This is a genomic window from Hyphomonas sp. UBA4494, assembly GCF_002388935.1.
In the GTDB taxonomy this organism is placed as follows: Bacteria; Pseudomonadota; Alphaproteobacteria; order Caulobacterales; family Hyphomonadaceae; genus Hyphomonas.
Window position 1 is genome coordinate 1 of the sequence record NZ_DGNK01000040.1, and the last position, 57671, is coordinate 57671.

Consider the following 57671-nt stretch of genomic DNA (forward strand, 5'->3'; position numbering starts at 1 on the left):
GGCGCGAGTGACGGGGCTCGAACCCGCGACCTCCGGCGTGACAGGCCGGCACTCTAACCAGCTGAGCTACACCCGCGCATTTCCTTGCCGAAACTCGGCGAAGCGCTTCTCTATTAAACCCGGCATGGCGGGTCAAGCGGGGAACTTCACGCGAATTTGCACTTTTCTGTATAAAGCTGTCATTCCCAAGCCATATTCCCATATCAGGTTAGACTCCCAGTCCTGAGGTTATTCCATGAAGCGCGTTATCCTAATTGTTTCCGGCATCGCGGCACTGCTGATTATCGCAGCCTTTTCAGTGCCCTTCTTCATTCCGAAATCGGTTTACAAGAACCAGATTGAGAATGCGGCGACCAACGCGTTGCAACGTGACGTGACGCTCGCAGGCGATGTGAAAATATCCGTGTTTCCGCGCATTTCGGCCTCGGTAGAACAGGTGAGCGTTGCCAATCCCGACGGATTTGCCACACCGAACATGATTGAGGCAGGTGCGTTGCGCGGCTCGGTCAAATGGGTGCCGCTGCTGTCGCGGCGCGTGGATGTGCAGGAAATCGCCTTCGTGGATGCAGATGTGGTCCTTCAGCGCAAAGCCGATGGGAATACGAACTGGGAATTCGCCTCTTCAAAAGAAGCATCGCCACCACCTGAAAGGACAAATGGTTCATTCGATGCGGGAGTCGAATCGGCAATCCTCAAGAACGCTTCGCTCACTTTTCAGGACGACCAATCTGGCGAAACATACAAATTGTCCGAACTTGACCTGGAAGCATCTCTGCTAGGCATGGACCAGCCTCTCAGTGCGACAGCCAGCGGCCGGTTTCAGGAGCAAGCCTTCACCATTGACGTCTGGCTGGATGCGCCCGAAGCGCTCACTCGTAGTTTGCCCGCTCAGGCCCGGCTGGATCTGGCATCCGACCTGGCAAATATCAAATACGATGGCAGCATCCAACTTGGTGACGCGCCGAGTTTGAACGGCACGTTCGAAGCCGTGGTGGCGGATCTGGCTGCGCTCACACAGCAATTCAAGTTGGATGTGCCGGCACGGTCAGCCTTGGGTCGTTTACAAGTCGCGGGCAAGGCATCCGGCGCACTCGACTCGCCGTCTCTTACAGAACTCAAATTGACCCATGACAGCAACTCGTTGAGCGCGTCATATGAGGGATCCGTTTCACTCAATGGTGATGGGACTGTTGCCGGCACCCTCTCCATCGCCAGCGACAGAATGCGTGACTTGCTGAGCGCTGCGGCAATTGAACTAGCCCCGGGTGATACACTCCAGACCTTTGCCGTATCTGGCACGGCAAACGGCACATTCAAATCCGTCATGGTCAACAATTTGAACCTGTCGCTAGATGAATTGAGGGGCACCGGACAGGCGGGGATTGATGTGTCGGCGACAACACCGCGCATTATTGGCGATCTCAGCATACCCGCTCTCGACCTGACACCCTTTATGGGAGAGCCGGATCCGGAAAAGACCACACAGGGAATTCAGCCCTGGAGTGATGAAACACTCGAATTGTCCGGGCTGAAATCCGTGAACGCAAACCTCAGTCTTGAGGTCGGAGCGCTCACCATTGGTGATGTCGAACTGAGCGATGCTGTCATGGACGTCGATCTGACCGATGGATTGTTGACAGCAGACTTGTCGCAATTCAAAGCCTTCAGCGGACTTTGGTTGGGCAAGCTGACCGTGGATGCCCGACCTGCCACACCGAAAGTGGGCTTCGACATGCAGGGCCAGAATGTTGCCGTCGCAAATCTGCTCGGAACGTTGGCCGGATTCGACAGCCTCACAGGAACAGGACAATTCAAGGTTTCGGCGCAGTCGTCTGGTACATCCATTGACGCAATCATGCAGGCAATTGACGGAGAGGTCTCGACGAGCCTTTCGGATGGTGTGGTCAAAGGCTTGAATGTTGCAGCCTTGGTACGAAGCGCCTCCTCTCTGAAGCAGGCCATAGCGACAGGCTCAATTCAGGAACTCAATTTTGGCGAAGCTTTATCGCAGAACGCCGAGACCGATTTTTCAAGCTTCAACACTGTGTTGAAAGTCAATAACGGCGTTGCGAATGTGGATGTGATGAAACTGCTGAGTCCCATTCTGGGCGTAGATGGGACTGGACAGATCAATCTGGCGGGACAGTCCATGGACCTGCGCCTTGCGACCAGTGTGGACAAATCGGCCCAAGGTCAGGGCAGCGTGGTGCAATTGAACGGCATTCCAGTCCCGATCCGTATATCGGGCGCGTGGACGAATCCGAAAGTCACACCAGATCTGAGCGGCGTAAGTTCTGCGTTCAAGGCAGAGTTGGGCTCCCGCGTGTTGGAAGAGCTTGGTGTCTCCAACTCAGCAGGCTCCGGCAGCACCGAAGATGTTATCGGCGGACTCCTTGGCATCAAGAAGCCTGACCCAGAAGCCCCGACGGACGACGCGCCTGCCGAGACATCTGCTGAAGATGTAGCGATCAAAGCGCTCGGCGGCTTGTTGAACAATCGCAAGAAAAAAGAGGCCGACACTTCAAACGAAAACTGAAATCCAGGGATCAGGCTTGGGCGGACTTCGCCGCTGGAAACTGTATAGTATTATCGGCTGCGGTCCCGACATCCGACTCCCGCTTGGGTGATGCAAAATCGGCAGGTAGAAGGTCGATAATATGGTGAAGTTTGTCGAGCGGCTTGGCCCGACTGATGAAGAAACCCTGCAATTCCTGGCATCCAATGTCACGCAGGAACTCTGCTTGAAAATGCGTCTCGACACCCTCCGCTGTGCACCGCATGCCCAGTGAGTGCGCCAGTGCGATGGTGGCTTGCGTGATAGAACGGCTGTCTGATCGGCTTTCAATGTCTCGCACGAAGCTCTTGTCGATCTTGATCTTGTCGAACGGAAAGCTCCGCAAATAAGACAGAGAAGAATAGCCTGTGCCGAAATCATCAAGCGCAATGCCGACGCCGATCTCCTTCAGTTTGTGAAGGCGCTTGAGCGTGAAATTTGTGTCCGACATCAGGACCGTTTCCGTGATCTCAAGCTCGAGCCGTCGCGGATCGATCTTGTTGGCGGCAATCGCATTCACGATGGTCGTCATCAAATTGGATGAGTGTATTTGCAACGGCGAGATATTCACCGAAACTTTGACATGATTGGGCAGACGACGCGCCTCTGCCAAAGCCGCCCGAATGACCCAGTCTCCGATCCGGGTAATCAGACCATTGTCTTCTGCGTGCTCAATGAAGTCGCCGGGATAAACCAGGCCCCGCTCAGGGTGGTTCCATCGCAGCAAGGCTTCGCATCCCACCACATCATGTGTGTGAGCATCAACTTGAGGCTGGAAATGAAGTTCGAACTCGCTGTGCTCCAGCGCGGAATGCAAATCGGCCTCGACTTGCAAATGGGCTCGCGCGCGTTCGTCGAGCGCGGGTGTGAACATGCACCAAGTGGACTTTCCGAGCTTCTTGGCCTGATAGAGCGCCAAGTCAGCATGCTTTAGCATGGTGCGGGCATCTTTCGTGTACGGATCGAACATCCTGACACCTACCGACGCGGAGCAATTGGCGGTCGACCCCCACAGGTCATAGGGCTCGCTCAGGCGTTCGGTTATCTCGTCGAAAAAGAGTTCGAGGTCGCCCATCGTCGGACGCTGAACGATCATGGCGAACTCGTCACCACTGATCCGCGCCACCATGTCGTGATCGCCGCTCAATTCGTTCAGGCGACCGGAGACATGCTGCAAGAGCTCATCACCCGCCGGATGGCCCAGCGTATCGTTCACCCATTTGAAATTATCCAGATCGAGCCAAACCAACGCTCTTTGGACTGTTTCAACATCCGGTTTGCGGAGCGCCTTTTCCAGTCGCTCCTGCATGTTCATCCGGTTTGGCAGACCCGTCAGCCCGTCATAATGCGCCATAAAGGCAATACGATCTTCTATTTCCTTGGACTGGGTGATGTCCGATGCTACCCCGCGGAAGCCTCGGAACTTGCCATCATTGAAGATTGGCTTCCCGGTAAGGGACAACCAGCGTTCGGTCTCTGAACCTTTGAGCCTCATGGCGATATCGCGAAAGCCCTGGCGGCGCATGAGGCTGGTATTGAGCACTCTGGTAGAATCGTCCGCCTCGAACTGATCGACCAACAGATTGCCAAGCGTTAGGTAACCATTGTCATGCTCAGCGCCCTCAAACACGAGAGGAATGTCTACGAGCACGCCTCTGGCGTCAGTTTGCCAGAGCCAATCGGACGTACTTTCCTCAAAATCCCTCAACAGCAACCCAATCAGATGCGACTGCTCTCTAACCGCCGTTTCGTTGATGCTTTTGAGCACGAACTGGCGATGCGACCAGCGAATGGCTAGGATGAGTATCGCGACATAAGCCAACGTCAAAATAGATGTATACTGATATTTTGGATTTTGCTGAAACTGCATTTCCGCAACCAGTCCCAGTCCGATCGGAACTATAAAGGCAAAGGCTGCCTTGGGCAGACGCGACATCAGGAGCGCACCGGTGAACATGACTCCAGCCAGAACGACGCCCACAATCATCTGGCCATAGCTATCCGTGACATTCATCACAATGATAGGTACCGACGCCCAAAGAAGTCCGGCAATCGCCGCAACAAACGTATATTCCCTCATCACCTTGCGCGCGATCGCAAGATCGCTGGGCCGGTAGGTTCGAACCTTGTTCGTAACAAAAGCCGCTGCGCATATGGCGGCGATACAGACGAGCCATACAGACAAGGCAAAGTCCGCTGGCGTCTCCTTGAAGGACAGCCAGACAACCGACGCATTGATCAGGTTGGCCAGAACCAGAGGAATCGTGATCGTGCCCACGATTTCCAGCTGGCTTTCTCGCCAGGCCGCCTCATGCTTTCGTTCGTCGTCCGAGTCCCTAACGATCTCGGACAGCGGCCCATCGCCGCTATCCTTCATAGCCAACAGTTTCATGCGTCCACCCCGGAATTCATCCGACTTCTCGGAATCACCATTGTCAGCATGTCTAAACGACGGAGGTGAAAATCAGTGTAGTGTGACGTCGAAAATTCTCTGAAACCGGTAACGATGCGTAAGTCATCAATCTTTGGTTGGATAAATATTCAAGGATTTCAACACGGTTCTGGCTCGCCGCTGTATCAGATCACGTTCACGATCCGGCATTTTTATCGCATTTTTCATGAGCAATGACATGCGGGGATTACCCTGCAATCGTTGGAAATGGCGGATCAGGAAGTCCCAATAAAGCGTATTGAAGGGACACGAGTCCTCATCGGTCCGGGTTTTGGAATTGTAACGACACCCGGCGCAATAATCTGACATCTTGTTTATATAGTTTGCACTGGCAGCGTAAGGCTTTGACGCAATGACACCCCCGTCTGCAAAGAGCGCCATTCCATGCGTATTCGGCAGCTCCACCCATTCGTACGCGTCGGCATAAACACTCATGTACCAATCATTGACGTGGTCCGGATGGATGCCCGCGAGCAGCGCAAAATTTCCCGTGATCATGAGGCGTTGAATATGATGGGCATAAGCATGCCGAATGGTCTGCCCCAGCGCATCGGCCAGACAGGCCATATCGATTTCGCCGGTCCAGTAGAAATCGGGAAGCGCGTTCTGCGCATTCAGAAAATTGCTCTTTCCGTACTTAGGGCCGTTCCACCAGTAGAGCCCCCGCACGTATTCGCGCCAGCCAAGGATTTGCCGAATGAAGCCTTCCACAGCATTGAGCGGCGCACGGCCGCATTTCCATTCCGCCTCAGCGCGTTCACACAAATCCAACGGATCCAACAAACCGACATTCAGATAAATCGAGAGGATTGAATGCCACATCCATGGCTCATCCTTTGCCATGGCATCCTGGTAGTCTCCAAAGCCAGGCAGGATCTCCGCCATGAAAGCATCGCGAGCGGCCTCGGCATCGTGACGTGTGACTCCGAACACGAAGGGTTCCAAATCTCCGAAATTGTCTGGAAACCTGTGCGTGATCATATCGAGCACGTCTTGCGTAACCTGATCTGGCTGGCAGAACCATCGTTGAGGAGTAACCGCGGATTTCGGCAACCGCTTGCGGTTGTCCTGATCATAATTCCACTTGCCGCCAGCAGGGCTATCTCCCTCCATGAGCAGACCTGTCTTCTGTCTCATCTCGCGATAGAAATACTCCATCCGCAACTGCTTGCGATGGGCAGCCCAGGTCGAGAATTCACTCAGTGTCGCGATGAACCGCGTGTCGTCGCGAAGTTCCACCTCTACATCGAAGATGTTGGCCCACACCTCCATATCGCTCAACAGGCGCCATTCGCCGGGTTTCGTGATGATCAAGGTGTCGATGCCGGGATCGGCATCCAACGCACGCGCCACTTCACCGCGCAATGAGCCTTCATTTTCAGGATCCGTTAATTTGACATAGCGAACCGCAACACCCGTTGCTTCCAACTCCTCAGCGAAGTGGCGCATGGCAGAGAATACAAATGCGAGCTTCTTCTTGTGGTGGCCCACATAGGTCGCCTCTTCCATGACTTCGGCCATCAAGACAGTATCTGTGGACGGATTGAAATCAGAAAGAGATGACAGGTCGGGCGTTAGCTGATCGCCAAGAATGAGTGTCAGAGCCGACATTCGGTAGCGAAATCAGTATGGCTTCGCCAAAACGTATTCGATATCCTGACCTCGTGCTTCGAAAGCCAACTTCATCCAACGTCCGGCTTGGTCATACCAAAGCATAACATCAATATCAGAATCCATCAGATACCGCGTGGTCTCGATCTCTTCACCCGCCACACGTATGGTCTCATTCCCTTGTTCAGATACGGTGACCTCCAATATTTCTCCATTGCCGGTCGACAGCAGCTTTGAGGAATTCGTGGCGGCAAAGTTCCAATGACTTGAAGGCACGATTGAGCCTGCAACAACACCGTCATACTCTGTGCCTTCGACCTCCAACCCATCACCGCTGCGCGCTGCCTTCACCGACCCTTCATCGCCATCATCGTCAACCTGACCGGTGAGAGACACAAGTTGTCCATCCTCCCACACTTCAGTGGCGTCGAGCTCATACTTGAAAACGGTGATAGGCCCCAGGCCGGCTTTGAGGTTCACGTCAGTCGTTGCAGTCAGACGTCCCTGGCTATCCTGCCCAAACGTGACGGAGTGGGAGCCGAATGGCTTGCCCTTGCGCAGCACATCAAACTCGATCACGTCTCCCGGGCTTGGTGCCCAACTCGCATCCGACGTCTTTCCGCTTGCGGGTGCGCTAAACAGCGCGGCCGATACCAGAATGGCTCCCAGAAAACGCTTCATTGGAAAATACTCCAGAACCTGTTGGGCCGATGGGCGACAAAGCAAATACAACTTTCGTCTCCCACAGCAGCGGGCTTGTGACGCATGCCGGGTTCACCGAGCACAAGGTCACCGCGAGAATATGTGCCATATCCATCTGTAAAACGCCCGGACAGGACAACGGTTGCCTCAAGGCCACCATGACCATGCATCGGCGCGCTTTGACCGGGCTCCAGTTTCATGAACTTTGTCCCCGGCGTGCCTGCAGATGCATATTGAACGCCGGAGAAACCACGCCGCCAGCTCAAATCGCCAGAGGATTGGGACAGGACCTCATCAGCTGAGAGACCTGACCATCGGGCGCGACCAGTTCTCGAACCCTGCTGGGCCGGGTCGGCAAGTATCGGGTCAGATCGTTCCAGCATCACACCGCCGATCATTGACCAGAGATGCGCGGTCTCAGCCCCCCTCTCACTCAGTGAAACGTGCAGGTCCCCCGCCACAGCAAAGGACTCCGGATGGTTCCCGGCGGCATGGTCCATCATGAAAGCAATATAGGTGTCGGTGTGGGTCAAGCAGGCGGTCCTGTCTCGGTTGGTCTATTCATGCTTCTTACGCAGACCGGCACGAAATGGATCACACGGGCCCTGTGGGACTCACAACGGTTGTGAAAACCTCTGCGCCGCACTAGCTTCGTCCCAAAGAAAATTGACCAGAATCGGACCTAATCTGATGAAGTTTCATCGCTCGGTGATCGACCTTATCGGCAACACCCCCCTGCTTCGCCTGAACCAGGCATCTGACGAAACCGGCTGCGAAATTCTCGGCAAATGCGAATTCCTCAATCCGGGGCAGTCTGTGAAAGACCGACCGGCACTGGGCATTGTTCGCGACGCTGAAGCGGCTGGAGAGCTGAAACCCGGCGGCACCATTGTCGAAGGAACGGCTGGAAACACCGGCATCGGGCTCGCATTGGTCGGCGCAGCACTCGGCTACCGCGTGGTCATCGTGATGCCACGCACGCAAAGCCAGGAGAAAAAGGATGCAATCCGCCTACTCGGCGCAGAACTGATCGAGGTCGATGCGGTCCCCTACAAGAACCCAAACAACTACCAGCACTTCTCGAAGCGCCTGGCCGAAGACCTTGCCAAGTCGGAACCAAACGGCGCGATCTGGGCAAACCAGTTCGACAATATCTCGAACCGCAAGGCCCACTACGACACCACTGGTCAGGAAATCTGGACCCAAACCGATGGCAAGCTTGACGCTTTCATCTGCGCGGTCGGATCTGGCGGCACGCTCGGCGGTGTATCGCTCGCACTAAAGGAAAAGAACAAGGACATTCAGATCGGTGTCGCAGATCCCGGCGGGGCTGCGATGTATGAATACTACAAGAACGGTGAGTTGAAATCCGAAGGCACCTCAATCACTGAAGGCATCGGACAAGGTCGTATCACAGCCAATCTTGAAGGTATTGAAGTGGATCGCGCTTATCGCTGTACGGATGAGGAAGCGCTCAACATCCTTTTCGGCCTCGTTCAGAATGAAGGTCTGTGTCTTGGCGGCTCTGCGGGAATCAATGTCGCCGGGGCCGTTCAGATGGCGAAGGATCTGGGGCCCGGGCACACAATCGTCACGGTGCTCTGCGACTATGGCAACCGATACCAGTCGAAACTCTACAATCCCGATTTCCTGAGATCGAAGGATCTGCCGGTTCCCGCATGGATGGAGGCTTGAATTATGGAATCCGGAGACCCGCTCGTTACGGCCGAATGGCTGAAAGAACATATCTCTGCGCCCGACGTCCGGGTCGTGGACGCAACCTGGTTCCCTCCCTTCCTCAATCCCGAGAAGACGGGGCGCCAGGCATGGGCTGAAGGGCACATCCCGGGGGCCGTCTATTTCGACATCGACGCCATCAAGGCAGGCGGAACCGATCTGCCGCACATGCTGCCCGATCCCGTCATGTTCTCGTCGCGTGCGCGCAAGCTCGGCCTGGGAGACGGCAACCGGATCATCGTCTATGACCAGTTCAACTTCTTCGCCTCGGCTCGCGTATGGTGGATGTTGCGCGTAATGGGCCAACGCGACGTAAAAGTACTTGATGGTGGGCTCAAGGCCTGGACGGATGCTGGTGGCGAGACCGAGGACCTGCCACCGGTGGCCGTCGAACGCCATTTCACAGCGCGCGTCCGGTCCGATCTGCTGAAGGATTCAGACCAAATGCTTGCAGCATCTGCGAACAGCTCCCACAACATCATAGACTCCCGCTCGGCCGAGCGTTTCTCCGGCGAGGCTCCCGAACCGAGAGAGGGGCTTCCCTCCGGTCACATCCCTGGCAGCATTTGCCTGCCCTCCGGCGAACTCCGCACGGAAGACGGCAGGATGAAATCCGCCGAGGAACTTGGCAAACTGTTTCCAAATCCCCTCGCGCCCACAATCGCGACCTGCGGGTCTGGCGTGTCTGCCGCTGTCACGGCGCTGGCGCTGGCCCGACTCGGTAATTGGGACGTCGCGGTCTATGATGGATCGTGGGCGGAATGGGCGTCTGACGCATCCCGTCCCGTCGCCACTGGCACAGCATGACAAAGGACACTGCGACACGTCTCATCCATACGCGTGGCCGCCGGTTGGCCCAGAAGACAGTCAATCCGCCAATCGAGCGGGCGTCCACACTCCTGTTTGATACATCCTCAGACCTCTATGGCGCCAAGCCCGGCTACGGCCGTATGGGCCTGGCGGTTCATCGTGAACTTGAAGACGCACTTTGCGTACTTGAGAATGCGACCTTCGCAAAACTGACCTCGAACGGATTACAGGCCTGCGCGCTTGCCATCGGCAGCCAGGTAAAAGCCGGGGATCACATCCTTTTCACCGACTCCGCCTATGGCCCCACCGCGCGCTATCTTGATCGTCGATTGGAAAAAATGGGGGTAGAGGCGACGCGCTTCGATCCGCGATGTGGCGCAACCATTTCTAACCTGATCAAACCCAACACGCGCGTAATTTACCTGGAATCTCCGGGCTCACTCACTTTCGAGATCAGCGATACGCCTGCCATCGTGGACGTGGCGCAGCAGCGAGGTATTCGCACCATTCTCGATAATACATGGGGCGCTGGAATTCTGCACAAGCCACTGGACCTCGGCGTGGACATCTCTGTCCAGGCGTTGACAAAATATGCGGTTGGCCATGCGGACGTGTTTGGCGGCGCTGTCATGAGCCGCGACAAGCGCGTGGCGCAAGACATTATCGACTGCGGAGATGATTGGGGCATCAGCCTGGGCCCGGACGATGCTTACACGGCCTTGCGCGGCTTGCGCAGCCTGAAGACGCGCATGGATGCGCACGAGGCCGCTGGTCTCAGGATCGCGAATTGGTTGTCTGAACGCCCGGAAGTCTCTCAAGTCCTGCACCCGGCACTCGAACAGCATCCGGACCATGTCATCTGGAAGCGCGACTTCACTGGCTCAAACGGCCTGTTTTCCGTCATTCTCAACACGGTCAGCCCAGAAGGCCTGAAACGCTTCTTTGACGCATTGGAATTGTTTTCGATGGGCTTTTCCTGGGGTGGCTTTGAAAGCCTGATCATCCCGTGCGACCCGCAACTGAAACGATCAAAAGGCCACTGGATTGACCAAAAGGTCGGCCCTCTGCTCCGCATACATGTCGGTTTGGAGACCGTAGATGACCTGATTGCCGATCTCCGGGCAGGGTTTGAGGCTATGGGGGAATAAGAGCGTGGAATTGGGGGCTCGCAAAATCGGATTGATGCTGGGCCCTGCCCTGGCCGCGCTCATGTTGCTGTTCGGCCCACCGGAAGGCCTCAGCCATGCGGCCTGGGGCACGGGAGCCCTGATGGTGCTTATGGCGGTCTGGTGGGCCACCGAGGCCATTCCCATACCTGCCACCTCTCTGTTGCCGCTCTTTGTTCTGCCGCTCGTTGGAGCGGGCTCACCAGCCCAGACGGGCAGTGATTATGCCAACCATATTGTCATCCTGTTGCTCGGCGGCTTCATCGTTGCCCTCGGCATTGAACGCTGGAACCTGCACCAGCGGATTGCACTCAACGTCATCAGCCGGGTGGGCACGTCGCCCGGCGCTATTGTCTTCGGCTTCATGCTCGCAACGGCCGTCCTGTCGATGTGGATATCCAATACGGCCTCGACATTGATGATGGTCCCCATCGCCATCTCAGCCAGCGCTGTGCTTGGGAATGTTTCGAAACACTTCACCACGGCACTCCTGCTCGGTGTTTGCTACGCAGCTTCCATCGGTGGGGTCGCCACCCCGATCGGCACGCCGACCAATCTGATTGCAATCAGCTGGTTGCAGACCGAAGCGGGTGCTCATATCGGGTTCGCACAATGGATGGCCTTTGGCCTGCCGGCCATGGCGCTATTATTGCCGGTCGCATGGTGGAATGTCACACGCGGTATGCCGGTCCGCTCCGAAAATGCAGAAGCTGTGTCAGCTCACGTCAAATCCCAGCTTATCGGCATTGGCAAAATGACCGTCCAAGAAACCCGCGTCGCAATCGTTTTCGGGATCACAGCCACCCTATGGCTGCTCAGACTGCCACTTCAGCTATTCCTCGAAGCGTCTGGAATAGAGTTGCTCGCGAATTATGGTGGCGCGGAAGTCGACATGATGATCGCGATCTTCGGCGGGGTACTCATGTTTCTGGTCCCGGCGGGCGGCGGTGAAGATCGTGGCCTGCTCAACTGGCAGGAAGCTGAACAAATCCCGTGGGGCGTGTTGCTCCTGTTTGGTGGCGGCATCGCAATGGGCAAGGCCATTTCGCGCACCGGACTGTCGGAATGGATCGGCGAGAATCTGCGTGTTCTGGACGTGCTCCCGCCGCTAATCTTCATCGTTATTGTGGTTGCTCTGGTCATCTTCCTGACGGAAGTCACCTCAAACGTGGCCACAATGACCACGCTTGCACCCGTACTGGGTTCGCTCGCTGTTGCGCTCGGCACAGCTCCGGAAAGCCTGCTCGGCCCGGCCGCCGTGGCAGCGTCCTGTGCCTTCATGCTGCCGGTTGCCACCGCACCAAACGCCATCGTCTATGGCACGGGCCACATCACCATCCAGCAGATGATCCGCAAGGGCTTCTACATCAATCTGGCAGGTATCGTGATCATCGCTGCGGTAGGCTACTGGATCGCTCCGCTGGTCCTGTAGAGGAATCCAGCGACACGCGCCGAATTCCTCCTACACCCGACAAGCCTGCGTCCCTCAATCCCAGCCCCGTCTGCAGCAAGGCATACAGGGGCAAGCTGAACGCCACCTGAACTTAGGTTAACTCAGGCAGCTGGTGGCTCGCTGACCTGGACCATCAGTTTGCCTAGATTCTTGCCTTCGAAGAGACGCGACAAGCTGGCTGGTGCATTTTCCAGACCATCGACAATGTCCGCCTCGAACTTGATCTTGCCGGCCATCAACCATTGCGCCATCTGCTGAATGCCTTCCGGAAACCGCGGGAAGTAATCGATCACGATGAACCCTTTCAGCAAAGTCCGGCGCATCAACAGGTTCGAGAAATTGTACGGCCCCGGCACGGGGTCAGTTGCATTATAGGTGCTGATCAGTCCGCATAGCGGCATGCGCGAGAAATCATTCAGACGCGCAATCACTTCATCCATGATTTTGCCGCCCACATTCTCGAAATTGATGTCGATTCCCTTCGGACAGTGCTTGTCGAGCGCTGCCCCAACGTCTTCCGTCTTGTAGTTTATCGCAGCATCGAAGCCGGCCACCTCGGTCAGCCATTTGCATTTCTCGTCACTGCCCGCGATGCCAACAACCCGGCAGCCCTGGATCTTTGCAATCTGTCCCACCATGGAGCCGACTGCGCCGGCCGCCGCAGAGACGACCACCGTCTCGCCAGCCTTTGGCTTCGCAATATCCATCAGTCCGAAATAGGCCGTCATGCCAGTTGCGCCGAGCGGCCCCATATAGGCGGTCAGCGGCACACCTGGCAGGCGCGGCAGTGCGTTCAGCGAACTTCCGGGCAGATTCGAATAGAGCGACCAAGTACCGAGACCCGTGTTTACGATGTCTCCTTCCTTCAGCCCGTCAAAACGGCTTTCGGTGACCACGGCCAGACCGCCGCCACGCATGGCATCCCCGATGCCGACGGGCGGCAGATAACCATCCACATCGCTCATCCAGATGCGATTGGTCGGGTCGAGGGACAGGTAAATCAGGCGGGTTCGCACTTCACCATCTTCCAACGGCACAAGCGGAGACTCGACCAGTTCGAGGTCTCCCTCCTTCAGGTCACCTACAGGCCGCTGACGCAAAACCCAGCTCTTGTTCATCTCAGTCATTTTTATCCTCCCATGTCTTGACCGGGAGGCTAGGTCGAATTCCGGCTAGCGCAAGACTCCGCGTCGCGTCATCCGCCACGCATATGCAAGCAACAAGGCACCAATCAGGATGATGACTGCCGCAAACGCGGGATTTGAAGCTCCTTCCGGAACATCTTTCAGCGACATCCCATGAACCATGGATGCGAGCGCGGCCAACAGCGATATCAAGAACGCCCAAACGGCAAACCGGCTGCGCAACAGGAGCTGAATGGATCCGATCAACGCGCCCCAGACGCCGAATGCCCAGATGACATACTGCCAGACTGGAAACGAATAGAAAAAGGCTCGCTGCTCTTCCGTGAAGTTCGACATATACGGCGCCCAATGGGTCACTGTGGCGGTGTAATCAAACGCGCCAAATCCGTTCCACAGTACCGCAAGAATACCCACGACCCAGAGATGCCAAGGCGTACCGGCGGCTTGTGGTTCCAGTGTTTCACTCATGCTTCCCTCCCAGAATTGTACGCGCAAGTTTACGCTGCGACGGCGCATTCGGCAAATCCCTATAGGTGAGGGTGCAATACCCCCTTCCGGATGGGTGACGTCGCGCATGACACGGGCTACACATTCGGCCAGCAAAGGATTCCCGAACCATGGCCACTGCCCCCGTCAACAAGGACAGCCACCTCTACCTGGTAGATGCCAGCGCATACATTTTTCGCGCTTTCCACGCCCTGCCCCCTCTGACCCGGGCCAGCGATGATTTGCCAATCGGCGCCGTGAGCGGGTTCTGCAACATGTTGTTCAAGCTGCTGGAAGATCTGAAGGGCGACGAGCGGCCCACCCATTTCGCCTGCATCTTCGACAAATCCTCCATCACGTTTCGCAATGAACTGTACGACCAGTACAAAGCGAACCGCTCGGAACCCCCGGAAGAACTGCGCCCCCAATTCCCGCTCGTGCGCCGCGCCGCCGAAGCCTTCGCGGCCCATGCCATCGAGAAGGAAGGATTCGAAGCCGACGATCTGATCGCCACCTATGCGCGTCAGGCCGAGGCGAAAGGCGCGCGCGTCACCATCGTCTCATCTGACAAGGACTTGATGCAACTTGTTTCCGATACCGTCCTCATGCTCGACACGATGAAGAACAAGACAATGGGTCGTGAACAGGTCTTTGAGAAGTTCGGCGTCGGCCCGGAAAAGGTCGTCGACATCCAGTCACTTGCCGGAGACAGCGTCGACAATGTCCCCGGGGCCCCCGGAATCGGCGTGAAAACTGCGGCTCAGCTGCTGGATGAATATGGCGACCTCGACACGTTGCTCGCTCGCGCTGAAGAAATCAAACAGCCAAAACGCCGCCAGACCCTGATCGACAATGCCGATCTCATCCGCATATCCAAGCAATTGGTGACGCTAAAAGACGACGTGCCGCTCGACGTACCGCTCGAAGACCTCGCCGTGCAGGATCCGGACCCGGACACGCTGATCAATTTCTTGGAAGAAATGGAATTCCGCACCATCACGCGGCGCGTGCGGGAAATGATGGAACTCGAAGGTACCTTGGAGTCCGCCCAGCCCGCAGAAGATCCGATCGACCGCAGCAAATACATCTGCATCCGCGATTTCGAAGAGCTGGAAGAGTGGATCACACGCGCCACCAAACAGGGCTATGTTGCGGTTGACACCGAGACCGACAGTCTCGATTCCATCGCGGCCAACCTAGTCGGCGTATCCTTGGCGCTCGCACCGAATGAAGCCTGCTACATCCCGCTCGCGCATGTCGATCCAGACAATGCGGGCGACGGAGACATGTTTGGCGCAGATCCGCCACGGCAGATCCGCATGCAGGATGCACTGCGCGCTCTGAAACCGATGCTCGAAGATCCGGCGGTCCTGAAGATCGGGCAGAATATCAAGTACGACCTCTCGGTCTTCGCCACGCACAACATCAATGTCGCGCCGATTGATGACACGATGTTGCTGTCTTACGTATTGAATGCAGGCAAGCACAATCACGGCATGGACCCGCTGTCGGAGCGATACCTCCAGCACAACACTATTCCGTTCAAGGAGATTGCCGGAACGGGCAAGTCGCAGGTGACGTTCGATCGGATCGCGCTGGACAAGGCGACAGAATACGCCGCCGAGGATGCCGACATCACCCTGCGCCTGTGGCAGGTTTTCAAGCCCCAGCTGCGCACGGAAAAGGTCACGACGGTTTACGAAACGCTGGAACGCCCGCTCGTCCCCGTCCTCGCCCGTATGGAGCAGGAGGGGATCAAGGTCGACCGCGATCACCTCTCGCGCCTGTCATCCGATTTTTCCCAACGCATGGCTGCGCTTGAGGCCGAAGCGTATGAACAGGCTGGCCGCGAATTCAATATCGGCAGCCCGAAACAGCTCGGGGAAATCCTGTTCGACGAAATGGGTCTTGAGGGCGGCAAGAAGACCAAGACTGGCGCATGGCAGACGGACGCCGACGTGCTCGAAGGGCTCGCTGCAGAAGGCCATGGCCTGCCCCGCACGATCGTCGACTGGCGAACCCTCTCCAAGCTCCGGTCGACCTATACCGAAGCACTGCAAGCGGCGATCAATCCCGACACAGGGCGCGTGCATACCAGTTACTCGATGGCGGTTGCCCAAACTGGCCGCCTGTCCTCCACAGATCCGAACCTACAGAACATTCCCGTTCGCACCGAGGAGGGCCGCAAGATCCGCGAAGCCTTTGTCGCCGAAAAGGGCAATGTTCTGGTCAGCGCGGACTACAGCCAGATCGAGTTACGTATCCTGGCGCATATAGCCGATATTGATGCGCTGAAGGACGCCTTCAAGGAAGGCCTCGACATCCATGCCATGACGGCCAGCGAAATGTTTGGTGTGCCTATCGAAGGCATGGACCCCATGGTCCGCCGTCAGGCAAAGGCGATCAATTTTGGTATCATATACGGCATTTCCGGCTTCGGCCTCGCACGCCAGCTGGGCATTCCCCAGAGCGAAGCCAGCGAGTACATAAAAACCTATTTCAAACGCTTCCCCGGAATCCGCGCATACATGGACGAGACCAAAGCTTTCGCCAAGGAGCATGGATACGTTACCACCGCCTACGGACGGAAGATCAATCTCTCTGGCATCAAGTCCAAAGGACCACAGCGCTCCTTTGCTGAGCGCCAGGCCATCAACGCGCCCATTCAAGGATCCGCTGCCGACATCATCAAACGCGCCATGATCCGCATGCCAGATGTACTGGCCAAAGCAGGCCTGTCTGCGCGTATGCTGCTTCAGGTACATGATGAACTCGTCTTTGAATGCCCGGAGGCCGAGGCCGACAAATTGATCGAAACCGTGAAGACCACCATGCAGGGAGCCGCCGGACCGTCACTTCAGCTATCTGTGCCCTTGGTTGTCGACGCGCGCGCCGCCAGCAACTGGGCCGAGGCGCACTAAAGAACATAAACAAGTTTTCACACTTAGGGCCTCTCCTCTATGTTAGCGTTCCCGTCAGACGGGAAGCAAAACATGGTTCGCAGCATCGTAGTCGGAATGATCGCAGCATGCATGGGGGGCGCAGCGACAGCGGAGGAGGATTTATCCAAACTCCGGGCTCAGATTGAGCGCGCAGTGGAAAGTGAGGACTTGTCCGCAATAACCACAGTGTTCGGACCTGAAGTCCGGATCATGCCGGAATACCAGAAGACAATGACCGGACCGGACCATGCGGCCCTGTACTACGAGACGCTGTTTGACGGCATCGACATCAATTTGTTTGACAAAACCCTCACCGAGACAATTCCGATCGATATGCTAAAAGTGGACATCGGCGCGTTCACTCTGAGCTATACTGCAGCTCAGTCCGCTGAGGCGAAGGAAGTATCCGGGCACTACTTCGACGTCTGGGAAGAAAGTGCGGCTGGCGATTATGTGCTGATCGCACAAGCTTGGAATTTCGACAGCGTGTACACGGAAATCCGGGAAACCACGATGTTCGACACTCTGCCTGGCATACATCTGGCCTTCACGCCATCAGTCCCAGTCGATTCCGGCGCGGCGTTCGATCACCTCACCGTCAACCTGTACAATGATGCTGCGATGATAAGACAGCAATCCGACATTCTTTACCATGTCTACTCAGAAGATGCCGTTATGTACCCTCATGACAGTGGACCGAGAGTTGGGCAGGAGGCCATCAAGGAATTCCTTGAAGACTATACGTCTGGCTGGCCCAGTTTTGACTATATAAAAACGGCGTCACACAGAATAGAAGGCACCGCACCTTACGCAATGTCACTGATATCCTACAATCTGCGCTGGGACTCATTGGATAATTCCGGCGTCTCCATCGGCAAGGGCATCCGCATCATGAAACGAAACGAGGATGGATCATTGCGAACCTACAGGGTTATATCAATGCACGACCAATAAAGTTACGTCGCCGCCCCGGCGCGGATGAGCAACCGGGACGGCGAACAGGTCAGACCTCTGTCAGAATATCCGGATATGGAAGGCGGGACTTCGGGAGCGAGGCGTTATAGTCCTGCTCAGGATCGTGATATCCGAGCGGCACAACAACGAGCGAGGAGAAGCCCCTCTCGCGCAGGCCGAACTCGGCGTCGAGCACTGCCGTTTCAATGCCTTCCATCGGCGTGGAGTCTATGCCCAAGGTGGCTGCGCCCAACATGAACTGGCCAATATTCAGATAGACCTGCTTATCCATCCAGTGCTGGACATCCTTCAAGTCCTGCTTATGGAGGTTCACGAACATCGACCGGCCACCGTGCATGGCGGGCTTGTGCGTGTCTTTGTCAACATCGAAGCGACCGTCTTTGTCTTCCTGTTCCAGCACATGCTGGAGATAGTCTTCATCCACGGCAAGGCGGCTGGCAAACACCACGACATGCGAAGCGTTGAGGATCGAGGGGCCGTTGAAGGGGTACTTCTCTGTTGCCTTGGCAACGCGCGCCTTGCCTTCCGGTGTTGAGGCGAGAATGAAATGCCAAGGCTGGATATTCGTGCTTGATGGACTGAACCGCAACAGCTCTTTCAGCTTTTCCACATTCTCGTCAGAGATACGACGTTTGGGGTCGTAGGCCTTCGTCGTGTAACGGGCCTTGGCGTAGTGAGTGATATCATGTTTCATGGGAGGGTCCTTTGATACTTGGAAATATGGAAAGTTTCGGGAGGGGGATTGATCAGCTCTTTGCAGAGACGATTTCGAATTCGCCTTCGAACCGGACATAGAAAAGGCAATCCGCGTCCGCGCCGCAGGCGAGATTATCGCTTGTGTTGGCCTCAAGGCCGACATAGCTACCCGGCGCAAGGGGCGCCGATTCCGCCTTGCCCTTCAGGTGCACTTCTGGCGCGCCAGAAATCGCCACAACCCGCAGGTCACTTTGATTGCTGCGCAGGCGGGCGGCCTGCCCAGCCGGCAGTTTGACCAGTGCGCCTTGTGCGCCATTGTTTTCCGGGGAGTTCCAAAGAAACGAAATTTTCGCGCCGCCGTCCCGGTCGATCCAGGTAATGTCTGAGGCATCAAGCCAAACGAGATTGGTGTGATCAAGGTTCACCGGGCGTTCGCCCGAATCGAAGGACTCATCCGTAGGTTTTACGAGATATGGACCGTCATCAATCTCGACATAGGCCATGTTGAACGCATCACCGGCCGACGTGACATGGGCCTCACCCGCCGGCTGGGTCCAGAATGAGCCGGCCGGCAGCCACATATCGGCCGCTCCTGGATCGTCATTGTGGATCACCCCTTCAATCACGACCCCGCGATATGTCACGTTGTGAATGTGGGTCGGAGACGAGAAACCTTCCTTGAACTGAACGAGGAAACCGGATTCACCGGCGGAGGTGCGATCCCCCCAAAGCGTTCCGGCCCGTGGACTTGCATCGCCCCGCGCCGGGTTGAGCGGGCCCCATTCAACCGCTGAGACCGGGACGAAATCCGCCCCTGACACACCGCGAGAAACATCCGGCGCGCTGGCGCATCCAGCGCCAGCAGATACGAACAGTAGCGCACTCAACGCGCCAAAGGGGATTTTGCGTAAGGTTTCAGTCAGGGACATGGCCATTCTTGGGTCTCTTGAAGGATGATTGGAAAGCAGGTTGCGTTACGGGATGTGGGCTCAATTGGTTGACGCCCCCCGATTTATTCATACAAACCAATTTCACAAGTACGCACAATTTTGGCCTATACGCACAGAAAGTATCCTGTAGAACATGACCCGCTTTGAAAAGTATGACTGCTCCGGCGGCTGCCCCGTGGAAGCTGCATTGGAAGTGATTGGCGGCAAGTGGAAAGGCGTCACGCTGTTTCACCTGCTGGACGGCGTGAAACGGTTTAACGAGTTGCAACGTGATGTCGGCAACGTCACCCAACGCATGCTGACCAAGCAGCTACGCGAGCTTGAAGATGCCGGCCTCGTCAATCGTGAGGTCTATCCAGTGGTCCCGCCAAAGGTGGAGTACAGCCTGACCAAAAAGGGCGAAACCCTGCGTCCGATCCTCAACGCACTGAAAGACTGGGGCGAGACACATGTCATGACCAGCTAAGCATTCAAAGGCCGGCCATTTAAGTACGAGCAATTTGAAGCACTCCACCCCTCGTATAGTTTGAAGCAATTTGAAATTGCAATCCTGCATTCCTGACCTTAGCCTTGAGACGATTCACTAAAGAAGAAGGCCGGGAATGCATCCAATACTATTCAAGCTCTTAGTATGTTTTGTGCTTTCATTTGCTTGCAGCGCGAATGTTTTCGCTGACTATCCAGCTGCATATGTTGGAAAAGCGGAATTGCGCGACATTGCCGTCTCTCCGGACGGCACAGCGCTCGTTCTTTTGAAGACGGGCCACCAGGATGATATCGTCCAGAAGTTCGGGTGGGACGAGATCATGGTTGAGGACAGCGCCACCGGCGACACTCGATTAGAGATCAAGCAGACCTACACGTATTACAGTAAATCCGTGAACTGGCTATATGATTGGGTATCATGGCCATTCGATGACACTATTCTGTCGAGCGCCGTCGAGTTCACCGTTTCCGGAGACAAGTTCAAATCACGCTCAGTATTTCTGACTATCAACCCCGAAACGGGTGAAAAGAAAGTCCTCGCAGCCAGCAGAAAGAGAAACCTCGACAAGGATCTCGATACACCAAAGCTCATTGCGAGCGATGCCGAACGTCGCGAAGTCACTCTGGCCATACACAAAAAAGCATCTGTTGAGCTTGTTTCCATCAATGTGGACACAGGCAGGCAGCGTTTGCTGAATACAGCGAATTCGCGAACCCTGACGTGGCTTCTGGATAACTCGATGCGTCCCGTAATGCGGATAGAAAAAAGCAAATCCGGCGGACTTCACCAATACTATTCAAGCCAGGATGGCGGTAGGAACTGGACACTGAGATTTCAACACGATCCTCTCAATGAAGGATTCTATCCGGTTTCCTATTCCTCGAAGAACAACAAGTTTATCGTCGTCTCCCGGCCCGCAGATGCAGAGCATGCCGGCCTCTACGAATTCGATCTCCACACTGGTCAATTCGGCAAACAACTCTTCAGCGATTCCGAGTACGATCTAAGCTCTGCGCGCAAAAGACGCGGATCTAATGACCTGCTCTACTCCGCACTCTGGAAGGACAAGCTCGAAAAGCACTGGTTCACACCAGAAGATGCCAAACTGGGACGAGCAATCGACTCTGCGCTTCCTGATGAAGCCAACTGGTCCGTATTCGACATGAGTCTGCATGGGCAGGCTTGGGTGATATATGTCAGCTCCCCAATCAATCCGGGAGCATATTATGTTTTGCGCAATGACCTGAAAAGACTTCGCAAGATTTCAGACGCGCGGCCTCATATCGATCTCAGTACAACATCAATGCCGCGACGGGTTGATTACCAGACTTCTGAAGGCCTTGCATTGCGGGGATATTTTACACCCTCCACACGTTCACCAAGTCACGCTCCGCTAATCGTCATGCCTCACGGCGGTCCTGTGTCTCGAGACGTGATGGATTGGGACGGATGGGCCCAGTATTTTGCGCATCGCGGATACGCAGTCTTTCAACCCCAGTTTCGCGGCTCTGGTGGCTTCGGCCAAACATTTGAGCGTCTGGGGCACGGCGAATGGGGTAGAGCGATGCAACAAGACATTGCGGACGGAGTACACGCCCTCGAACAAGCCGGGCTGGTGAGTCCAGACCAGCCAAGAAGCATCGTGGGCGCGTCCTATGGCGGCTACGCTGCACTGGCAGCCGCAACCATGACTCCCGATGCCTACCAATGCGCGATAAGTTATGCAGGGGTGAGTGATCTTCCGCGAATGCTACGTCAGTACGACCCCTCAGACGCAGTGGACGCTTTCGTTCGGAATATCTGGACACAACGCATGAACAATGGACGCGATGATGAGACCGAATTGTGGCATCGGTCTCCAATATCCTACATTGAATATCTCAAGGCACCCGTGTTCCTGATTCATGGGACGGAAGACGACATCGTTCACATGGATCAGACCACTGCGTTCTATGATGCTGCGGTACAGGCTGGGAAACAGGCTCAAATACTCTTGCTGGATCATACCGGCCACCAGATTTACAGCGATGATACAAACACAGATTTGCTCGTCGCGATGAACGCCTTTCCGGTGCAATGCATGCCGCCCGCCCCAAAAACACCGACAACCAATGGAGCCAATCTCCCTTAAAATGCCGTAATGTGAGCCTTCGCTCGCCTTGATCCCTTGATTTCATTGCAATTGCATTGAAGGAGGGCTTTTGCCGTGACGCGAACCATGTTTGAACACCGTAGTGCAAGACGACCGGATCCCGTTCACGGATATGGGTTGGTTGAGAAGGATAGAGCGATGACGACATTGGCGCTGGTGGATGATGACGAGAATATCGTTGCGTCCCTGAAGATCTTCTTCGAGGCCGAGGGCTATGATGTGCGCACCTATCATGATGGTGAGACGGCTCTCCCGGCATTAACGGAGACGCCGCCCGATATCGCTATACTGGACGTGAAAATGCCCCGTATGGACGGTATGGAATTGCTGCGTCGCCTGCGCCAGACCTCCGAATTGCCAGTTATCTTCCTGACGTCAAAAGACGAGGAAATCGACGAAGTTATCGGCTTCAATATTGGCGCCGACGATTTCGTGCGCAAACCCTGCTCCAATCGCCTGCTGGCGGAACGCGTCAAGGCCGTGCTCCGGCGTGCCCGCGGCGGCGTGGCCGGATCTGAAGAAGGTGACCAGAAGCCAATCGTGCGTGGCAAGTTGACGCTTGATCCGAACCGTCACGCCTGTACGTGGGATGGACATCCGGTCCGCCTGACCGTCACCGAATTCCTGATCCTGCAAGCGCTCGCCCAGCGCCCTGGCTATGTCAAAAGCCGCGACCAGCTGATGGACGCCGCCTATGATGATCAGATCTACGTCGACGATCGCACCATCGACAGCCACATCAAGCGGCTTCGCAAGAAGTTCCGCGAAGTGACCGACGAATTCGATGCGATCGAGACCCTGTATGGCGTCGGCTACCGCTACACTGAATAGGCGCGGCACTTCGGAGATCTATATCGGCGGGGCGGGCGATACCCGCACCCGTCTCGTGGCCGCTTATGCGGAAGCGCGGCAACGTGACTTTGCGCATGAGGCCCATCATGATGCGCATTATTTTCCGCATTACGCGTTGCGGCGTATTCTTAATCTGGCCCGTCAGCACGCCGATGCCGGCCGCACGTTGATACTGGTCGGACATAGTTGGGGCGGCGATACAGCGCTTCGTGTATTGAAGGCGCTCCAACCGCGCCGGGTAGATTTGCTTGTCTGCGTTGATCCAGTTCCCAAATCCCGGCTGAATCCCCCTCCGACTCCACGCAACGCCCGTCGGATCATCCATGTTGATGCAAGGCCAAGTCATCCGAATCGATCGGACCAGGTGAAGGAGATGGGGCAATGGTTCGGCGGCACGCTGCACCGAAGATTGTCGTCCGCCGACACGCGCATCGTCGCCGATCTGAATCATTTCGCCTTCGCCCAAATGATGTTGGCGCCCGGTGAAGACGGCCTGTCCGCTGCCCACCATATCAACGAATTGGACAGGCCTAAGCGATCCCGAGGCGCCAGCTCCAATTCGGCAAGCTTAGGACAAGTAAAATGAATCCCAGCCCGATCAGGAAGCTCAACGGCGAATACACACGTCGGTTAAGTGTTAGAAAAGGCGATTCAGGCGACGCGCGCTCGAACGCTGGCAGGACGCCGATGATACCCCGCCCAAGAAACACTGTCCCTGCTGCCAGTCCTGCCAGGACCAACACGCCTTTCTGGATGACAGACGGCAACGGCAGAGAAAAGTACCCGCCCAGCCAAGCTGCCAGGACGGCGGCCGCAAACAGGCAAAGCGCTACCATGAAGCAGGAAAATGCCGACGGCATCTTGGTTATACCCCGACGGCCCACGACCGCGCGGGCAAGTGCCTGCTCGTTCGCACACGGGAAATTGCTGCCAAACGCCCACAGCAGGTGCAGACAGCCGAGAACGAACAACACAGCCACCAGAAAAGGTGAAATGAACGGTGCAATCATGCGGACACTCCTGCGGCAATGCTGGGCAGTAAAATGCGCCACCCACTTGCCGTTCCCTCCATCATTCAATAGCCAGACACGAGACTAACACAAGCAATAGGATAACTTCATGGCAGACCCGGAAAACACGCTTCTCCTCGAAACCTCCAAAGGCTCGGTAAAAATCGACCTGCGTCCCGACCTGGCCCCCGGCCACGTCGAACGCATTAAGGAACTGGCCCGCGAAGGCTTTTACGACGGCATCGTCTTTCACCGCGTGATTGATGGATTCATGGCGCAAGTCGGCTGCCCACAAGGCACCGGCATGGGCGGTTCTTCCAAGCCGGACCTAAAGGCAGAATTCAATGCCGAACCCCATGTCCGCGGCACATGTTCCATGGCCCGCACATCGGCCCCGAACTCGGCAAACAGCCAATTCTTCATCTGCTTTGACGATGCTAGCTTCCTGAACCGCCAATATACGGTCTGGGGTCAGGTCAGCGAGGGTATGGACGTAATCGACCAATTGACCAAGGGAGAGCCACCGCGGAATCCTGACAAGATTGTCAGCATGAAAGTGGCTGCCGACGCCTGATCTCAGGCAGGCAGAACCCCGTATGACGGATAGGAAAATCAGGCGAAAGGCGATTGCACGCCACGGGTCGAAGATCTTCGGCTCACGCATCGCACGTCTGATTTTCGCGTCCAATCTTGCGGGACTGGCCATCCTCATTATCGGCGCGATGGTTCTGAACGAAATGCGCGCCGGTTTTGTTGTCTCCAAGAAGCAGGATCTTGTTGCGCAAGCTCAGATTTTTACCAGCTTGCTTGGCAACGATGCGACCACGCCTGCCCCCAAGCTCGATGATGAAGCCGCGCGCCAGACGATCGTGCGCCTTAACCTGCCCGAACGGGTTCGCGCACGCATCTACTCACCCGATGGCGAACTTGTTGGCGACAGCTTCTATCTTTCAGAGCGGGTCGACATTGACGCCCTGCCGCCGCTACAGGAGCCCAGCAGTTTTGCCAGGCTCGGTGCCAATCTGTCGGAATGGGCCAGCCGCACACTCGGACCGATCATGCCCCGGCGCAGTTCTGATGCGCTCATCGCTCAGAGCTTTGAGGAAGAATTCGAGATCGCCGTGCGCGGTCAGGAAGCGGCCAGTCAGCGCTTTTCAGACCGGGGCCAGCGGATCATTTCCGTTTCCATGCCGATCCAGCGTGTGTCTGCTGTTGTGGGTGTCCTGACACTGGAATCGAATGATATTGATGAGATCATTCGCTCTGAACGCGCTGCGCTGATACCGTTCATCGGGGTCGCAGTCCTAGTCGCTTTCGTCACATCAGTCCTGCTGACTCTCGGTATTGCCCGCCCACTGCGCCGTCTATCGGTTGCAGCTGACCGAATTCGGGCCGGCGCATCCGATCGGATCGACATTCCGGCCCTGACCAATCGCAAGGACGAGATCGGCAACCTGGCCGCCTCCATGCAAAGCATGACCGAAGCATTGCTCGAACGGATTGAAGCAAATGAACAATTCGCTGCTGACGTGGCCCATGAGCTGAAGAACCCCCTCACCTCTATCCGCTCGGCCGTCGAAACCGCTGACCGGGTGCAGGACGATCCGGTCGCGCTTGAACGCCTGCGGCAAGTCATCGCCCAGGATGTGAAGCGGCTGGACCGTCTGATTACAGATATTTCAAACGCATCCCGTATCGAAGCGGAAATGACGCGGGTGCCGACGGAGCAAATGGACATTGCCGGCTTCGTCCACGATGTCGTGCAGACCTATGAAGCCTTCAGTCGCGAGGAGCGATCAGTATCGGTTCATTTCCGAGATGATACGATGGGTGCACGCCTACTTGTCCGCGGGCGCGATGGGCCGCTCGGCCAAGTTGTTCGCAATCTGGTAGACAATGCGCGTTCTTTCTCGCCCCCTGGCGCAGAGGTCAATGTGATTGTCGACCAATCGAATGATGGCCCGCAAACCATCGCGCGGATCATGATCGAGGATAGCGGCCCGGGTATACCTGAAGACAAACTGGAAAAGATCTTCAGCCGCTTCTATACGGACCGTCCGGCTGGAACAGCTTTTGGCAACAATTCCGGCCTGGGACTCTCAATCGTACAACAGATCGTCACGACCCATCGCGGCAAGGTCTGGGCTGAAAACCGCGCAGAAGGGGGCGCGCGGTTCATTGTTGATCTTCCCGCGATCTAGGGCGTTACCGGTTCTTTCGGTTATCGATCAGATCATCGACAACTTCCGGTTCTGCCAATGTCGATGTGTCGCCAAGATTTGAATACTCGTTCTCGGCAATCTTCCGCAGGATGCGGCGCATGATCTTGCCAGACCGCGTTTTGGGCAGACCGGGCGCGATCTGGATAAGGTCTGGGCTCGCAATCGGACCGATTTCCTGGCGCACATGCTGGATCAAATTCTTGACCAGCGCATCATCCACTTCAACGCCCTGACGCAATGTGACATAGGCATATATGCCCTGCCCCTTCACATCATGCGGATAGCCAACCACAGCGGCCTCAGCGACCGCATCATGGCTGACCAGTGCGCTTTCGACTTCAGCGGTACCCATGCGATGGCCAGAGACATTGATCACATCATCAACGCGGCCGGTGATCCAGTAGAAGCCATCCTCGTCGCGGCGGCAGCCATCGCCGGTAAAATACGTGCCGGGATAGGCCGTAAAATAGGTGTCGATGAATCGCTGATGATCGCCGTAGACCGTCCTCATTTGTCCCGGCCAACTATCCGTGATCAGCAGATTTCCATCAGCCGCGCCTTCCAATTCGTTACCGTCCGCGTCCACCAGCACTGGCTTCACGCCAAAGAAAGGATGGCTGCCGGCACCCGGCTTCATATTGGTCGTGCCCGGCAACGGAACAATCATGGTGCCGCCTGTCTCGGTCTGCCACCATGTGTCGACGATCGGACACCGCGCTTCACCTACGACGTGGAAATACCATTCCCATGCTTCCGGATTGATCGGCTCGCCAACTGTGCCCAGCAAACGGATCGACTTGCGCGATGTCTTGTTCACTGGCTCTTCGCCTTCGCGCATCAGTGCGCGAATAGCGGTTGGCGCGGTGTAGAAGATGGTAACGTTCTGCTCGTCGCACACCTGCCAGAACCGCGAAGCATCCGGATAGGTCGGCACACCCTCAAAGACGAGACTTGTTGCGCCATTTGCCAGAGGTCCGTACACGATATATGTGTGCCCGGTTACCCAACCCACATCTGCCGAACACCAGAACACGTCATCTTCCTTGAGGTCAAACACATACTCGTGCGTCATTGACGCCCAGACAAGATAACCGCCAGTGGTGTGCATCACGCCTTTAGGCTGCCCCGTCGAGCCAGACGTGTAGAGGATGAAAAGAGGATCTTCGGCATTCATCGGTTCGGGCGGGCAATCGGCGGAGATACCCTCGGCAGCCTCGTGCAGCCAATAGTCCCGCCCCGTCTCCATGTTGACCTCAGCGCCTGTGCGCTTCACGACCAACATCTTCTCAACCACACCTCCGGCAATCTCGGCGGCCTTGTCGGCGTTTACCTTCAACGGCACACGGCGACCACCCCGCACGCCTTCATCGGCTGTGATGAGGAATTTCGAGTCGCAATCGGTAATTCGCCCTGACAATGCCTCGGGGCTGAAGCCCCCGAACACGATGGAATGTACTGCGCCAATTCGCGTGCACGCCAGCATCGCATATGTGGCTTCGAGAATCATCGGCATGTAGATCGTGACGCGATCGCCCTTTTTTACATCCATCTTCTTCAGCACGTTTGCGAACTTGCAGACCGCGGCGTGTAACTGGCGATAGGTCATCTTGTGGGTGTTGCCGGGCTCGTCGCCTTCCCAGATCAACGCGACCTTGTCACCACGCGTTTCCAAGTGGCGGTCCAGGCAGTTTGCCGACACATTAAGGACACCATCAGAATACCATTTCACATGTAGATCGCCGGTCTCCCAGGAGACATCCTTTACGACCGTGTAGGGTTTGATCCAGTCGAGCCGCTTGCCGTGCTCCCCCCAGAAAGCCTCCGGGTCTGAGATCGACGCGGCATACATCTCTCGATAGGTTTCCGGGCTCAGGTTCGCCTTTGCTGCAAACTCCGCCGGCACTGGATAGGTTTTCGCTGCGTCGCTCATGAAAGGCTCTCCATCTGGCATGTTTTCTGTTCTCACCTCAGAATGCATACTTTGTCGAGAAGGTGAACCGGGTGATCGAGCCATCAGCTCCACTTTCGACCTCGCGGAGGCCGTGCATCAATTCGGTCCCCAGTGTCACATTCGGCGCAACGTCCCAGAGAATGGCCCCGAACACCGACTGGACAGACGATGTCACCGTGTCAGCCAGATAGTCCGGATTGTCGATGAACAGGCCGGAATAGCCGCCGCTAAACCGCGCCGTTTCCCCGAAAGCGTGGCGCCAGGCAATCAGCCCGCCATATGAGGGCACCGCTTCCAGCTCCCCGTTCGGGTCGAGGGCCGTCGAGCGGCTGGCGGCCAGCNNAGCGGCCGATCCCGTCGCCTCCGACCAGGTTGAAGCGGATGTCATCGGTGTCCCCAACATTCAAGCGGCCCGAGACGCTGAGGCCATATCCGAAGGTTTCGTCTTCGACCGTGCCGAAATCGGCCCGCAGCTGGCGCGCGATGCCGGCGATCGAGACATTGCCGAATTCACCGCTCATATTGTAGCGGGCCACGACGTCCGGGATGAGATTCTCGTCCCGCGATCCCGAATTCAGGGTTGTCGTGTTCGGATTCTCGACGGCAAACATCCAGTTGCCATGCGTGTAACGTATCTGCGGCTGGCGCACGAACACCATGCCGTCCGACAGGATAAGGAAGCTTGCGCTTTCCGGAATGGCTGACGTGTTCTGGAAGGTCGACCATTCCTGCCCGACCAGCCAGTTGCCATATTTCATGAAGGCCCGACGCAAACGTGGCGAGTAGGAGTTCGAGACCAGTTCATTGCCCTGCCCCGATCCGAGGAAATCCATCTCGATATGCGCGCTCAGCGTCTTGTCGCCCACAGGCCGGGATGCGGCCAGGAAGAAACGAGTGGATTCAGCAGTAAAGTCCGTGGACGTTGTTTCGTTCCCACCGATGGGTGTCGCACCGGGAATGTAAAAGTCGCGCGCGATGGAACTGCCGGAGATGGTGCCATCGCTCAGCGAGGTGACATGCACGTCCGCATCCACAAAGCCGCCGAACTTCAGCGTCGTGTCACCGACCCTGAATCCATCTGTCGGAGGAGGAGGTGCGGCCTCCGGCTGGGCGGCGACCGGCTGGACGCGGACGATTTCTTCATGCCCGGCGCGCGTCGCGGCCAGTTCGGATTTGAGTTCGGAAACCATGGCCTCGAGCGCTGCGATCCGCGACTCAAGATCATCCGCTTCCGCAGCGGCGCCGAGACTTGTCGTCAGAGCTGCCGAAGACAACAGCAGGGCCTTGAAAGTACGAGACATGCATTCCTCCCTCATATTGATTATGAGAAGGAGTATCCGTTGCTTGTGCTCGGGCCGCCATTAGCCATTGGTGCTACGACAAAAGTCGTAGTGCGCTGCGGCGCGATCCATGACATACTACACAGGTTCTGGTTAAGTCCACAGACCGCAAAAGCGGCACGGATTCGGGGAGGAATATCTTGGTACAGGCACCGCGCGTGCTGATCGTGGACGACCATCCATTGTTTCGTGACGCGCTGGAAACCGCACTGGAATGCGCCTATCCCGCTGGCGCCGCCGCCTCGCATGCGTCCAGTCTTTCAGATGCCCTGGCCCGCCTGCAGGCCGATGACGTGGATTTGGTGCTGCTTGATCTCAATCTCGGCGACTCGGCAGAGTTCGAGGGCCTTACCCGGCTGCGGGCTGCCAGGCCGGACTGCCCCGTTGTGGTTGTATCCGCCACGGAAACGCCAGAAGCCTTTGAAACGGCCCGTATGCTCGGTGCGGCCGGATACCTCCCCAAGAGCATGTCCCTGGACGACCTGTCGGCGGCGCTCGCCACGACGCTGGATGGGGGGCAATGGTTTCCGGAATGTGTCGGAAAGTCCCTGCCAGCCAATTGTGCCGCCGAACGCATTGCCAGCCTCACCCCCGCCCAGAGACGCGTGCTCGCCCGATTGTCCGATGGCCTGCTCAACAAGCAGATCGCCTATGAAATGGATATTTCCGTGGCGACGGTGAAGGCGCACATGACAGCGATCTTCCGGAAGCTCGGGGCGAATAATCGCACACAGGCCTTGCTGATCTATCAGGACGCCACATCGCTGACCGATTGAGCCGCGCTTTCCGTCCCTCCGGCAGTGGCACAGTCTTTCAGAAATTTGCGGATGTCCGCCGGATTGCTCGGCTTGTGAAGGATGGCAATGCCGGCCGTCCTGGCGGATGACGATTCGGCGGTGGACGTGGCTGCGGTCAGCAATAAAACATTGCCGGCATGGGCGAGCCGCTTGCGTAGTCCCAGGAGCAGATCCAGTCCATTCTGCCCGTCGCCGAGATTGAGGTCTGCAATCACTGCGTCAAATTGCGCTGACTGCATGGCAGCCAGCGCCTCTTCAGGTGTCCGGACACAGGTCGCCTGACACTCCCAGCCTTTCAGCAACCGGCTCATGCCGTCAACATTGGCAGGCTCGTCATCCACGAACAGGACGCGCAGGCCGACCAGATCCCGGTCAGCCGGCTCAACCGGCGCCGACTGCATCCGGCGCGGGCGTCTATGCAATTCAGCCTTTGGCACGGTCACCGAGAAAACACTGCCGCGACCCGGTGTCGACTGCACATCAATGGACGCCCCCATCAGGCCTGCCAGGCGGCGCACGACAGACAGGCCAAGCCCTGCTCCCCGAATGCCGGTATTGTCGGAATCCTCATACCGACGAAACTCCTCGAAGATCCGTTCCAGACGGTCTGCCGGTATGCCAGGCCCGGTATCGTGAACTTCGATCCTTACCGCATCCCCGCGTAGGCGTGCCCCGACAAGGACTCCGCCCGACTGTGTATATCGCCGGGCATTCGAGATGAGATTGCGCAGAATGCTCTTGAGAAAATCCGGATCGGCAAGCACTGCCAGCTGTGTGGGTGCCAGCCGCACGGAAAGCCCCGCCGCCTGCGCCATCGGAAGCGCCTCGTCGACCAGGTCTTCCATCAACGGGCCCAAGGGAAGGCGTACGGGGACTGCCTCGACCTGGCTATGGTCCAGACGGGATATGTCGAGCAATCCCTTGAGCAATTCATCTGCAGACTGAATGGATCGGTCCGCGCGTGCCGCCAAATCACATTCTGTGTCACTGGCCATGAGCGATCCAAGATACAGCCGCGCGGCGTTCAGCGGCTGCAACAGGTCATGACTCGCCGCAGCCAGGAAGCGCGTCTTGGACGCATTCGCGCCTTCCGCCTCTTTCCGGGCAAGGGTGAGATCTTCTGCCATTTGCTCAAGCTCACGGGTTCGCGTCTTGACCCGGCTTTCCAGCAACTCGTTTGCCTCAACCAGGGCGCGTTCACGCAGCTTGTCGTCGGTAATGTCAGCAAAAGTGGTGACATACCCGCCGCCCGGCATGGGGTTGCCGCTGATGCGCAGGTAGCGCCCGTCCGGATTTCGCCTCTCATAGGTATACGGACTGCCGGATCGCATATGTCCGACGCGCCTGCGCGCCTCCTCGACAGGATCCCCATCGATCCAGCCGGTGCGGATATTGTGCTCGATCAGTTCAGCCACGGGAACACCGACGCCCACCTTGTCCGCCGGATAATCGAACAAGTCCACATAGGCCGTATTCCAGGCTACCAATCTTTGATCGGAATCCACGACGCTGATCCCCTGCGGGACATTCTCGAGCATGGATTGCAGCATGTGACGTTCAAACCGGGCCGCCTGCGTCTTGTGATCCAGCATGGACAGAACATCCGGCAGGGCCACATCGCTGCCACCGATCGCCGAGGACAGGACGACCCGTGCCGAAGATGAACCGAGTGCGCTGGCGAGCAGTTTCTCGGTGCGCTGGACCAGTCTCCAGTCCGCAGGCGCATCTCCGGTTGCGACAATACCTGTTTCAGTCTCGAACTGGTCAAAGGCATGGTCCACCGCTTCCGGCGTGAGAAAGCGGGAAGCGAGTGTCTTCAGGCCATTGGGCGACACCTGGAAGGCGTGGCTCTCGACCGCGCCTTCCGCGATCTCGACCACTTCATCGCCACTGACAAAGGCGGATGCCTGAACCCGGTCCCTCAACCGTTCCCGTGATCGCATCGATACGATTGCGAACAGGAACAGATTGGTGCCAAGGCTCCACAGGACGCCATGGGTCAGACTGTCATCGATCCGCAATCCGAACAGAGCATGCGGGTCCAGAACCCTCGGCACAAGCGCGGCCATCGCGTCATACCCGAAAATGGCGGGCAGGAAGAGCGTGTAGGCCCACACCCCCATCCCCGCGACCAGACCTGCGAGGACACCGGACCGACGCCCACCTCGCCAAGTGACCGCCCCGATCAGCGCCGGAGAAAATTGCGCTGCCGCGGCAAAGGACAGGAGGCCGATCTGGGCCAGCGCACCTGTCCCCGCCACGCGGTAATAGGCATAGGCGAGAAGCAGCACGACCACGATCACGATGCGGCGGGCCGACACGATCCTTGATCCGGCATCTCCGCTTAGGCTGGCAAATCGTCCGGACTGCATGATGGCCGGCACGACCAGATCATTCGTGACCATGGTGGACAGGGCGACAGTGGAGATGATGACCATGCCGGTCGCAGCTGAAAAGCCGCCCAGAAAGACGAGGGTCGCCAGCAGGCCATTGCCTTGTTCGAGAGGTAGATCCAGGACGAACAGATCCGGCTGCGCTGCCGCGCCGAAGAGGCTCAGACCAGCCATCGCGATGGGCACCACGACCAGACTCGTGAGCAACATGTAGAGTGGGAACACCAATCTGGCCGTATCAAGATCCTTCTGCCCCTGACGCTCGATCATGGCGACATGGAATTGGCGCGGCAGGCAGACAATGGCCGCCGTCGACAGAAGCGTCATGGTCAGGAATCGTTCCGACACGGAAAAGCGGTCAAAGGGCTGTGTGGCCAATTCACGATCCGGCAAGCCCCCCTGCACCAGAAGGAACACCGACAGGATCGCAACAGCCACCAGTGCGGCGAGCTTGAGCACGGCCTCCAACGCCAGCACGCGCATCAGGCCGGAATTGTGCCGCGTGGCGTCCGACTGTCGCGTGCCGAACAGGATGGCAAAAATCGCCAGCACAATAGCGGTCAGCAGAACTGTTTCATTGGTCGGTGTGTTGATCGCGCCGTCTGCGCCATATGCCAGTGCCTGAAAGCTCATGCCGATGGATTTCAGCTGCAGTGCAATATAGGGCAGACTTCCTGCGACGGCGGCCAGCGTTGCAGCGGCAGCAACCGCGCGGCTCTTGCCATACCTGGCCGACAGGAAATCAGACAAGGAAGAGATGCCCTCTCGCTGTGTGACATCGCCGATCCGCCGCACGATGCCGGGAAATGCCACGAAGACGAGTGTCGGACCGAGATAGATGGTCAGATAGTCCCACCCGCTCTGCGCAGCCGTACCGACAGCGCCGAAATAGGTCCAGGAGGTACAATAGACTGCCAAGGCCAGCGCATAGACGAGCGGATGCTGGACGAAGCCCGGGCGTGTGGCCTGCCGGTCGCCTTGCCAGGCGATCAGGAACAATCCAAGCATGTAGAGCGTCGTTGCGCCCAGGATCAGCCAGACCGGCATGAACACCTCTCTATGCGTCTTCCCCCAGCATACACGTCCTGACGCCCCGGCAAATGCGCCCTTTGTCTAAAGCCTCTGCTGCAGGCATGAAAAAGCGGGCGGCCCGGAGAGGGAGGCCGCCCGCAGCAATCACCGGGAAGTGGCGCGCTACTCTGCCGGGATCGGCGCCATGTCCTGATCGGCGATGCCATGCGGCGAGCGCTGTCCGGGGACCCGGATGTCCTCGACCAGGTCCTGGATGTCCTGCGGAGGCGGGGCTGTGACAAGGGCCACCACGATCCCCACAGCCAGGGACAGGAACATGAACAGGAAGCCGATGCCTTCAGGCGACACACCGAACCACCAGTTCGCCGGATCCGTGTCGACGAACTTGAAGTAGTAGATGTAGCTGAAGGTCGAGACGAGCCCCGTCAGCATGGACGCAATCGCGCCTTCCCGGTTCATCCGCTTCCAGAAGATGCCCAGAACGATGACTGGGAACAGGGACGCTGCCGCCAGTCCGAAAGCGAAGGCCACCACCTGCGCCACGAAGCCCAGCTTGGCCGTGTTCATCCCCATGATTCCAGCCAGGATCACGGCTCCGGCGGCCGAGACCCGCGCCACCCGCAACTCGTCCTTGTCTGACATGCCGGTAAAGAAGGTACGTCGGCACAGATCGTGTGAGATCGATGACGATATGACCATGAGCAAGCCTGCCGCCGTGGACAGGGCCGCGGCAAGCCCGCCTGCCACCACGAGCCCGATCACCCAGGCCGGCAGATTGGCAATGGACGGATTGGCCATCACGAAGATGTCTCGATCCAGCTTGGTGACCTCGTTCTCGTCCCCGGCGCGGTACTGGATGATGCCATCCCCATTCTTGTCCTCGACGCCGAGCAGGCCCGTTTTTTCCCAGTCCTTGAACCATTTCGGGGTCGGCTTGCCGCCGGCCGCAAGGATCGCCGCCGCTGCGGTGTCATAGTCGGCATCATCCGCGATATAGGTCGACTCGTTCACTGTATCGATGAAGTTCAGACGGGCGAATGAGGCCACCGCAGGTGCGGTCGTATAGAGCAGTGCTATGAAGACCAGCGCCCACCCCGCCGACACACGGGCCGCGCCCGGGCTTGATACGGTGAAGAAGCGGATGATCACGTGCGGCAGGCCGGCGGTGCCGAACATAAGCGCGCCGGTGATCGCAAAGACATCGATCATCGACTTGTTGGTCTGGGTGTATTCGAGGAAACCCAGATCCTGCACCACCGTGTTCAGCTTTTCGAGCATCGCCACATCGTCGCCGCGCACATTCGAGATGAACCCCAGCTGCGGGATCGGATTGCCCGTGATGATCAGGGAGATGAAGATCGCCGGAACCGTATAGGCAAAGATCAGCACGCAATATTGCGCCACCTGGGTGTAGGTGATGCCTTTCATGCCGCCCAGAACCGCATAAACGAACACAATCGCCATGCCGACCATGATGCCCGTATTGAACTCGACCCCCAGGAAGCCGGAAAAGGCCACGCCGACGCCCTTCATCTGGCCGGCAATATAGGTGAACGAGACGAACAGGGCACACAGCACGGCGATCAATCGGGCCGTGGTCGAATAATACCGGTCCCCCACGAAATCCGGCACAGTGAACTTGCCGAACTCTCGCAGGAACGGCGCCAGCAAAAGCGCCAGAAGCACATAGCCGCCGGTCCAGCCCATAAGGTAGACCGAACCGCCATAGCCTAGGAAGGCGATCAGGCCCGCCATCGACAGGAAGGAGGCTGCCGACATCCAGTCGGCCGCCGTTGCCATGCCATTGACAGTGGGGTGAACATCATGGCCGGCCACATAGAAATCATCCGTAGACGAAGCCCGAGCCCACACGGCGATCGCGATATAGGTGCCGAACGTGCCGACAACCCAGAAATATGTCCAGAAGTCCTGTCCCATCGTCTCAAGCCTCCACGCCGTATTTCTTCTCGAGACGGTTCATGGCGCGGCAATAGTAGAAGATCAGTCCGACGAAGACATAGATCGATCCATTCTGCGCAAACCAGAAACCGAGTGGCGCACCGCCAATCGAGAGATTGTCCAGCAGGTCGCGAAACAGGATGCCCGCCCCGTATGACACTGCAAACCAGATGACGAGCAGGCTGAGGGTCAGGCGGATGACATCCCGCCAATACCCTTTCGCATCAATTTCCTTGCTTGGTTCCGACACTTTTTCCTCCCTGACATTTTGGTCTGTGCGGGGTTCCGCAGCTTGCAGGCTGCCGGAAGCGGACGGAATGGAAAAGATAAACTTTGGTCTAAGACGATGATCCGGGTCATCCGGTCCTGCGCCATCAATCCTCTGAGGATGGCTGCCGCACTTTGCCGGTTGCACGAGTATGGCACCATTCCGCGACCCCTCCCAGCATCAGCCAGGCCGACAGGACAAGTCCACCCGCGAGATAGACTTCACGAAAGCCAAGCCCCGGCTGGAGTATGGCCACGGCCAGCCGAACGGCGAAGACGAGCCCTAGCAGTATGCCGAGCGCCAGCATGATATGATGTTTCACGGGCAGAATCCTCCAGAACGGAGCATACACGCGCCACGCACTTCGGACAGGGGGGACTTTGGTCTAAGGGGGCTGCCGCCGCGCCCTTGCCATTCCGGACGGTATGGGCTATCCGCGCGCCTTCAGAAACGGCGGCGCAAGGCCGCTCGTGTCAGCTTCTTACCTCATCCCAAGATGGAGAGGCGGAGTCGAGGGCGAAAGGAAACCCCATGTCGAAATCCAAGATTAGTTTCAATGTCGAACTGCGTGAGCGCGTAGGCACCGGCGGATCCCGCGCAGCACGTCGTGAAGGCCTCGTGCCCGGCGTTCTTTATGGTGGTGGTGAAGACCCCGTCGCGATCTCCCTGAAGCGCAACGAAGTGCTCAAGGCCATCGAAACCGGTCACTTCCTGTCGTCGACTGCAACACTCGTTCACAAGGGCGAGAAGCAGATGGTGATCCCACAGGCGATCCAGATGCACCCGGTCTCCGATCAGCCCATGCACGTCGATCTGTTCCGCGTCAGCCGCGATCAGAAGATCAAGGTCGAAGTCCAGGTTCACTTCATCGGCGAAGAAGTTTCCCCTGGCCTCAAGAAGGGCGGCACGCTCAACGTGGTGCGTCACACGGTCGAACTTCTGGTTCCAGCCGGCAACATTCCGGAATCCCTGGAAGCAGACGTTTCCGAGTTGGAAGTCGGCGACAATGTGAAAATCTCCGACATCAAGTTGCCGGGCGATGCAGAGCCAACCATCACCGACCGCGACTTCACGATCGCCACGATCGCTGGCCGTACGGCAACCACCGAAACCACGACGGAAGAAGGTGAAGAGGCCGAAGGCGAAGAGCCAGCAGCCGAAGCTGACGCAGAGTCGGAAGACTGATCGGTACATTATGGTCTCGTGTGTCCAGCCTTTTGGGGCTGGGCACACAGCCAAGCCCTGCTAATTCGGAAGAGGGAGGCCAAGTCGTGCTCATTCTTTCCGGTCAGGGTAATCCAGGCGAAAAATATGCGAAGAACCGGCACAATGCCGGTTTTCTTGTCTTGGACGAGATCCACGCCGCCCATGGATTCCAACCCTGGCGCTCCAAATTCGAAAGCGAGATTGCGGAGGGCTTTATCGGCCCCGACCGCATCAAGACCCTGCTGGTGAAGCCGCAGACTTTCTACAATGAGACCGGGCGTGCGCTCTCCAAAGTGGCTCAGTTCTACAAGCTCTCACCGGAAGATATCGTTGTCCTGCATGACGAGATCGACCTTGCGCCTGGCCGCGTCCGCCTGAAACAGGGTGGCGGTCATTCCGGCAATAATGGCGTTCGCTCGATGATTGCCCACCTCGGCGAGAACGTGCGCCGCGTGCGAATTGGTGTCGGCCACCCCGGCGACAAGTCGCGGGTCATGCCTTACGTGCTGTCCGATTTCTCAAAAGCCGATCATGACTGGTTCGATCCGCTGGTCAGGGCGATTTCCGACGCGCTGCCTTTCCTCGCCGACGGCAATGATGAACGCTTCCAAACCGAAGTGATGCGTCTTGCCCCAGCGCCAAAGCACGATCCCAAACAGAACCGATAGCGCCGTCGGTTAGCCGTCGAGTTTGGCCAGTACCGACTTTTCAGCGGCTTCTGCCATGGCAACAGCGCCGACCGTGCCATGCGCGGGAACAGGGCTGCGCCCCAAACCAAGGCAGGCTGCGTAGAAACCCTCATCAGCGGCTCCCAGAGGGTCCGGCAGATCCGCAGCGATCTCTACTCTCACATCATATGGCGTCGTATTGACCAGTTGCCGTGTCAGGAAGTCGATGGAGATCTCGCCCGACGGATAGACAACGTGCATGGAACGCTGGCGCGCTTCCGCTGCCCGGCTGGCCATCAGACGCGCCACGCCACCGCTCGCATAGGTGAACTGGGCGTTTGCTTCGTCGATATGATCAGAATGAACCCGCTTGCCACTCGCCATGACGCCGGTGAACTCATTCCCCATCATCATCGCAGCAAGGTCCAAATCGTGGATCATGAGATCCCAGATGACCGAGACATCGCCTGCACGATTGTCTGGCGCCGGCGGTCCGGCGCGGACGGATTCGATCAGCAGGGGTGTCTCTTCGATCGCCAGCACGCCCATTGCCCGCGCGACAAACCGCTCCTGATGCCCCACCTGCAGGATACGGCCGCGGGCCGCGGCCTCATCAGCGAGATCACGCGCAGCCTTGCCGGTCAGCGCCAGCGGTTTCTCGACGAGCACATGGCAGTGCGCCTCAATGGCCTGCCGCGCCAGCTTTTCATGCCAGATAGCCGGAACCGCAATGACGATTGCATCACACGCGTCCAGAAATGCTTCGTAATTGTCAAAACCCTTGGCGCCGAACTGGCTGGCGATCCGCGTCGCGCGCTCAAGATCGATGTCGTAAACACCGACAAGCTCGGTTCGGGCAGACGCAGCGGCCTTCTGGGCGTGATAGTTTCCAAAAACTCCGGCGCCCGCGACGCCGACTTTTAGTGTGGTCATAACAGATTAGCCCTCTTCCCACCTTAAAGACACTGCATCGCGAAGAGCTGCAAGTCTTGGCCTCAGGCCTCGCTCACACGGAGAATTACAGAATCTTTCCGTCGCCCCCTTCACACGTCCGGTATGCCGGTCCACTTACGCCTCTACAAAATAGAGGAAGGAAACATCATGACTGCACTCACATCCACCGAATGGTCCCTTGCCGCCCGCCCGGTTGGCATGCCGAAATTTTCGGATTTCCAGATGAAAACCATCGACATCGCCCCACCCGGCGCTGGCGAAATCCAGGTCAAGAATGAGTGGATGTCGGTCGACCCTTATATGCGCGGCCGTATGCAGGACCGCGAAAGCTATGTTCCGCCCTTCCAGATCGGTGAAACCATGCAAGGTGGCGCTGTGGGCCGCGTGACAGTTTCCAACCACCCAGACTACAAGGAAGGCGATCTCGTCTCCTCCATGGCAGGCTGGCGCACGGCGTGGGTTGGCAAGCCCGAAATGGCCATGGCTCAGAAGCTTCCCGAAGTGGGCCTACCGGAAAGCGCGTTTCTTGGCGTCGCAGGCATGCCGGGCCTAACGGCCTATGCAGGTCTGCTACGGGTCGCCGAACTCAAAGAAGGCGACACGGTCTTCGTGTCCGGCGCGGCCGGTGCGGTCGGCTCGACCGTGGTCCAGATTGCCAAGATCAAAGGCTGCACTGTGATTGGTTCGGCGGGCGGCAAAGAGAAATGCGACGTCGTCAAATCGCTCGGCGCGGATCATGTCATCGACTACAAGGCCGCTGGCGGCTTCGACGGACTTGTCAAAGCGCTGCGCGAAGCAGCTCCCAAAGGCATTGATGTCTATTTCGACAATGTCGGCGGCGATCACCTGACCGCTGCTATCGAAGTTGCCCGGCCGATGGCCCGTTTCGCCGAATGCGGCATGATTGCGCAATACAATGAGACCGGCCAACCAACCGGCCCGCACAATGTTATTCAGATCGTCGGCAAACAGCTGAAGATCCAAGGTTTCATTGTATCTACGCATGCCGATATGCAGCCCGACTTTTTCAAGGACATGGCAAAGTGGATTCCGTCTGGTCAGATGAAATACGAAGAGACCGTCAAAGAGGGTATCGAAAAGGCACCCGAAGCATTCATCGGCCTGTTTGAAGGCGCCAATACCGGCAAGATGCTGGTCAAGCTGGGGTAGTTATGTCGCGTCTGTTTGATGCCTATATCATGGTGGACTGGAGTGCCGCGTCCAAACCTGTGACGGGGAAGAACTCCATCTGGATCGGGATTCTTGCAAAAGACGCCCGGCTCAAGCTGCAGTACCAGTCCGTCAATATTGATACGCGCCTCAAGGCGCGGACCTTCCTTGATGGCATCATCGCCAAGCTGACAGGGCGCGGAGACCGCGTCCTGATTGGCTTTGACTTCTCGCTAGGTTATCCGGCAGGCACCGCGGCTGCATTGGGCCTCGACACATCGACCAACGCACCTTGGCAGGCCATGCATGCGCACCTGGCGTCCAAGATGAAAGACAAGGCCGACAATTCCAATCCGCGCTACGCGATTGCGGCAGGCATGAATTATGCGATCTCGAAAGGACCTTTCCCTTTCTGGGGGGCTCCCGCACGCGATGTCGTCTCGACACTCTCCGACAAGAAACCGGAATTCAGCGGTCAGATCCTGCCTGAGTATCGTATCGTGGAAACCCATCTGAGAGACTCAAAGCGTGGACAGCCGAAATCGGTCTGGCAGTTGGCTTATACGGGTAGCGTGGGCAGCCAGTCGCTGACCGGAATTCCCCATGTGCACGCGCTCAGGCAGTCACTACCCTCTTCACGCATCTGGCCATTCGAATTCGAGGATGGCGAGATGACCGAGGAGACGCTTGAAGGCATTGAGGTCGTTATTGCCGAAATCTATCCGTCACTTGTTCCCACCAAGCCCGAAAAAGGGGAAACGCCGGACGCGGCGCAGGTCCGCCAGATCGCCCATTACTATTCGGAAATGGACGAAAAAGGCCGGTTGAATGGGCGAATTTCCACAAATACTTCTCTTGACGAGGGAAAAATATCGCAAATTCAGTCAGAAGAGGGCTGGATTCTCGGCGCATAGCCCGTCTTTATTGGGCTTTCGTCATATTCACGCCTTACGAATCGTGGGTATGTCGCTGCAACGGCGGGGGATCGCCGTTTAACATTAGAGGAGAACCCCTATGAATAAGGGCGAACTTACAAAAGCTGTCGCAGGTGAATCCGGTCTGTCGCAAAGCGACGCCGGCAAGGCTGTAGACGCTGTTTTCGACGCAATTGCTGGTGCCGTGAAAGACCGTCAGCAAGTGGCGATCGCAGGCTTCGGCACATTCTCGGCCAAAACCCGGAATGCTCGCACGGGCCGCAACCCAGCCACCGGCGAAGAAATCAAGATCCCGGAAAAGACATCGGCTGCTTTCAAGCCGGCTTCGGCTCTGAAAGACCTCTAGGGTTCCTCAGGACTGATAGGTCCTGACCATGGAATTCAAGCGGCGCGTCGGCTCGGCTGGCGCGCCGTTTTCCATTCCAGCAACATGGTTTGCAGTATCCCGGCCGTAAACACACCGACAAACACCCCCTCCATCATGCCGCGTGCACCCCGGCCTTCGACAATGCCCAGCCAGTAGCAGGCTGGCAGCATCACTAGGAAGAACGAGCCGATATGGATAAGGCTTGGCGACCAGACGATCTCCTGCGCCCTGAGCGCGAATGAGGCTGTCGCCTGCAGCCCGTCAAAAACCGTTACAAATGACACCATCACGAGCAGGGCAGCGATGCCGGATGCGAGATGAACACCGTTGATCACGGCATCATCCTTCACGAGGAAGCCGGCCAACGAATTATTGAAAACGATCAGAACCAAACCAAGCGCCACCCCCATCACAAGTGTGGCTGCCACGCCAAGGCGCCCTGCATCCCGCATCTCCGTCAGGTTTCGTCGGCCATAGGCCTCCGCCACGCGGACGCTGGTGGCGGTCGCAATGCCCAGATAGAACATGAAGCAAAGCCCCATGATCTGAATTGCATAGCCATAGACAGAGTTGGCAGCGAGGCTGATCCATGTCGCGATCACATAGGTCAGGTTAAACCCGCCCCACTCGGCAACATTGCTGATGGCGGTGCCCGTGCCGACCGACAGCTGCCGTTTGGCCTCGTTTTCGGGACTGGTTGGTGACTTTCTGAAGGCGGGAGTCAGCAAGATCACGGCAACGAGCAACAGGATCGTGATCAACAGGCGAGAGCCTGTGGTCGCCCACGCCACACCTGCGGCACCCATGGGCTCGAACCCCCAAAATCCGCCGACCAATGCGAGGTCAATGATCACGTTGAGCAATACACCGAAATACATCACGGCCGAAACCAGCAAGGGCCGGCGCAGCGCTTCCAGATAGTAGCCGCAAACCGTGGAGATCATGAAGCCTACCATCCCGTAGGACAGGATGCGGGTTACGCCCGCCACGGATTCAGCGACCGTATGAGGGTCGACCGATGCTGCAACCTCGGTCGGAGGAGCAATATCGACAAAGAGCCATGTGAACAGCGCGCTGGACGAAAAATAGACGACCGCCATCAATAGGATGCCAAGCCAGACGCTGGTCCACAGGCCGCGCCGGAAGATGCGGCCGCTTTCCTTCTCACGTCCAATACCGAGCAGTTCAGAGGTCAGCACCTGCACACCCAACAGAATGCCGAGTCCCAACCCGAGCGAAACGCCCATCGGCAGCCACGAGTTCAGAATATATGGCAGCTCACCGGGCGCATATTGCCCAAGCACAACGGCATCCGTCACAGCCATCAGCATTTGCGACATGCGCGTGAAGGCTATCGGTACCGATAGCCGCAACAGGTCTGCAATGTCGGCTGGCCGCGCCCAGGCAGGCCAGCCCAGGCGGTGCGTGCGCATGGAACTGTCTTTCTATCCCGCTTTGAGCTCGGCGGTGCCGGAGGCCCCGACGGACTGCAGCTTCTCTGCGATCATGAAAGCCAGTTCAAGGGCCTGTTCGCCATTCAGGCGAGGATCGCAATGAGTGTGGTATCGAGACGACAGATCTTCTTCTGAAATCGCCTGAGCACCGCCGATGCATTCGGTCACGTCCTGGCCAGTCATTTCAAAATGTACGCCACCCGGATAGCAGCCTTCCGACGACAGCTCGTCCACGAACTGGCGCACTTCCGACAGGATGCGATCCACGGGACGCGTCTTGAAGCCACTATCGGTCTTCAGCGTGTTTCCGTGCATCGGATCACATGACCAGACCACGGTCCGGCCACTTTTCTTCACGGCGCGCGCCAGTGGCGGCAGGCCTTGCGCCACACCGTCCGATCCGAAACGAGAGATCAGAGTGATCCGGCCCGGCTCGTCATTCGGGTTCAGCGTCTCGATCAGGCGCAGCAACTCGTCCGTTTCCAGTCCGGGTCCGCATTTGATGCCGATCGGATTCCGCACGCCCTTGCAGAAATTGACATGAGCGTGGTCTATCTGGCGCGTACGATGGCCAATCCACAGCATGTGAGCTGACGTATCGTACCATTCGCCGGATGTGGAATCGATGCGTGTCATCGCTTCTTCGTAGCCGAGCAATAGTGCTTCATGACTGGTATAGAATTCGACCTGAGACATTTGCGGAACGCTATCGGGCGTCACACCACAAGCTTTCATGAAGTCCAGTGACTTCGAAATCTGGTCCGCCAATTGCTCATACCGCTCGCCCTGCGGGCTACGGTCAACAAAGCCGAGCATCCAGCGGTGGACGTTGGCGAGGTTCGCATAGCCGCCCTGGCTGAAGGCGCGCAGCAGGTTCAGCGTGGCCGCTGACTGGGAGTAGGCTTGAGTCAGACGCTCGGGATCTGGAATGCGGCTCTCGGTCGTGAAGTCCATGCCATTGATATTGTCACCGCGATAAGAAGGCAGCGTCACCCCATCAATCGTCTCGATGGGCGACGACCGCGGCTTGCCGAACTGGCCAGCAATTCGGCCAACTTTGACCACTGGCTTCGATGCCGCAAAGGTCAGCACGACCGCCATCTGCAGGATCACGCGGAACGTGTCGCGAATATTGTCGGGATGGAACTCCTTGAAGCTCTCGGCGCAATCGCCGCCCTGCAGTAGAAATGCCTCTCCGGCCGCCACTTCGCCAAGGCGCTGCTTCAATCGACGAGCCTCGCCAGCAAAGACCAGCGGCGGAAAGCCTTTCAGCTTCTCCTCGACTGCAGCAAGCGCGGCAGAATCCGGATAGTCTTCCGGAATGTGCTTTGCTGGCAGTTGGCGCCAATCTGAGGGGGTCCAGGTCATCTCGGTTACTCCAATTATGAGCCGCATTAATCACATGGCAGGCACACGCTCAAGTTTCACTATAATTTCACAGCAGATTGGTGGAGGAATCATGATTTGGCCTTTTAGTAATTGCATAGGCCTTTTGTCGCTCGGAGAACCTCAAATCTAGTCATGTCGCACGTCTATATCAGCCACTCCGCCAAGGATTTCGATGCGCTTCTGGAGCTGCACGAAGCCCTCCGCACGGCGGCCATTCCTGACTGGTATGTGCCGAACGATGGGGCTTCCCGCGACATGGCAAACCAGTCGATTGACGACGCGTTTGCCATGATTGTTCTCGTGTCGGCATCCTCCGTCCGGTCCAAGGCCGTGCGCCAGGATGTCGAACGCGCCAAGGCACGCGGCCTCAAACTGATCCCGTATCAGATCGACAAGGCCCGCCTGAATGGCTTCTTCAAGCATGAAGTCCTGCCGCACCTTCGCCTGTCATCGACAACGCCAGACGGCATCAAGCAACTCGTGAACGAGACGCGGCAAGCCTACAAGAGCAAATGCCCCGTGCTGGCGGTGATGAACTTGAAGGGCGGCGTCGGCAAGACGACGATATCCAGCCAGGTCTTCGGCGCATGGCAAGGCGCGCTTGGTGGGCGCATCCTGCTGGTTGATCTCGATCCGCAATACAATCTCACTCAGACCTTTTTTGAAATGGATGTCGCAGATGCCAGCGCTGCCGCAGACAAGTCGGTCATCTCCCTGTTCGAGAAGTCGCGCCTGCATGCGCGGGATGCGACCAGTCCGGCAGAATCCTGGCTCACCCTCTCCACCGACCCGTTCGCGCCAGTTCCGAAAGAAAAACTCATCCATGAATTGATGGGCGAAGGCAGTCCGGGCGGGCGGCTCGACCTGATCTCCGGCCAGTTCGAAATATCGAAATACGCCTTCGCATCAGACCCGGCCTCACTCGCACTGATCAAGGAACACTTCCTTCAGTCGATTGAGCGCTATCGCAGCGATTATGATCTGATCGTGTTCGATACCAATCCCAACGCCACCTTCCTGACGCGATGCGCATTGGAGGCAGCCGACCGCGTGCTCGCCCCCATGCATGCCGACATCTACTCCCTGCGCGGTGTGCGCCTTCTGAACCAGGTCATCCGGGAACAGATTGCCCCCGAACACCGCCCGGACCTGTCTGTGCTGTTCAATGCGGTTGGCCGGTCGGAGCAATCCACCTTTGAAGCTGATGCTCGCAACGGCGCATACAATTCCAAAGCAGGCTTTGACCTGGCGGGGGCCTTGCTACGCTCAGCACTGCCCCGCTCTGGTCATTTGCAGGTCAAGGCGCCGCGTGAAGGCGAGCCCGCCTGGAAACAATTGGTCATCCATGCCGGTCGCGGCGGCGGGCTGAAACCCATCCGGGAGAGCCTCAAAACCGTCGCGTTGGAACTGAAATCGCTCGTTGAAGCTTGATGGCGGGTGACACTCCGGACGTGTGCCCCTAGTATCAGCTCTGGTGGATATAGGGGACACGCACAATGTCGATGCTCAGATCGTTTTCGGCCTTGCTCGTTTGCCTGTTACTAGTGAGCCATGCGCGGGCTGACGAAAAACGCATTGCCCTGCTGATCGGAAACCAGGACTACCCGGCAGAAGTCGGCGCTCTGACCAACACGCACAAGGATGTGCGCACAATGGAAGAAGCGCTGGCCGCGGTTGGGTTCGAGACCCTGCCCCGGTTTGATCTTGACGAAGACGGGATGGAAGATGCGTTCGACAAGTTCGAGGCCCGCATCGGAGAAGAAGCCGATGCTGGCCATGAAGTGATCGCGTTCTTCTACTATTCCGGGCACGGCGCGGCCGCCTACGATGATCGCGAAGCGCGCAACTACCTGATCCCCGCCAAGGAAACCATCACCGCGGCAAGCCACATATTCCGCAAGGGGGTCGAACTCGAAGAAGTCCTCGCCAGCCTTCAGGCCTCCAGGGCAAAAGCGGTCTTCGTCGTGTCCGATGCCTGCCGCAACGAGCTGAAATTCGCCTTTTCGAAATCCATTGCCGACAAAGGCATGACGCGCGTATCGCAACGTCCCGGAATGCTGGTTGCCTTCGCCACAGCAGCAGGAGAGACCACGCCGGATGACGGCCTGTTCGCCGATACGCTGGCAGAGGAAATTCGCCGCCCCGGACAGGACGCAGTCGTTGCGTTCTATCAGGCACTCGCTGAAGTTTCCGACAAGCGCAAATCTTCCAGCCGCCCTTTCATGGCGCCGGGAAAACTGCCACGTGGGCTTTGCTTTGCGGGCTGCACGGCCGGCCCCGCCGCGCCCGCTCAGCCTGAAGAGCCGACGCGCAAGGCGGAATACTGGTTTGAGCAGGAAGACGAATTCTCCTTCCTGCAGGAGAATGTCGTCCTGAAGGCAACCGTCAATGGCCTAGAATACACAATTCACGAATTTGGCTACGGCGCCCCAACGGTGGAATTACTCAAGGATTTCAATGCGGACGGCACGCTGGACGCCATCGTGTCCGTGCATGGCGGCGGCAATTGCTGTCCGGCTGAATACTTCTTCGTCGCCGACATGGGCAGCGGCCACTTCCTCGTCAGCAAGATTGAGGACATCTATGCTTGGGATCCACCGACCGCAGAACTCCATGAAGGGCGCTGGGTTGCCAAGTTCATTTCTTCCAATGAAGGCATGAACACGGACGATTTCAAACAGGATGTTCACCTGTACGCCCTGAAGGCTGACAAGCCGGAGCTTGTCCTCAAGACGTTCAAGCGCGAGGTCACCGCGCTCGTCGAACTTCGGTCCAGCATGTTCGGCTTGGACACTGATGACGCCGCGGCTACCCAGTCGATCTCATTCGACATGGACGATGATGGCACAGCCGATACTTTGACCTGCGGATTTTGGTCCCGCTGGGGCAGGCTCAGCGATTGCAAGGTGACGCTCGCGACAGAACCTGCACCGATCCCGGTTGATACCGCCTGCAAGCGCCTCGGTATCGTGAATGCCCAACAAAACGGACTATCGCTGCTCGTCTGTGATTCCGACAATGTCCATGCCTTCAATGCCGCCTCCAACGCCTATCTCCCCGTGGAGAATTAGGCGCCGGAACACTGACCGGAGCGTCGGCTAGGTCGCCTGCACGTCCGGTACCCATTTCTGGCGCATGGTTACCAACTCCTCGGCGGAAGAGGGGTGCAGCGCGCAGGTCCGGTCGAAGTCCGGCTTTGTGGCGCCCATCTTCACGGCGATACCAACCATTTGGATCATTTCAGCGGCATCATCGCCAACAATATGAACACCCAGGACTTTTTCGTCGGATGCGCGCACAACCAGCTTCATCAGGATGCGTGTTTGGTCACCGTTCAGCGCATTCTTCATCGGCTTGAACCTGGTCTTGTAGATATCGATTTCGCCGAACTCTTTTCGAGCATCGGCCTCGGTCATTCCAACCGTGCCGACTTCTGGCTGAGTGAATACGGCCGTCGGAATGTCACTGTGATCAAAATGCCAAGGCTTGTCGTAGAATTCCGTCTCCGCAAATGCGTGGCCCTCGCGAATGGCCACAGGCGTCAACGCGACACGGTCAGTCACATCACCAACAGCCCATACCGTATCGACATTTGTCTTCGACCACTCATTGACCGGAATGGCACCCTTCTCATTTAATTCGACGCCGGCATTTTCGCAACCTAGGCCTTCCGTGTTCGGACGGCGCCCAACGCCCATCATGATAACGTCGCAGTCGAGCGTATGGCCATTGGTCATGGTCAGGTGCAAGGGCAGATCCGCCCCGTCCCGCTTCTCGATTTTCTCAAACACCGTCCCGGTGATAACCTGCACGCCAGCTTCCTTCAGACCCTCATGCACTTCGGTGCGTACATCGGCATCAAAACCGCGCAGCACTTCCTCGCCGCGATAGACCAGGCAGGTCGGCACGCCGAGACCGGCAAACACGTGTGCGAACTCTACCGCAATGTATCCGCCCCCTGCGATAACGAGATGCTTCGGAAGTTCTTCCAGATGGAAAATCTCGTCAGAGGTAATTGTATGCTCAACGCCCGGCAGCTCTTCCGGAGAGGGTCGCCACGGACGCCCGCCAACGGCCACCAGAATTTTCTTTGCCGTCACGGTCTTTCCGCTGTTCTTCAGGCGTAGCGTATTCTTGTCCACGAACTCGGCCCGATCTTCGAAAATCTCGACGCCAGCATTTTTCAGATTACGGAAATAGATGCCGGATAAACGGTCGACTTCAGCATGCATTGCCGTTGCGAACGCCGAATGATCGTAGCTGACCTCCCCCGTAGACCAGCCATAGCCAGCCGCTTTCTTGATGTCTTTGCCGTACTTGCTGGCGTAAACCATAAACTTCTTCGGTACGCACCCGCGGATCACGCATGTGCCGCCCATGCGATACTCTTCCGCCAGTCCAACCTTGGCACCAGACAATGCTGCCAGACGCGCCGCACGGACACCGCCCGACCCTCCGCCGATTACGAATAAGTCAAAGTCATGTGTCGCGTCGGTCATGGGAGGGTCCTTGAATCTTTACAGGTTTCGACCACCCATATGAGGCGGGATCAGGAGAATTCAAACACCGTAGCGCCATTCTCATTGCCGATGATGACAGTCCGCGCGAGACCAATGAACAGGCCATGCTCCACAACGCCCGGCACATTGGACAATCGCGCCGCCAACGCCTCAGCGTCAGGGATGCGCTCGCAATGACAGTCCAGGATATGGTTGCCGCCATCAGTGACCACGAGTTCACCATTGGTCAGCGACCGCAGCTGCACGCGTGGGCGGTCAATACCGGAAGCCGCCAACACGTCGTAAACAAGCTTCGCAGTGATTGTGTATCCGAACGGCGTAACTTCCACCGGCAGAGGAAACTTCCCGAGCCGCTCGACCTGTTTTGACGGGTCCGCGATCACCACCATGTGATCGCTGGCATTGGCGATAATCTTCTCGCGCAGCAAAGCGGCGCCGCCGCCCTTGATCAATTGCCCCTGCGGATCGACCTCATCCGCGCCGTCTACAGTCAAATGAATGCGCTCGACCTGTTCGAAGGGGATCAGCGGAACACCAAGGCTGCTGGCAAGACGGCGTGTCTGTTCGCTTGTCTCGATACACCGGACCACAAGTCCGTCAGCCACTTCCTCAGCCAACATCTCGACAAAATACTTCGCCGTCGAACCGGTGCCGAGGCCGATGGTCATGCCGTCCTCGACATATTCCATCGCCGCCATCGCGGCATTCTCTTTCTCGTGCTCGTTCGCCATCAGCCTTCAGCCCTTTTGCTTGTCTGCCTTTTCCGATGCCTTCCGGCTCCGGAATTCAATCGCCCAATCCTTGATTTCCGTCTGACGGGCGCGCCCCAATGCCAGGGCATCGGCAGAAACGTCGTCCGTAACGACACTGCCAGAGCCAACGACCGCTCCGCGCCCAATCCTGACCGGTGCCACGAGCGCACTGTTGGAACCGATAAACGCGCCATCTTCAATGCTGACCTGATACTTCAGGAAGCCATCATAATTGCAGAAGATCGTGCCCGCGCCGATATTCACATCCGCACCAACCTGGCCATCACCCAGATAGGAAAGATGACTCGCCTTGGCCCCTTCTCCCATCGTTGTACTCTTCACCTCAACGAAGTTTCCGATGAAGGCGTCCTTCTCCAGAACCGTACCGGGGCGAAGCCGGGCATAGGGACCGACGGAACAACCCGGCCCAACCTGCGCACCTTCCAGATGGCTGAAGGCCCGGATCACCGCACCAGACTGCACGATGACACCGGGTCCGAACACAACATTCGGCTCCACGGTCACATCGGCCTCAAGCAAAGTATCGTGGGAAAACCAGACCGTTTCCGGCGCAATCAGAGATACCCCATCCGCCATGGCTTGCATGCGGCGGCGATTTTGGAAAATGGATTCCGCCTCGGCAAGGTCAGCCTTGGAATCACACCCGATCAGATCGTCCTCATCGCAGCGCACGGCCTTGCAGGTCATGTCCTCGGCCCGCGCCAATGCGACAAGATCGGTCAGATAGTATTCGCCCTTGGCATTGTCGTTCGTCACCTTCCGCAAAAGGCTGAACATGATGACCGCATCGCCCGCCATGACGCCGGAATTGCAGAGCGTTACATCCAGTTGCTCGGGGGTCGCCTCACGCGCTTCGACGATTGCTTCAAGGTCTCCATGACCGGAGGTGATGAGGCGGCCATACAGACCGGGCTCGGCCGCATCAAAGCCCAGCACCCCAATCGCCGCGCCGTCGCTCAGACTGTCGAACAGGCTCCCGATCGCAGAGGCCGGCACGAGCGGGCTGTCGCCATACAGGACAACAAGGTCGCCTTCGAAACCCGCAAGCGCTTCCTCTGCGCACCGCACAGCATGACCAGTTCCCATAGGCGGATCCTGATAGGCAAGAGAGTCGGCTCCCAGCAACGCGCCAACATGATCGATCAGAATCGGTTGCGATGGGTGTGCAACAACAACGATCCGGTCGCATCCGACGTCTCTGGCAAGCGCTATTGACCAGTCGATCATCGGCCTGCCAGCCACCTTGTGCATCACCTTGGGCAGATCGGACTTCATCCGCGTGCCCTTGCCGGCCGCAAGAATGACCGCTGCACGTTCTCTGGCCGGTTTTTCCACAGGTTCTGCCCTCTCGCTTTCCCTAGTCCTTTCGCCTAGACCAAAGGCCGATTCAAGGCGAGACCGAAAAGGAATTGCGGCGCATATGTCAAAACCCTTCGACGGATGGACAATTGTCTTCGACCTGGATGGTACGCTTGTGAACACGGCGCCCGATCTGCTGGAAGCGCTGAACCATGTGCTGACCAATGCCGATCTCACACCGGTCACTTTGGACACAATCGCCACGATGATCGGTCACGGTGCCCGCGCGATGATCGTAAAAGGCCTGCTGGCGCACGGCATCACGCCGTCCGATTCGGACCTGGATGTCTTTCTTGAGCAGTTTCTGGACTATTACGCCGCAAACATCGCAGACCACTCGCATGCCTTTGATGGCGTAGTTGAAGCGATGACCACCCTGTCCGCCGGTGGCGCAACGCTGGCTGTCTGCACGAACAAGAAACAGGCCCTTACCGACCAGTTGCTGGCGGAACTGGACCTTACCCGTTACTTCGCCGCGATTGTGGGAGCAGACAGCGTACCCAACCGGAAACCGGATGGAGACCATATCCTGCGCACGATCGAGGCCGCCGGCGGTTCGCCCGAACGCGCTTTGATGATCGGAGACTCCCGCACAGATGAAAGGGCAGCCCGGAATGCCGGACTGCCCTTCATTTTCGTCCCATTCGGGTACGAAGAGGAATCACCACAACAGCTTAAGCCTGACATCGTGCTGGAGCACTATTCCAGGTTGGTCTCAGTTGTGGATGGATTTGTCAGCTAAGCCGAAAGTTCACGCTGTTCGCGTGGACGGTAGCTAGGACGGGCGGAGCCCGTTTCATTTGCAATACGGCGACGCGGCATGCCGTTCACCATGTTGCTGCGTACATCAGTGCGTGCAGACCGCATGGCAGGAACAAAGCCAGCATCGATCAGGTCGACATCAACTTCATAGCCACGCTCTGCCCAATAGGCACTAATTTTCTCACGAAGGCGCTTTGCGCCGTCTTCGTCACACCAGTCTTTCATTTTTCTCTCTCTCCAGGCTGTACTGTTATTAGGGCCTTAGGCCCCCGCCTGTCCTTCTTATATGTTTATGCAGTCCGTTCGTCGGGCTGTCTTGTGTGACCGGAACATGACCATTTTTTGTGGTTTTCTCAAGGCTAATTTCGAATGAAACTAGTGTAAGGTTCTCCGATGAACATCCGTTCATAATGAACGCCTGTTCATATTCATGTTATCGCAAACAAAAATCTGCTCGCAATCAGAAAAAATCTAAAGAACTACCAAATCCTTGTAACCAGATCATGGTACAGCGAGGCATTTCTACCCTTAGCGCGAGAAGTCGTCCCCCCAAGGGTGCATGCGCAAACGATTGTAATGCATGCGAGGAATGTGTTTATGCATATCTATAATCAGTCATTTTACGCGACTCAGCGCCAGCAGACATCCGGACTTGACCTCGACTCAGGCGCAGATTACGCCATCTGCTTCGCTGAATTGGGTGATTAGCTCAGTGGTAGAGCACTGCCTTCACACGGCAGGGGTCAGTGGTTCGAACCCACTATCGCCCACCATTCGCCCCGTTGCGCCCTGCTTCAACCTGTCATTCACTTATCCCGCGCATCTAATTCATGGTGAGCGCGCCGAAGCGCAGTATAAGGCGGTGCGATGAAATCCCTGTTCCGATCCAAGGTTATGACCTCCATACTCGGCGTTCTGATTTGGGGCTGGATGTCCCTCATTGCGCGTTCCGTCCGGTGGAAGGTCGAAGGGGAAGAGTCAGCGCGCAGCTTGTGGACCAACTATAACGGCGTCGTCCTTACGGGCTGGCATTCTCGTATCCTCCTCCTGCCCAGTGGCTGGATCCGCAACATGAAGCATTGGCCCGGACGGATACAGAACGGCGCGATGTTGGTTTCATTGTCCCCCGATGGGGAGGCCGTCACCCGCGCGATCGCCCATCTTGGGCTTCACCCCATTCGGGGCTCAGCCGGGAACAAGAAAAAGGCAAAGAAGGACAAGGGTGGCATCCGCGCGATTGCCGAAGCAGTCCGTTTGCTCAAATCGGGTACTGTGGTCTGTATCACGCCCGATGGCCCCCGCGGTCCGGCGGAAATCGTCAGCCCCGGTGCGGTCATGATTGCCCAGCGCGCGGGCGTGCCAATACTGCCCTACGCGCTCTCGATAAAACCGGCCTCGCGCCTGTCGACCTGGGACCGCCTGATTATTCCCTATCCGTTCGCACGAGGTGCCATTGTATATGGCGAACCAATCCTCGTATCACGCGACAGCGATCCTCAGCAGATTCAGGCCGAATTGCAGAAACGGCTTGATGAGGCGACCCGGAGAGCCGACATGCTGGCGGGCTATCCTGCTGAGACGCAATCGGATTCAGACAAGACATGACAGCCGCGATCCATCTTTACCGGACCCTGACGCAGGCCGCCTCGCCTTTTCTGGGCGGCTTAATGAAACGTCGTGCCCGCGCCGGCAAGGAAGACTATGGCCGCATCAATGAGCGGCTCGCGCGCAACATGCCCCGCCGCATGCCGGGCGGCACGCTCGTCTGGCTACACGGTGCCAGTGTCGGTGAGAGCCAACTCCTGCTCGAACTGGGCCAGCGACTGCTCGAAAAGCGCCCGGACCTGCTGCTCCTCTTCACCAGCCAGACCCAGACATCGGCGCGCCTGCTCGGCCCCGCCCTGCCCGACCGTGCCATCCATCTCATGGCACCACTCGATACACCGGCGATTGCGCGCCGCTTCATCCAGCACTGGCAACCTGATCTTTGCATTTTTGGCGAAGGCGAATTCTGGCCCAACCTGATCCTCGAAGCGGAAAAGTCCGGCGCGAAACGCGCACTGGTGAACGGACGCATGACGGATTCGTCTGCCGAAGGCTGGCAGAAGCTCAGCCGAGCCTTCCAACGCCTGGTCGGTCGGTTTGATGTCGTCCTTGCCGCCGACACCGACACGGCCCGACGTTTGGAAACCCTGCTCGATCAGCCAGTCCAGTCCACCGGCAACATGAAGTCTGCCCTCCCGCCGCCTTCGGCCAGTGACGTGGAGATCCGCCGCCTGCGCGAGAACTTCCTTGGCGACCGGCGTTGTATCCTGGCCGCATCGACGCATGACGGCGAGGAAGCGATTTTCCTCGATGCCCTCAAAGGCAATGACGACACCGCGCTGATCATTGCCCCGCGCCATCCGGACCGCGGCGACGCCATCGAAAGCCTGCTCAAGACGCGCGGCCTGCCGCTGGCGCGTCGGTCCCGCGGCGAGACGCCCACACCCCGTACCCGAATCCTGCTCGCTGATACTATGGGAGAAATGGGCCTCTGGTATCGCCTGGCAGATGCCGTCTTTCTTGGCGGCGGGCACACGGAAGGCGTCGGCGGACACAATCCGCTGGAACCTGTTCGCCTCGGTCGCCCTGTCGTGACGGGTCCCGATGTGTTCAACTTCGCCACAATGATGGACGATCTGGAAAAGCGCGGTCTAATCCGGCGCCTGAAGACGCCCAAGGCCATAGGCAAGGCACTGCTGACAATGGAACCGCCAGCTGCCGAAGCGCTCGCCGCCCTGAATGAACAGGCTGATGCGCCCATGACGGTGACTTTGGAAGCCCTGTTGCCGCTTCTTCCCGAACCAGGCCTGCTACAATGAAGGCGCCGTACTTCTGGTCGGCCGGGCTCGATCCGAAATCTCGGGAAGCTGCGCCCCTGACTCGCGCTCTGCTCAGCCCTCTTGCCGCTCTTTATACATGGGGCATCCGCCGCAAGCTGGCCAAGGCCACCCCGGCGCGCACATCAATCCCCGTCATTTGCGTCGGCAACCTGACGACCGGCGGCGTCGGCAAGACGCCCATCGTGCAGGCTATTCGCCATCATATCGAGCTGAAAGGCATTCACGCGTCCAGCCTGTCACGCGGCTATGGTGGCTCCGAAATCAGTCCACAGAAGATCTATCCAACCTGGCATACCGCAGACATGTGCGGCGATGAGCCTCTTCTGCTGTCCCAGACCGGCGAAAGCTGGATCGGCAAGGACAGGTTCGCCGGGGTCCAACTGATGGCCTTTTATGGCACCAAGGTCGCCATCATGGATGACGGCCATCAGAATCCCGGCATCGTGAAGGACCTGTCGTTCGTCGTGATTGATGCGGCTGCCCCTTTCGGCAATGGCTACGTCCTGCCCAAAGGCCCATTAAGGGAACCTGTTGAGGATGGACTCGCCCGCGCCGATGCGGTGATCCTGATGGGGGATGGCGATGTCCCTCAACGCGTGCAGCAGAGCGGCCTGCCCGTGCTGCGCGCCAGAATTGTCCCGTCGGGGCCAGCGCCGTCTGGCTCGCTGGTGGCATTCGCGGGCATCGGACGTCCGCAGAAATTCTTTGAGAGCCTGAAAGATCATGGCGGCGATATCAGCGAAGCGGTCGGCTATCCGGATCATCACGACTATTCCCCGAAGGAACTCGGCTTCCTCCACAAGCTCGCAAAATCCCGCGGCGCGCGCCTAATCACGACCAGCAAGGACTATGTCCGCATCCATCCTGATGATCGTGGCGGCATCCTGCAATTCCCGGTCACCGCAGAGTTTGATGACATCCGCCAACTTGACGCGCTGCTCAACCCGCTCCTCTATCCAGATAACTCATGACCCAGACCACCCCGAAATATATTCGCCCAAAAGATATCGACAATCGTGCGACGTTTTGGCAGCGCGTTCAGTGGCGGCTGGAAACCATTGGCTGGGACCTACTCTATTGGGAGCCGATGAAGCTGCTCGGCCCAGATCGTGCCTCCAATTTTGGTGGCTGGCTGATGAAGAAGATCGGCCCGCGCCTTTCCCAGCACAAGACAGTGAAGCGCAATCTCCGGCTCGCTTTTCCGGATTGGACAGATGTACAGATCGAGCAGACCGCACTCGATGCATGGGAGAGTGCCGGCCGCGTCGCAGGCGAGCTGCCGCACCTGCCATCCATCGATCCGTACACGTCTGGAAGAGTAGACATTGTCGGTCTTGACGTGCTGGATCGCCTGAAGGCCAGCGACAAGGGTGCGGTCTTCATTTCCGGCCACTTCGCCAATTGGGAAATCATGCCTGCCACAATCACCCAGCGCCTGCCGGACGCGGTGATGACCTATCGCGCCTTGAACAACCCCCATATTGATCGACGCATTTCGGATCTCCGCGCGGCCTATGGCACCCAGATCAACGCACCCAAAGGCGTCAGCACCCGCGAATTGATGCGTGCTCTGGCCAAGGGCCAGACCATCGCGCTGATGAACGACCAGAAATTCAATGAGGGCATCGCCGTCCCTTTCTTTGGGCATGACGCCATGACCGCGCCGGGGCCGACACGGCTTGCCATGAAATACGGTGTGCCGATCGTGCCCGTCTCGACCGTGCGCACAGGCCCAGCCCGGTTCCGGATCACCTTCCATGAACCCTTCATGCCGGAAACGACCGGGGACGAGACCGCAGACATCCAGCGCAGCGTCCAGCGTATTACGGATTTCATTGAAGAACAGGTCCGCGCAAATCCGGGCCAATGGTTCTGGCAGCATCGGCGCTGGCCAAAGGAAGCCTGGAAAACCGCGGGCATTACCTGACCGACCCTAGCGCTCCGGTTCGCTCCAATCGGCAGGCCCCACATGCCGACGCCGCAGACGGATCGCGAGTCCCAGAGAAACACCTACACCGATCGCGATTGTCAGATCAGCCACAACGGTCAGCACAAGCGTGATCAGCAACAGTGCGACATTCGCTTTCTCGTCCGACATGTAAGCTCGCCATTTGTGCGGCTCGCTCATGTTCCATGCCGTCAGCATCAACAGTCCCGCCAGTGCGGGCATCGCCAGATAACCCGCCAGGGGCGCCGCAAACAAAACGGCCATCAGGATTGTGAACGCGTGAACAATACCGGCGACCGGCGTCTTTCCGCCTGCCCGCACATTCGTCGCCGTGCGCGCAATCGCGCCCGTCGCAGGCAGGCCACCGAACAATGCAGATCCCATGTTCGCTGCCCCCTGTGCCATCACTTCGGCATTGCGTCGGTATTGCCCGCCCGTCATCCGGTCCGCCACCATAGCGGACAGAAGGGATTCCACACCCGCCAGGAAGGCAATCACAAAAGCTGATGGCAGGAGTTCCGTCACACGGTCCAGACTGAGCCCGGGCAGTTTCGGCATCGGCAACTGGCTCGGCAATGCCCCGAACCGGCTGCCAATTGTATCGACTGGCAGGTGAAACAAATACACGACCGCTGATGTCAGCCCCACGGCCACGATCAGGCCCGGGAATTTCGGTGCAACCCGCCTCAACCCGACAATCAAAACCATTGTCGCAGCCCCGATTCCCACGGATGCCCAATTTACCGTCCCGCGCGCCGCCCAGAGCACTTCCAGTTTGCTGAAGAATTCCGCCGGCAGGTCGGAAGTTGTCAGGCCGAACAAATCATTCAGCTGACTCGCCGCAATGATAATGGCGATACCGATGGTGAAACCGTTCACGACCGCTTCCGGAACGAAACTGATCAGGTTGCCTGCCCTCATCAGTCCGGCGACAATCAGAATGATCCCTGCCATGAACGTCGCCAGAACGAGTCCGTCATAACCGTGCGCAACGATTACGCCGAACACGACCACGATGAATGCGCCAGTCGGCCCGCCGATCTGAACCCGGCTGCCGCCTAGGAATGAAATCAGGAACCCCGCGATGATTGCCGTGACAAGACCCGCCGCCGGGTCGGCTCCTGACGCAATGGCAATCG

50 protein-coding genes and 2 tRNA genes (1 of these 52 running past the window's edge) are annotated in these 57671 nt (G+C 57.8%); 27 read left to right on the plus strand and 25 right to left on the minus strand.

Going from position 1 to position 57671, the window contains the following annotated elements:
* Window positions 1-2 precede the first annotated feature (2 nt).
* Window positions 3-76, minus strand: a tRNA-Asp gene (locus B2P82_RS15100).
* 159 nt (window positions 77-235) lie between these two features.
* Here B2P82_RS15100 and B2P82_RS15105 point away from each other — a divergent pair.
* Window positions 236-2536: an AsmA family protein gene (locus B2P82_RS15105; protein WP_290497792.1), complete on the plus strand. Its 2301-nt coding sequence runs from the start codon at window positions 236-238 to the stop codon at window positions 2534-2536.
* A 10-nt stretch (window positions 2537-2546) separates the two neighbouring features.
* Here the strand turns inward: B2P82_RS15105 and B2P82_RS15110 are convergent, their stop codons facing one another.
* From B2P82_RS15110 to B2P82_RS15125, 4 genes are all read right to left on the minus strand, one after another.
* On the minus strand, window positions 2547-4946 hold the full coding sequence (locus B2P82_RS15110; protein WP_290497793.1) for a putative bifunctional diguanylate cyclase/phosphodiesterase: 2400 nt from the start codon (window positions 4944-4946) through the stop codon (window positions 2547-2549).
* A 126-nt stretch (window positions 4947-5072) separates the two neighbouring features.
* On the minus strand, window positions 5073-6617 hold the full coding sequence (locus B2P82_RS15115) for a cryptochrome/photolyase family protein (RefSeq protein ID WP_290497795.1): 1545 nt from the start codon (window positions 6615-6617) through the stop codon (window positions 5073-5075).
* A gap of 12 nt (window positions 6618-6629) precedes the next feature.
* Window positions 6630-7298 (minus strand): DUF6134 family protein, encoded by a 669-nt coding sequence (locus tag B2P82_RS15120; protein WP_290497797.1) that lies wholly within the window; start codon window positions 7296-7298, stop codon window positions 6630-6632.
* The gene (locus tag B2P82_RS15125) at window positions 7295-7852 is read right to left on the minus strand and encodes a cupin domain-containing protein (protein ID WP_290497799.1); all 558 of its coding nucleotides are present in this window, start codon (window positions 7850-7852) and stop codon (window positions 7295-7297) included. The genes B2P82_RS15120 and B2P82_RS15125 overlap by 4 nt, the downstream gene beginning before the upstream one ends.
* Window positions 7853-8009: 157 nt before the next feature.
* Between B2P82_RS15125 and B2P82_RS15130 the strand changes: the two genes are divergently transcribed.
* Genes B2P82_RS15130 through B2P82_RS15145 form a run of 4 tightly spaced genes read left to right on the plus strand, consistent with a single transcriptional unit; the run spans window position 8010 to window position 12464 of the window.
* Entirely contained in the window at window positions 8010-9014 is a 1005-nt protein-coding gene (locus B2P82_RS15130; protein WP_206992789.1) for a cysteine synthase A, read from the plus strand.
* Between the two features lie 3 nt (window positions 9015-9017).
* Complete coding sequence (locus tag B2P82_RS15135) at window positions 9018-9863, plus strand: sulfurtransferase (protein ID WP_206992788.1); 846 nt, start codon at window positions 9018-9020, stop codon at window positions 9861-9863.
* Window positions 9860-11014, plus strand: coding sequence for a cystathionine beta-lyase (gene metC / locus B2P82_RS15140; RefSeq protein WP_290497801.1), 1155 nt, complete (start codon window positions 9860-9862; stop codon window positions 11012-11014). Before B2P82_RS15135 ends, metC begins: the two co-directional genes overlap by 4 nt.
* Window positions 11015-11024: 10 nt before the next feature.
* Entirely contained in the window at window positions 11025-12464 is a 1440-nt protein-coding gene (locus B2P82_RS15145) for an SLC13 family permease (protein WP_290497802.1), read from the plus strand.
* A gap of 122 nt (window positions 12465-12586) precedes the next feature.
* On the opposite strand, the gene B2P82_RS15150 is transcribed toward B2P82_RS15145, so the two are convergent.
* Window positions 12587-13603: an NADP-dependent oxidoreductase gene (locus B2P82_RS15150; RefSeq protein WP_414652055.1), complete on the minus strand. Its 1017-nt coding sequence runs from the start codon at window positions 13601-13603 to the stop codon at window positions 12587-12589.
* 54 nt (window positions 13604-13657) lie between these two features.
* Window positions 13658-14098 carry a hypothetical protein gene (locus tag B2P82_RS15155; RefSeq protein WP_290497806.1) on the minus strand — a complete coding sequence of 147 codons (441 nt, stop codon included), beginning with the start codon at window positions 14096-14098 and terminating at the stop codon, window positions 13658-13660.
* Window positions 14099-14247: 149 nt separating this feature from the next.
* Here B2P82_RS15155 and polA point away from each other — a divergent pair, with 149 nt between their 5' ends.
* A complete protein-coding gene (polA, locus tag B2P82_RS15160; protein ID WP_290497807.1) occupies window positions 14248-17037 on the plus strand; it encodes a DNA polymerase I in 2790 nt (929 codons plus the stop codon).
* A 72-nt stretch (window positions 17038-17109) separates the two neighbouring features.
* Window positions 17110-18012: a Cif family virulence factor gene (locus B2P82_RS15165; RefSeq protein ID WP_290497808.1), complete on the plus strand. Its 903-nt coding sequence runs from the start codon at window positions 17110-17112 to the stop codon at window positions 18010-18012.
* Window positions 18013-18061: 49 nt separating this feature from the next.
* Here B2P82_RS15165 and nfsB read toward each other — a convergent pair whose 3' ends face one another.
* A complete protein-coding gene (gene nfsB, locus B2P82_RS15170) occupies window positions 18062-18727 on the minus strand; it encodes an oxygen-insensitive NAD(P)H nitroreductase (protein WP_290497809.1) in 666 nt (221 codons plus the stop codon).
* 52 nt (window positions 18728-18779) lie between these two features.
* Window positions 18780-19664, minus strand: a complete 885-nt coding sequence (locus B2P82_RS15175) for a DUF4437 domain-containing protein (RefSeq protein ID WP_290497811.1) — start codon at window positions 19662-19664, stop codon at window positions 18780-18782.
* Window positions 19665-19812: 148 nt separating this feature from the next.
* On the opposite strand from B2P82_RS15175, the gene B2P82_RS15180 reads away from it, so the two are divergent.
* The 4 genes from B2P82_RS15180 to B2P82_RS15195 all read left to right on the plus strand — a co-directional run bounded on the left by B2P82_RS15180 (window position 19813) and on the right by B2P82_RS15195 (window position 23756).
* Window positions 19813-20145 carry a winged helix-turn-helix transcriptional regulator gene (locus tag B2P82_RS15180; protein ID WP_206992780.1) on the plus strand — a complete coding sequence of 111 codons (333 nt, stop codon included), beginning with the start codon at window positions 19813-19815 and terminating at the stop codon, window positions 20143-20145.
* 340 nt (window positions 20146-20485) lie between these two features.
* The gene (locus tag B2P82_RS15185) at window positions 20486-22297 is read left to right on the plus strand and encodes an alpha/beta hydrolase family protein (protein ID WP_290497812.1); all 1812 of its coding nucleotides are present in this window, start codon (window positions 20486-20488) and stop codon (window positions 22295-22297) included.
* A gap of 159 nt (window positions 22298-22456) precedes the next feature.
* Complete coding sequence (locus tag B2P82_RS15190) at window positions 22457-23149, plus strand: response regulator transcription factor (protein ID WP_034813738.1); 693 nt, start codon at window positions 22457-22459, stop codon at window positions 23147-23149.
* Window positions 23121-23756: an alpha/beta fold hydrolase gene (locus B2P82_RS15195; protein WP_290497813.1), complete on the plus strand. Its 636-nt coding sequence runs from the start codon at window positions 23121-23123 to the stop codon at window positions 23754-23756. The genes B2P82_RS15190 and B2P82_RS15195 overlap by 29 nt, the downstream gene beginning before the upstream one ends.
* Here the strand turns inward: B2P82_RS15195 and B2P82_RS15200 are convergent.
* Window positions 23701-24180, minus strand: coding sequence for a DUF3995 domain-containing protein (locus B2P82_RS15200; protein ID WP_290497815.1), 480 nt, complete (start codon window positions 24178-24180; stop codon window positions 23701-23703). The two genes, B2P82_RS15195 and B2P82_RS15200, sit on opposite strands and share 56 nt — an antisense overlap.
* Window positions 24181-24289: 109 nt before the next feature.
* Between B2P82_RS15200 and B2P82_RS15205 the strand changes: the two genes are divergently transcribed.
* Window positions 24290-24754, plus strand: coding sequence for a peptidylprolyl isomerase (locus B2P82_RS15205; protein WP_290497817.1), 465 nt, complete (start codon window positions 24290-24292; stop codon window positions 24752-24754).
* Window positions 24755-24776: 22 nt separating this feature from the next.
* Window positions 24777-26381, plus strand: a complete 1605-nt coding sequence (locus B2P82_RS15210) for a stimulus-sensing domain-containing protein (protein WP_290497819.1) — start codon at window positions 24777-24779, stop codon at window positions 26379-26381.
* Window positions 26382-26385: 4 nt separating this feature from the next.
* Here the strand turns inward: B2P82_RS15210 and acs are convergent, their stop codons facing one another.
* The 3 genes from acs to B2P82_RS15225 are packed head-to-tail and all read right to left on the minus strand — an operon-like array spanning window position 26386 to window position 29669.
* Window positions 26386-28332, minus strand: a complete 1947-nt coding sequence (gene acs, locus B2P82_RS15215; protein ID WP_290497821.1) for an acetate--CoA ligase — start codon at window positions 28330-28332, stop codon at window positions 26386-26388.
* 37 nt (window positions 28333-28369) lie between these two features.
* On the minus strand, window positions 28370-28642 hold the full coding sequence (locus B2P82_RS15220; protein WP_290497823.1) for a hypothetical protein: 273 nt from the start codon (window positions 28640-28642) through the stop codon (window positions 28370-28372).
* On the minus strand, window positions 28581-29669 hold the full coding sequence (locus B2P82_RS15225) for a DcaP family trimeric outer membrane transporter (RefSeq protein ID WP_422653701.1): 1089 nt from the start codon (window positions 29667-29669) through the stop codon (window positions 28581-28583). The genes B2P82_RS15220 and B2P82_RS15225 overlap by 62 nt, the downstream gene beginning before the upstream one ends.
* 164 nt (window positions 29670-29833) lie before the next feature.
* Between B2P82_RS15225 and B2P82_RS15230 the strand changes: the two genes are divergently transcribed.
* Window positions 29834-30469: a response regulator transcription factor gene (locus tag B2P82_RS15230; RefSeq protein ID WP_206992772.1), complete on the plus strand. Its 636-nt coding sequence runs from the start codon at window positions 29834-29836 to the stop codon at window positions 30467-30469.
* Here B2P82_RS15230 and B2P82_RS15235 read toward each other — a convergent pair.
* The 4 genes from B2P82_RS15235 to B2P82_RS15250 all read right to left on the minus strand — a co-directional run bounded on the left by B2P82_RS15235 (window position 30442) and on the right by B2P82_RS15250 (window position 36464).
* The gene (locus B2P82_RS15235; RefSeq protein WP_290497827.1) at window positions 30442-33930 is read right to left on the minus strand and encodes a PAS domain-containing hybrid sensor histidine kinase/response regulator; all 3489 of its coding nucleotides are present in this window, start codon (window positions 33928-33930) and stop codon (window positions 30442-30444) included. The genes B2P82_RS15230 and B2P82_RS15235 overlap by 28 nt on opposite strands.
* Before the next feature lie 147 nt (window positions 33931-34077).
* Window positions 34078-35853: a sodium:solute symporter family protein gene (locus B2P82_RS15240; protein ID WP_290497828.1), complete on the minus strand. Its 1776-nt coding sequence runs from the start codon at window positions 35851-35853 to the stop codon at window positions 34078-34080.
* A 4-nt stretch (window positions 35854-35857) separates the two neighbouring features.
* On the minus strand, window positions 35858-36124 hold the full coding sequence (locus tag B2P82_RS15245) for a DUF4212 domain-containing protein (protein WP_027836459.1): 267 nt from the start codon (window positions 36122-36124) through the stop codon (window positions 35858-35860).
* Window positions 36125-36248: 124 nt separating this feature from the next.
* Window positions 36249-36464, minus strand: a complete 216-nt coding sequence (locus tag B2P82_RS15250) for a hypothetical protein (RefSeq protein WP_290497830.1) — start codon at window positions 36462-36464, stop codon at window positions 36249-36251.
* A 209-nt stretch (window positions 36465-36673) separates the two neighbouring features.
* Here B2P82_RS15250 and B2P82_RS15255 point away from each other — a divergent pair, with 209 nt between their 5' ends.
* Complete coding sequence (locus B2P82_RS15255; RefSeq protein WP_206992767.1) at window positions 36674-37327, plus strand: 50S ribosomal protein L25/general stress protein Ctc; 654 nt, start codon at window positions 36674-36676, stop codon at window positions 37325-37327.
* An 86-nt stretch (window positions 37328-37413) separates the two neighbouring features.
* Window positions 37414-38016, plus strand: a complete 603-nt coding sequence (gene pth, locus B2P82_RS15260) for an aminoacyl-tRNA hydrolase (RefSeq protein ID WP_290497831.1) — start codon at window positions 37414-37416, stop codon at window positions 38014-38016.
* Between the two features lie 9 nt (window positions 38017-38025).
* Here pth and B2P82_RS15265 read toward each other — a convergent pair whose 3' ends face one another.
* Entirely contained in the window at window positions 38026-38949 is a 924-nt protein-coding gene (locus B2P82_RS15265; RefSeq protein WP_290497832.1) for a Gfo/Idh/MocA family protein, read from the minus strand.
* A 168-nt stretch (window positions 38950-39117) separates the two neighbouring features.
* Here B2P82_RS15265 and B2P82_RS15270 point away from each other — a divergent pair, with 168 nt between their 5' ends.
* From B2P82_RS15270 to B2P82_RS15280, 3 genes are all read left to right on the plus strand, one after another.
* The gene (locus tag B2P82_RS15270; RefSeq protein WP_290497833.1) at window positions 39118-40140 is read left to right on the plus strand and encodes an NADP-dependent oxidoreductase; all 1023 of its coding nucleotides are present in this window, start codon (window positions 39118-39120) and stop codon (window positions 40138-40140) included.
* A gap of 2 nt (window positions 40141-40142) precedes the next feature.
* Window positions 40143-41054: a hypothetical protein gene (locus B2P82_RS15275; protein WP_290497835.1), complete on the plus strand. Its 912-nt coding sequence runs from the start codon at window positions 40143-40145 to the stop codon at window positions 41052-41054.
* Between the two features lie 100 nt (window positions 41055-41154).
* Window positions 41155-41421 carry an HU family DNA-binding protein gene (locus B2P82_RS15280; protein ID WP_034813765.1) on the plus strand — a complete coding sequence of 89 codons (267 nt, stop codon included), beginning with the start codon at window positions 41155-41157 and terminating at the stop codon, window positions 41419-41421.
* Window positions 41422-41456: 35 nt separating this feature from the next.
* Here the strand turns inward: B2P82_RS15280 and B2P82_RS15285 are convergent, their stop codons facing one another.
* Both B2P82_RS15285 and B2P82_RS15290 read right to left on the minus strand, forming a co-directional pair.
* The gene (locus B2P82_RS15285; protein ID WP_290497836.1) at window positions 41457-42875 is read right to left on the minus strand and encodes an MATE family efflux transporter; all 1419 of its coding nucleotides are present in this window, start codon (window positions 42873-42875) and stop codon (window positions 41457-41459) included.
* 12 nt (window positions 42876-42887) lie between these two features.
* Window positions 42888-44264, minus strand: coding sequence for a class II 3-deoxy-7-phosphoheptulonate synthase (locus tag B2P82_RS15290; protein ID WP_290497838.1), 1377 nt, complete (start codon window positions 44262-44264; stop codon window positions 42888-42890).
* Between the two features lie 153 nt (window positions 44265-44417).
* On the opposite strand from B2P82_RS15290, the gene B2P82_RS15295 reads away from it, so the two are divergent.
* Both B2P82_RS15295 and B2P82_RS15300 read left to right on the plus strand, forming a co-directional pair.
* Window positions 44418-45716 (plus strand): AAA family ATPase, encoded by a 1299-nt coding sequence (locus B2P82_RS15295; protein WP_206992760.1) that lies wholly within the window; start codon window positions 44418-44420, stop codon window positions 45714-45716.
* Window positions 45717-45781: 65 nt separating this feature from the next.
* Entirely contained in the window at window positions 45782-47356 is a 1575-nt protein-coding gene (locus tag B2P82_RS15300; RefSeq protein ID WP_290497839.1) for a caspase family protein, read from the plus strand.
* A 27-nt stretch (window positions 47357-47383) separates the two neighbouring features.
* Here B2P82_RS15300 and gor read toward each other — a convergent pair whose 3' ends face one another.
* The 3 genes from gor to glmU are packed head-to-tail and all read right to left on the minus strand — an operon-like array spanning window position 47384 to window position 50913.
* Window positions 47384-48784: a glutathione-disulfide reductase gene (gene gor / locus B2P82_RS15305; protein WP_290497841.1), complete on the minus strand. Its 1401-nt coding sequence runs from the start codon at window positions 48782-48784 to the stop codon at window positions 47384-47386.
* Window positions 48785-48834: 50 nt separating this feature from the next.
* Window positions 48835-49536: a ribose-5-phosphate isomerase RpiA gene (gene rpiA, locus B2P82_RS15310; protein WP_034813773.1), complete on the minus strand. Its 702-nt coding sequence runs from the start codon at window positions 49534-49536 to the stop codon at window positions 48835-48837.
* Window positions 49537-49542: 6 nt separating this feature from the next.
* Window positions 49543-50913: a bifunctional UDP-N-acetylglucosamine diphosphorylase/glucosamine-1-phosphate N-acetyltransferase GlmU gene (gene glmU, locus B2P82_RS15315; RefSeq protein WP_290497843.1), complete on the minus strand. Its 1371-nt coding sequence runs from the start codon at window positions 50911-50913 to the stop codon at window positions 49543-49545.
* Window positions 50914-50998: 85 nt separating this feature from the next.
* Between glmU and B2P82_RS15320 the strand changes: the two genes are divergently transcribed.
* Complete coding sequence (locus tag B2P82_RS15320) at window positions 50999-51679, plus strand: HAD family hydrolase (protein ID WP_290497844.1); 681 nt, start codon at window positions 50999-51001, stop codon at window positions 51677-51679.
* Here the strand turns inward: B2P82_RS15320 and B2P82_RS15325 are convergent.
* Entirely contained in the window at window positions 51676-51924 is a 249-nt protein-coding gene (locus B2P82_RS15325) for a hypothetical protein (protein ID WP_034813781.1), read from the minus strand. The genes B2P82_RS15320 and B2P82_RS15325 overlap by 4 nt on opposite strands.
* Before the next feature lie 473 nt (window positions 51925-52397).
* Here B2P82_RS15325 and B2P82_RS15330 point away from each other — a divergent pair.
* The 5 genes from B2P82_RS15330 (at window position 52398) to B2P82_RS15350 (ending at window position 56511) form a co-directional block, all read left to right on the plus strand.
* Window positions 52398-52472, plus strand: a tRNA-Val gene (locus B2P82_RS15330).
* A 94-nt stretch (window positions 52473-52566) separates the two neighbouring features.
* Window positions 52567-53304, plus strand: coding sequence for a lysophospholipid acyltransferase family protein (locus B2P82_RS15335; RefSeq protein WP_290497845.1), 738 nt, complete (start codon window positions 52567-52569; stop codon window positions 53302-53304).
* Window positions 53301-54563: a 3-deoxy-D-manno-octulosonic acid transferase gene (locus B2P82_RS15340; RefSeq protein ID WP_290497846.1), complete on the plus strand. Its 1263-nt coding sequence runs from the start codon at window positions 53301-53303 to the stop codon at window positions 54561-54563. The genes B2P82_RS15335 and B2P82_RS15340 overlap by 4 nt, the downstream gene beginning before the upstream one ends.
* Window positions 54560-55555, plus strand: coding sequence for a tetraacyldisaccharide 4'-kinase (gene lpxK / locus B2P82_RS15345; protein WP_290497848.1), 996 nt, complete (start codon window positions 54560-54562; stop codon window positions 55553-55555). Before B2P82_RS15340 ends, lpxK begins: the two co-directional genes overlap by 4 nt.
* On the plus strand, window positions 55552-56511 hold the full coding sequence (locus tag B2P82_RS15350; RefSeq protein ID WP_290497849.1) for a lysophospholipid acyltransferase family protein: 960 nt from the start codon (window positions 55552-55554) through the stop codon (window positions 56509-56511). Before lpxK ends, B2P82_RS15350 begins: the two co-directional genes overlap by 4 nt.
* 6 nt (window positions 56512-56517) lie before the next feature.
* On the opposite strand, the gene B2P82_RS15355 is transcribed toward B2P82_RS15350, so the two are convergent.
* A protein-coding gene (locus B2P82_RS15355) for a SulP family inorganic anion transporter (protein WP_290497851.1) crosses the window boundary here: on the minus strand, window positions 56518-57671 show its 3' portion. The gene runs 109 nt beyond the window's last position; only the last 1154 of its 1263 coding nucleotides appear in the window; the start codon falls outside the window, past its right edge — the gene reads right to left on this strand; the stop codon is at window positions 56518-56520.

Excerpts from the sequence above, each read along its gene's own strand:
- B2P82_RS15105 (WP_290497792.1), top strand. The coding sequence starts at position 236 with ATGAAGCGCGTTATCCTAATTGTTTCCGGCATCGCGGCACTGCTGATT.
- B2P82_RS15110 (WP_290497793.1), bottom strand. The coding sequence starts at position 4,946 with ATGAAACTGTTGGCTATGAAGGATAGCGGCGATGGGCCGCTGTCCGAG.
- B2P82_RS15115 (WP_290497795.1), bottom strand. The coding sequence starts at position 6,617 with ATGTCGGCTCTGACACTCATTCTTGGCGATCAGCTAACGCCCGACCTG.
- B2P82_RS15120 (WP_290497797.1), bottom strand. The coding sequence starts at position 7,298 with ATGAAGCGTTTTCTGGGAGCCATTCTGGTATCGGCCGCGCTGTTTAGC.
- B2P82_RS15130 (WP_206992789.1), top strand. The coding sequence starts at position 8,010 with ATGAAGTTTCATCGCTCGGTGATCGACCTTATCGGCAACACCCCCCTG.
- B2P82_RS15135 (WP_206992788.1), top strand. The coding sequence starts at position 9,018 with ATGGAATCCGGAGACCCGCTCGTTACGGCCGAATGGCTGAAAGAACAT.
- metC (WP_290497801.1), top strand. The coding sequence starts at position 9,860 with ATGACAAAGGACACTGCGACACGTCTCATCCATACGCGTGGCCGCCGG.
- B2P82_RS15150 (WP_414652055.1), bottom strand. The coding sequence starts at position 13,603 with ATGAACAAGAGCTGGGTTTTGCGTCAGCGGCCTGTAGGTGACCTGAAG.
- B2P82_RS15155 (WP_290497806.1), bottom strand. The coding sequence starts at position 14,098 with ATGAGTGAAACACTGGAACCACAAGCCGCCGGTACGCCTTGGCATCTC.
- polA (WP_290497807.1), top strand. The coding sequence starts at position 14,248 with ATGGCCACTGCCCCCGTCAACAAGGACAGCCACCTCTACCTGGTAGAT.
- B2P82_RS15165 (WP_290497808.1), top strand. The coding sequence starts at position 17,110 with ATGGTTCGCAGCATCGTAGTCGGAATGATCGCAGCATGCATGGGGGGC.
- nfsB (WP_290497809.1), bottom strand. The coding sequence starts at position 18,727 with ATGAAACATGATATCACTCACTACGCCAAGGCCCGTTACACGACGAAG.
- B2P82_RS15175 (WP_290497811.1), bottom strand. The coding sequence starts at position 19,664 with ATGGCCATGTCCCTGACTGAAACCTTACGCAAAATCCCCTTTGGCGCG.
- B2P82_RS15180 (WP_206992780.1), top strand. The coding sequence starts at position 19,813 with ATGACCCGCTTTGAAAAGTATGACTGCTCCGGCGGCTGCCCCGTGGAA.
- B2P82_RS15185 (WP_290497812.1), top strand. The coding sequence starts at position 20,486 with ATGGTTGAGGACAGCGCCACCGGCGACACTCGATTAGAGATCAAGCAG.
- B2P82_RS15190 (WP_034813738.1), top strand. The coding sequence starts at position 22,457 with ATGACGACATTGGCGCTGGTGGATGATGACGAGAATATCGTTGCGTCC.
- B2P82_RS15195 (WP_290497813.1), top strand. The coding sequence starts at position 23,121 with ATGGCGTCGGCTACCGCTACACTGAATAGGCGCGGCACTTCGGAGATC.
- B2P82_RS15200 (WP_290497815.1), bottom strand. The coding sequence starts at position 24,180 with ATGATTGCACCGTTCATTTCACCTTTTCTGGTGGCTGTGTTGTTCGTT.
- B2P82_RS15205 (WP_290497817.1), top strand. The coding sequence starts at position 24,290 with ATGGCAGACCCGGAAAACACGCTTCTCCTCGAAACCTCCAAAGGCTCG.
- B2P82_RS15210 (WP_290497819.1), top strand. The coding sequence starts at position 24,777 with ATGACGGATAGGAAAATCAGGCGAAAGGCGATTGCACGCCACGGGTCG.
- acs (WP_290497821.1), bottom strand. The coding sequence starts at position 28,332 with ATGAGCGACGCAGCGAAAACCTATCCAGTGCCGGCGGAGTTTGCAGCA.
- B2P82_RS15235 (WP_290497827.1), bottom strand. The coding sequence starts at position 33,930 with ATGCCGGTCTGGCTGATCCTGGGCGCAACGACGCTCTACATGCTTGGA.
- B2P82_RS15240 (WP_290497828.1), bottom strand. The coding sequence starts at position 35,853 with ATGGGACAGGACTTCTGGACATATTTCTGGGTTGTCGGCACGTTCGGC.
- B2P82_RS15255 (WP_206992767.1), top strand. The coding sequence starts at position 36,674 with ATGTCGAAATCCAAGATTAGTTTCAATGTCGAACTGCGTGAGCGCGTA.
- B2P82_RS15265 (WP_290497832.1), bottom strand. The coding sequence starts at position 38,949 with ATGACCACACTAAAAGTCGGCGTCGCGGGCGCCGGAGTTTTTGGAAAC.
- B2P82_RS15270 (WP_290497833.1), top strand. The coding sequence starts at position 39,118 with ATGACTGCACTCACATCCACCGAATGGTCCCTTGCCGCCCGCCCGGTT.
- B2P82_RS15275 (WP_290497835.1), top strand. The coding sequence starts at position 40,143 with ATGTCGCGTCTGTTTGATGCCTATATCATGGTGGACTGGAGTGCCGCG.
- B2P82_RS15280 (WP_034813765.1), top strand. The coding sequence starts at position 41,155 with ATGAATAAGGGCGAACTTACAAAAGCTGTCGCAGGTGAATCCGGTCTG.
- B2P82_RS15285 (WP_290497836.1), bottom strand. The coding sequence starts at position 42,875 with ATGCGCACGCACCGCCTGGGCTGGCCTGCCTGGGCGCGGCCAGCCGAC.
- B2P82_RS15290 (WP_290497838.1), bottom strand. The coding sequence starts at position 44,264 with ATGACCTGGACCCCCTCAGATTGGCGCCAACTGCCAGCAAAGCACATT.
- B2P82_RS15295 (WP_206992760.1), top strand. The coding sequence starts at position 44,418 with ATGTCGCACGTCTATATCAGCCACTCCGCCAAGGATTTCGATGCGCTT.
- B2P82_RS15300 (WP_290497839.1), top strand. The coding sequence starts at position 45,782 with ATGTCGATGCTCAGATCGTTTTCGGCCTTGCTCGTTTGCCTGTTACTA.
- gor (WP_290497841.1), bottom strand. The coding sequence starts at position 48,784 with ATGACCGACGCGACACATGACTTTGACTTATTCGTAATCGGCGGAGGG.
- rpiA (WP_034813773.1), bottom strand. The coding sequence starts at position 49,536 with ATGGCGAACGAGCACGAGAAAGAGAATGCCGCGATGGCGGCGATGGAA.
- B2P82_RS15320 (WP_290497844.1), top strand. The coding sequence starts at position 50,999 with ATGTCAAAACCCTTCGACGGATGGACAATTGTCTTCGACCTGGATGGT.
- B2P82_RS15325 (WP_034813781.1), bottom strand. The coding sequence starts at position 51,924 with ATGAAAGACTGGTGTGACGAAGACGGCGCAAAGCGCCTTCGTGAGAAA.
- B2P82_RS15335 (WP_290497845.1), top strand. The coding sequence starts at position 52,567 with ATGAAATCCCTGTTCCGATCCAAGGTTATGACCTCCATACTCGGCGTT.
- B2P82_RS15340 (WP_290497846.1), top strand. The coding sequence starts at position 53,301 with ATGACAGCCGCGATCCATCTTTACCGGACCCTGACGCAGGCCGCCTCG.
- lpxK (WP_290497848.1), top strand. The coding sequence starts at position 54,560 with ATGAAGGCGCCGTACTTCTGGTCGGCCGGGCTCGATCCGAAATCTCGG.
- B2P82_RS15350 (WP_290497849.1), top strand. The coding sequence starts at position 55,552 with ATGACCCAGACCACCCCGAAATATATTCGCCCAAAAGATATCGACAAT.